This window comes from bacterium (Candidatus Blackallbacteria) CG13_big_fil_rev_8_21_14_2_50_49_14, assembly GCA_002783405.1.
Taxonomy (GTDB): domain Bacteria; phylum Cyanobacteriota; class Sericytochromatia; order UBA7694; family UBA7694.
The window spans coordinates 115,222-172,892 of sequence record PFGG01000011.1 but is presented as its reverse complement, the minus strand read 5'-3'; the positions used below and the strand labels follow the sequence as shown (position 1 = coordinate 172,892).

48 protein-coding genes and 1 tRNA gene (2 of these 49 only partly in view) are annotated in these 57,671 nt (G+C 44.1%); 24 read left to right on the top strand and 25 right to left on the bottom strand.

Going from position 1 to position 57,671, the window contains the following annotated elements; all coding sequences use genetic code 11:
* Window positions 1–1,183 carry the 5' portion of a hypothetical protein gene (locus COW20_02905; protein ID PIW50467.1) on the bottom strand. 221 nt of this gene lie to the left of the window's left edge, so the window shows 1,183 of its 1,404 coding nt (coding positions 1–1,183); the start codon lies at window positions 1,181–1,183; the stop codon falls past the left edge of the window.
* 34 nt (window positions 1,184–1,217) lie between these two features.
* On the bottom strand, window positions 1,218–2,198 hold the full coding sequence (locus COW20_02900) for a hypothetical protein (GenBank protein PIW50466.1): 981 nt from the start codon (window positions 2,196–2,198) through the stop codon (window positions 1,218–1,220).
* A 302-nt stretch (window positions 2,199–2,500) separates the two neighbouring features.
* On the opposite strand from COW20_02900, the gene COW20_02895 reads away from it, so the two are divergent.
* The 7 genes from COW20_02895 to COW20_02865 all read left to right on the top strand — a co-directional run bounded on the left by COW20_02895 (window position 2,501) and on the right by COW20_02865 (window position 14,278).
* Entirely contained in the window at window positions 2,501–3,208 is a 708-nt protein-coding gene (locus COW20_02895) for a DNA-binding response regulator (protein ID PIW50465.1), read from the top strand.
* The gene (locus COW20_02890; protein ID PIW50464.1) at window positions 3,205–4,614 is read left to right on the top strand and encodes a hypothetical protein; all 1,410 of its coding nucleotides are present in this window, start codon (window positions 3,205–3,207) and stop codon (window positions 4,612–4,614) included. Before COW20_02895 ends, COW20_02890 begins: the two co-directional genes overlap by 4 nt.
* An 89-nt stretch (window positions 4,615–4,703) precedes the next feature.
* Window positions 4,704–6,005, top strand: a complete 1,302-nt coding sequence (locus COW20_02885) for a hypothetical protein (protein PIW50463.1) — start codon at window positions 4,704–4,706, stop codon at window positions 6,003–6,005.
* Window positions 6,006–6,133: 128 nt separating this feature from the next.
* Complete coding sequence (locus tag COW20_02880) at window positions 6,134–7,336, top strand: TraB family protein (protein PIW50462.1); 1,203 nt, start codon at window positions 6,134–6,136, stop codon at window positions 7,334–7,336.
* A gap of 468 nt (window positions 7,337–7,804) precedes the next feature.
* Window positions 7,805–9,436: a sulfate transporter gene (locus COW20_02875; protein ID PIW50461.1), complete on the top strand. Its 1,632-nt coding sequence runs from the start codon at window positions 7,805–7,807 to the stop codon at window positions 9,434–9,436.
* A 95-nt stretch (window positions 9,437–9,531) separates the two neighbouring features.
* Window positions 9,532–12,324, top strand: coding sequence for a hypothetical protein (locus COW20_02870; GenBank protein ID PIW50460.1), 2,793 nt, complete (start codon window positions 9,532–9,534; stop codon window positions 12,322–12,324).
* Window positions 12,317–14,278 carry a hypothetical protein gene (locus tag COW20_02865; protein ID PIW50459.1) on the top strand — a complete coding sequence of 654 codons (1,962 nt, stop codon included), beginning with the start codon at window positions 12,317–12,319 and terminating at the stop codon, window positions 14,276–14,278. The genes COW20_02870 and COW20_02865 overlap by 8 nt, the downstream gene beginning before the upstream one ends.
* Window positions 14,279–14,343: 65 nt before the next feature.
* Here the strand turns inward: COW20_02865 and COW20_02860 are convergent, their stop codons facing one another.
* Window positions 14,344–16,161 carry a hypothetical protein gene (locus COW20_02860; protein ID PIW50458.1) on the bottom strand — a complete coding sequence of 606 codons (1,818 nt, stop codon included), beginning with the start codon at window positions 16,159–16,161 and terminating at the stop codon, window positions 14,344–14,346.
* Window positions 16,162–16,469: 308 nt separating this feature from the next.
* On the opposite strand from COW20_02860, the gene COW20_02855 reads away from it, so the two are divergent.
* Complete coding sequence (locus COW20_02855) at window positions 16,470–17,273, top strand: hypothetical protein (GenBank protein ID PIW50457.1); 804 nt, start codon at window positions 16,470–16,472, stop codon at window positions 17,271–17,273.
* A 2-nt stretch (window positions 17,274–17,275) separates the two neighbouring features.
* On the opposite strand, the gene sixA is transcribed toward COW20_02855, so the two are convergent.
* Both sixA and COW20_02845 read right to left on the bottom strand, forming a co-directional pair.
* A complete protein-coding gene (gene sixA / locus COW20_02850; GenBank protein PIW50456.1) occupies window positions 17,276–17,770 on the bottom strand; it encodes a phosphohistidine phosphatase SixA in 495 nt (164 codons plus the stop codon).
* Window positions 17,767–18,804, bottom strand: a complete 1,038-nt coding sequence (locus COW20_02845) for a threonine aldolase (GenBank protein PIW50455.1) — start codon at window positions 18,802–18,804, stop codon at window positions 17,767–17,769. Before COW20_02845 ends, sixA begins: the two co-directional genes overlap by 4 nt.
* A 123-nt stretch (window positions 18,805–18,927) precedes the next feature.
* On the opposite strand from COW20_02845, the gene COW20_02840 reads away from it, so the two are divergent.
* Window positions 18,928–20,847, top strand: a complete 1,920-nt coding sequence (locus COW20_02840; protein ID PIW50454.1) for a hypothetical protein — start codon at window positions 18,928–18,930, stop codon at window positions 20,845–20,847.
* On the opposite strand, the gene COW20_02835 is transcribed toward COW20_02840, so the two are convergent.
* Together COW20_02835 and COW20_02830 are read right to left on the bottom strand one after the other, a co-directional pair.
* Window positions 20,822–21,748 (bottom strand): cytochrome C oxidase Cbb3, encoded by a 927-nt coding sequence (locus COW20_02835; protein ID PIW50453.1) that lies wholly within the window; start codon window positions 21,746–21,748, stop codon window positions 20,822–20,824. The genes COW20_02840 and COW20_02835 overlap by 26 nt on opposite strands.
* Window positions 21,745–22,098: a pyrophosphatase gene (locus tag COW20_02830; protein PIW50452.1), complete on the bottom strand. Its 354-nt coding sequence runs from the start codon at window positions 22,096–22,098 to the stop codon at window positions 21,745–21,747. The genes COW20_02835 and COW20_02830 overlap by 4 nt, the downstream gene beginning before the upstream one ends.
* Window positions 22,099–22,311: 213 nt before the next feature.
* Here COW20_02830 and COW20_02825 point away from each other — a divergent pair, with 213 nt between their 5' ends.
* Window positions 22,312–22,953, top strand: a complete 642-nt coding sequence (locus tag COW20_02825; protein PIW50451.1) for a hypothetical protein — start codon at window positions 22,312–22,314, stop codon at window positions 22,951–22,953.
* 3 nt (window positions 22,954–22,956) lie between these two features.
* Here the strand turns inward: COW20_02825 and COW20_02820 are convergent, their stop codons facing one another.
* Window positions 22,957–23,940, bottom strand: coding sequence for a hypothetical protein (locus tag COW20_02820; protein ID PIW50450.1), 984 nt, complete (start codon window positions 23,938–23,940; stop codon window positions 22,957–22,959).
* A gap of 2 nt (window positions 23,941–23,942) precedes the next feature.
* The gene (locus COW20_02815) at window positions 23,943–24,389 is read right to left on the bottom strand and encodes a hypothetical protein (protein PIW50449.1); all 447 of its coding nucleotides are present in this window, start codon (window positions 24,387–24,389) and stop codon (window positions 23,943–23,945) included.
* A gap of 120 nt (window positions 24,390–24,509) precedes the next feature.
* Between COW20_02815 and COW20_02810 the strand changes: the two genes are divergently transcribed.
* Entirely contained in the window at window positions 24,510–24,728 is a 219-nt protein-coding gene (locus COW20_02810) for a hypothetical protein (protein ID PIW50448.1), read from the top strand.
* Here the strand turns inward: COW20_02810 and COW20_02805 are convergent.
* A complete protein-coding gene (locus COW20_02805) occupies window positions 24,725–26,575 on the bottom strand; it encodes a S9 family peptidase (protein PIW50447.1) in 1,851 nt (616 codons plus the stop codon). The genes COW20_02810 and COW20_02805 overlap by 4 nt on opposite strands.
* Window positions 26,576–26,641: 66 nt before the next feature.
* On the opposite strand from COW20_02805, the gene COW20_02800 reads away from it, so the two are divergent.
* Window positions 26,642–26,839 carry a hypothetical protein gene (locus COW20_02800; GenBank protein ID PIW50446.1) on the top strand — a complete coding sequence of 66 codons (198 nt, stop codon included), beginning with the start codon at window positions 26,642–26,644 and terminating at the stop codon, window positions 26,837–26,839.
* A 333-nt stretch (window positions 26,840–27,172) separates the two neighbouring features.
* Here the strand turns inward: COW20_02800 and COW20_02795 are convergent, their stop codons facing one another.
* Window positions 27,173–28,153 carry a hypothetical protein gene (locus COW20_02795; protein PIW50445.1) on the bottom strand — a complete coding sequence of 327 codons (981 nt, stop codon included), beginning with the start codon at window positions 28,151–28,153 and terminating at the stop codon, window positions 27,173–27,175.
* Complete coding sequence (locus COW20_02790; protein ID PIW50444.1) at window positions 28,150–29,277, bottom strand: hypothetical protein; 1,128 nt, start codon at window positions 29,275–29,277, stop codon at window positions 28,150–28,152. Before COW20_02790 ends, COW20_02795 begins: the two co-directional genes overlap by 4 nt.
* Window positions 29,278–29,531: 254 nt before the next feature.
* On the opposite strand from COW20_02790, the gene COW20_02785 reads away from it, so the two are divergent.
* The 4 genes from COW20_02785 (at window position 29,532) to COW20_02770 (ending at window position 34,137) form a co-directional block, all read left to right on the top strand.
* Window positions 29,532–30,422 (top strand): hypothetical protein, encoded by an 891-nt coding sequence (locus COW20_02785; GenBank protein ID PIW50443.1) that lies wholly within the window; start codon window positions 29,532–29,534, stop codon window positions 30,420–30,422.
* A gap of 79 nt (window positions 30,423–30,501) precedes the next feature.
* Window positions 30,502–30,798 carry a hypothetical protein gene (locus tag COW20_02780; GenBank protein ID PIW50442.1) on the top strand — a complete coding sequence of 99 codons (297 nt, stop codon included), beginning with the start codon at window positions 30,502–30,504 and terminating at the stop codon, window positions 30,796–30,798.
* 68 nt (window positions 30,799–30,866) lie between these two features.
* Entirely contained in the window at window positions 30,867–33,080 is a 2,214-nt protein-coding gene (locus COW20_02775) for a hypothetical protein (GenBank protein ID PIW50441.1), read from the top strand.
* A 226-nt stretch (window positions 33,081–33,306) separates the two neighbouring features.
* Window positions 33,307–34,137 (top strand): hypothetical protein, encoded by an 831-nt coding sequence (locus COW20_02770; GenBank protein PIW50440.1) that lies wholly within the window; start codon window positions 33,307–33,309, stop codon window positions 34,135–34,137.
* A 61-nt stretch (window positions 34,138–34,198) separates the two neighbouring features.
* Here the strand turns inward: COW20_02770 and COW20_02765 are convergent, their stop codons facing one another.
* From COW20_02765 to COW20_02750, 4 genes are read right to left on the bottom strand one after another with little or no spacing between them, the layout of a single operon-like run.
* Window positions 34,199–34,663: a hypothetical protein gene (locus COW20_02765; GenBank protein PIW50439.1), complete on the bottom strand. Its 465-nt coding sequence runs from the start codon at window positions 34,661–34,663 to the stop codon at window positions 34,199–34,201.
* A gap of 48 nt (window positions 34,664–34,711) precedes the next feature.
* Window positions 34,712–36,427, bottom strand: coding sequence for a hypothetical protein (locus tag COW20_02760; protein PIW50438.1), 1,716 nt, complete (start codon window positions 36,425–36,427; stop codon window positions 34,712–34,714).
* 14 nt (window positions 36,428–36,441) lie between these two features.
* Entirely contained in the window at window positions 36,442–37,710 is a 1,269-nt protein-coding gene (locus COW20_02755) for a hypothetical protein (GenBank protein ID PIW50437.1), read from the bottom strand.
* A 31-nt stretch (window positions 37,711–37,741) separates the two neighbouring features.
* On the bottom strand, window positions 37,742–38,830 hold the full coding sequence (locus COW20_02750) for a hypothetical protein (GenBank protein ID PIW50436.1): 1,089 nt from the start codon (window positions 38,828–38,830) through the stop codon (window positions 37,742–37,744).
* Window positions 38,831–38,979: 149 nt separating this feature from the next.
* Between COW20_02750 and COW20_02745 the strand changes: the two genes are divergently transcribed.
* Window positions 38,980–40,026, top strand: coding sequence for a hypothetical protein (locus tag COW20_02745; protein ID PIW50435.1), 1,047 nt, complete (start codon window positions 38,980–38,982; stop codon window positions 40,024–40,026).
* A 67-nt stretch (window positions 40,027–40,093) separates the two neighbouring features.
* On the opposite strand, the gene COW20_02740 is transcribed toward COW20_02745, so the two are convergent.
* The 3 genes from COW20_02740 to COW20_02730 all read right to left on the bottom strand — a co-directional run bounded on the left by COW20_02740 (window position 40,094) and on the right by COW20_02730 (window position 43,126).
* The gene (locus tag COW20_02740; GenBank protein ID PIW50434.1) at window positions 40,094–41,107 is read right to left on the bottom strand and encodes a hypothetical protein; all 1,014 of its coding nucleotides are present in this window, start codon (window positions 41,105–41,107) and stop codon (window positions 40,094–40,096) included.
* Between the two features lie 185 nt (window positions 41,108–41,292).
* Entirely contained in the window at window positions 41,293–41,685 is a 393-nt protein-coding gene (locus COW20_02735) for a hypothetical protein (protein PIW50433.1), read from the bottom strand.
* A gap of 196 nt (window positions 41,686–41,881) precedes the next feature.
* The gene (locus COW20_02730) at window positions 41,882–43,126 is read right to left on the bottom strand and encodes a flagellin (GenBank protein ID PIW50432.1); all 1,245 of its coding nucleotides are present in this window, start codon (window positions 43,124–43,126) and stop codon (window positions 41,882–41,884) included.
* 502 nt (window positions 43,127–43,628) lie between these two features.
* Here COW20_02730 and COW20_02725 point away from each other — a divergent pair.
* Window positions 43,629–44,330, top strand: coding sequence for a DNA-binding response regulator (locus tag COW20_02725; GenBank protein PIW50431.1), 702 nt, complete (start codon window positions 43,629–43,631; stop codon window positions 44,328–44,330).
* Here the strand turns inward: COW20_02725 and COW20_02720 are convergent.
* Complete coding sequence (locus tag COW20_02720; protein ID PIW50430.1) at window positions 44,327–45,235, bottom strand: hypothetical protein; 909 nt, start codon at window positions 45,233–45,235, stop codon at window positions 44,327–44,329. The genes COW20_02725 and COW20_02720 overlap by 4 nt on opposite strands.
* Window positions 45,236–45,416: 181 nt before the next feature.
* Between COW20_02720 and COW20_02715 the strand changes: the two genes are divergently transcribed.
* The 6 genes from COW20_02715 to COW20_02690 all read left to right on the top strand — a co-directional run bounded on the left by COW20_02715 (window position 45,417) and on the right by COW20_02690 (window position 53,243).
* Window positions 45,417–48,368 (top strand): hypothetical protein, encoded by a 2,952-nt coding sequence (locus tag COW20_02715; protein PIW50429.1) that lies wholly within the window; start codon window positions 45,417–45,419, stop codon window positions 48,366–48,368.
* Window positions 48,365–49,570 carry a hypothetical protein gene (locus COW20_02710; GenBank protein ID PIW50428.1) on the top strand — a complete coding sequence of 402 codons (1,206 nt, stop codon included), beginning with the start codon at window positions 48,365–48,367 and terminating at the stop codon, window positions 49,568–49,570. The genes COW20_02715 and COW20_02710 overlap by 4 nt, the downstream gene beginning before the upstream one ends.
* A complete protein-coding gene (locus COW20_02705) occupies window positions 49,557–51,344 on the top strand; it encodes a hypothetical protein (GenBank protein ID PIW50427.1) in 1,788 nt (595 codons plus the stop codon). The genes COW20_02710 and COW20_02705 overlap by 14 nt, the downstream gene beginning before the upstream one ends.
* Window positions 51,334–52,461 carry a hypothetical protein gene (locus COW20_02700; GenBank protein PIW50426.1) on the top strand — a complete coding sequence of 376 codons (1,128 nt, stop codon included), beginning with the start codon at window positions 51,334–51,336 and terminating at the stop codon, window positions 52,459–52,461. The genes COW20_02705 and COW20_02700 overlap by 11 nt, the downstream gene beginning before the upstream one ends.
* Window positions 52,461–52,865, top strand: coding sequence for a response regulator (locus COW20_02695; GenBank protein ID PIW50425.1), 405 nt, complete (start codon window positions 52,461–52,463; stop codon window positions 52,863–52,865). The genes COW20_02700 and COW20_02695 overlap by 1 nt, the downstream gene beginning before the upstream one ends.
* Window positions 52,866–52,976: 111 nt before the next feature.
* On the top strand, window positions 52,977–53,243 hold the full coding sequence (locus COW20_02690) for a stage V sporulation protein S (GenBank protein PIW50424.1): 267 nt from the start codon (window positions 52,977–52,979) through the stop codon (window positions 53,241–53,243).
* A gap of 2 nt (window positions 53,244–53,245) precedes the next feature.
* Here the strand turns inward: COW20_02690 and COW20_02685 are convergent, their stop codons facing one another.
* The 5 genes from COW20_02685 to tig all read right to left on the bottom strand — a co-directional run.
* Entirely contained in the window at window positions 53,246–54,259 is a 1,014-nt protein-coding gene (locus COW20_02685; GenBank protein ID PIW50508.1) for a peptide ABC transporter permease, read from the bottom strand.
* Between the two features lie 53 nt (window positions 54,260–54,312).
* Window positions 54,313–54,384, bottom strand: a tRNA-Thr gene (locus COW20_02680).
* 85 nt (window positions 54,385–54,469) lie between these two features.
* The gene (locus tag COW20_02675) at window positions 54,470–55,654 is read right to left on the bottom strand and encodes a hypothetical protein (GenBank protein ID PIW50423.1); all 1,185 of its coding nucleotides are present in this window, start codon (window positions 55,652–55,654) and stop codon (window positions 54,470–54,472) included.
* A complete protein-coding gene (locus tag COW20_02670; protein PIW50422.1) occupies window positions 55,639–56,517 on the bottom strand; it encodes a hypothetical protein in 879 nt (292 codons plus the stop codon). Before COW20_02670 ends, COW20_02675 begins: the two co-directional genes overlap by 16 nt.
* A 12-nt stretch (window positions 56,518–56,529) precedes the next feature.
* Window positions 56,530–57,671, bottom strand: partial view of a trigger factor gene (gene tig / locus COW20_02665; GenBank protein ID PIW50421.1) — the 3' portion only. It continues 268 nt past the right edge of the window; 1,142 of the gene's 1,410 nt are visible here — the last part of the coding sequence; its start codon lies beyond the right edge, outside the window; it ends in the stop codon at window positions 56,530–56,532.

Sequence of the window (57,671 nt, the reverse complement as noted above, 5' to 3'; positions counted from 1 at the left end):
CTGCTTCGGCCTGGGTGCCCAAGGTACCTAAATTTGAGGTGTACCCCCCATACAGACCCAACTGAATTAAATCGTTGAGATAATAATCAAGATCGAGCCAAGTGGCGACTGTTGCCAGGTTTACATAGCTGTTTTGTTTGGTAAGGGCATAGCCTCCGACCATTTGGTGATCAGCCATATCCGTTCCCATCACCGCTTTGGCTTGTAATGTGAATTTATCAAACGGTTTAAGCTTTGCAAAAATTTGTCCCGCACCAGAATAAAGATTTTCGGCCCCTGCTGCTGGACGAATTGCTTTGCCATGAATGCCAGCCCCAATTTGTCCTTGACCGAAGTGATAGGCTGCGTTTAAGGTTGCTGCAGGGAGGCCTGAACGCTCTTGTAAGGCATTTCCATCGGTTTCAGAAAAGGCATCCCTTTGCATTGATAGGGCGCCGGTCAATTGAAAGGCTTGCCAGGGATTGTATTTGACTTGAATCATGGGGTTTCTGGAAAAGGGTTGAACCGGACGCCCGGCCCCCACCGCTATGATGCCAGGAAAAACATCGATATTGGTAAGCGGATCCCAATACTGGCCAAGTAAAAGTTCGGCACTGTCCCATTTCATTTTCATATAGGCATGGCGCAGGCGCAAATTGCTGATCGTGCTGTTTAAATGACCAAAAAAATCTGCTTCAACCAATCCTGAAACTTTGGCTCCCCAGACCTCTGGCGAGTTTATTTTAATGGCTCCCCGTGTGAAAATCGAAAGAAAATTAAGCATGGGATCACTGTTTTCATCTTTGCCAGAACTGTTGGTTTTGACGGCTGCAGGATAGAGGTTGATTAAGCCTTCGCGACCGCCCACCGTTTGACGTGTATCGTAAAACGCGTCAAAGCGAACAAAACCACTTGTTTCAATTCCCCAGGCATTGTTTAAACTTTCAGATTGATGGATGGGTAGATTTTGAGGGTTGCTCATGGCTGGTAAGTCGGCATTCAAAGCCGGTGCTTGAAATGAAAATCCATCCAAAGATAAAAATGTGCGATCGATGCCGGGAGGGGTAGAATTTTCATCCGGGCGAGAGAGTTCTGCATGGGCCGGGTATGAAAGGCATTGATACAAGAGGGGCATAAGCAGCAATGAAAGTGTTTTGAATGTGATGGGGTGTCTTTTGCGCTTTATTTGCTTTGGAATTTTCATGGATACATCCTTATATTATTGTTTGCATAGGAACTTAAGGTAAAAATACTTTCATGGGCAAAGGTGGGTGGCTTTGTAAATAGGTCACGATACAACAGAGAGTCATGAGCAAGGCACTACTTAAAATTTTTGTAAATCTAAATAGCTTGAATTTTCGAATTAAGATTTCTAGACTCTCTATCAGCAGACACATCATCAGTAATTTTCCGAAATATATCAGAAAACTGAGAAAGAGGCTGAGACTGTCGTGTTGATTGCTGATTCCCCATGGCAAGACAAAACTGACCAAGAGAGAGAGAAGCATTAAGTTTTTAATCCAGTGGGACCAATAAATAATGCCCAATTGGGGGCCTGTATACATTTCCTGTAAATATTCATGGGGAGCCTGGCGCTGGGAGGTGGATTCTGAAAGCCCAATCGGAATTCTATCCATTTCAGCAATGGTTGTGATCAGCAAAGCGAGAATTGCCAATAGGTTCAGGGGCTGAATTAAAAATTCTGAATGCGCCTGGTGCCAGCTGACGATTCCGTTTAAGTCCATCGTTCCAGAGAAAAGGGCAAGGTTGAGCAAGGTCGCGAGAAAAATGAATTCAGTAATTCTCAGCAGAAATACCTCTGGTGATGGCTTTAAGAGAAAGCTTTGTATCTGGGTTTGCTGCGCGAGACTTGAAACCAAAAAGAAACGATTGAGAATCAGTAAAGCAACGAGAAATAAGAGGCCTCCCAAATGGCTGATCGGCGCTTTGCTTAAAAAAGTGGGAACCATCAAGCTGCTATAAAGCGCTGTAGAAAAAAGCACAAGGGGTGTAAATTGCCTGATTTGTGAATTCGTATGCAAGGGCTCAACAGACTGAGACAATAAATGAAATAATTCTCGATAGCTTTTGAAAAGTGGAGGACTGGGGGTTCCTTGGAAACTGGCTTTCATTTTTTGAAGGAGATCTTCCAAGATCGGGGATAAAGCTAAAACAAAACCTGCCTGCAAGAGGATATTCAGACCGTTTATCAAATACATGCTGAAATGACTCCTGAGCCCAAGAGACAAGATCTTTCCTTGTGTAGCAGGCTTTGAAACAAGTCAACCCTTCTCTTGTCTCGATTCCTTACGGATTGATTTTCAATAGACATCGTTTTTTCGTTTTATGTTTGATCCTTGTTTAAATTAGGACCTCTTGCTGTTTAGATTATTTCATTCGCCTAACTTAGCTGTATGAGCCGCTACTGAAAGTTTCCTGAGAGTTTCCTGAAAATCAGAAACTTGGATACTTGGCTTGATGTATGCTGAAAGCAATCAGCGATTTTTTGGGGTAAGCAATAATGTCCGATTCAAACACTGCCCAAATTTTATTGATAGAAGACGATTCTGAAATTGTGGCTTTTATAGAAACTGAACTGCAATGTGAAGGGTATAAGGTAGAAATTGCCAGAGATGGTCAGCAGGGTTTAATTGCTGCCCGTCAAAACCCTCCTGACCTGATTGTGTTGGATCGCATGCTTCCTGGCCTCGATGGTCTGGCCCTTTGTCGCCGTTTGCGTCAGAGCAGTGATGTTCCTATTCTCATGCTCACGGCACGCAGCGAGGTCAAAGATCGGGTGGAAGGTTTGGATGCCGGGGCCAATGATTATTTGGTGAAGCCTTTTGACCTCGATGAATTATTGGCGAGAATCAGAGTGCAGATTCGTCAGCGCCAACCCAGTGAGCGCACCTTGTTTGAGTTTGCAGATCTTAAATTGGATATTATTTCTCATGAGGTTTATCGCGCAGGACAATTGATCATGCTCTCACCAAAAGAGTTTGAATTATTGCATTTCTTTTTACAGTATCCCCGCCATGTCTTAACCCGACACCGTATCTTAGAGGCAGTATGGGGCTGGGATTTTGAGGGTGAAGACAATGTCTTGGAAGTATATATACGCTATCTGCGCAAAAAAATTGAGCTGGAAGGATTTCCCAGGCTTTTGCATACGGTCAGAGGTGTCGGCTATGTTCTGCGTGAAGAAATGGTTTCTCAGCTTGAGTCATGAAAATTCGGCTGAAACTTACCCTGTGGTTTACTGTTTTGGTGGCTTTGATTGTCGGCATGGGTGCGCTCTGGGGATGGTTGGGGTTTCGTGCCTCGGTTTATTTCCAGGCGGAGCAGGAACTTCAGGATAAACAGCAGGAAGTTCAACTCTTTATTGATACGGTTTCTCAAGAGTTTCAGAACAAAGGACTTCTTTTTGATCTGCGTGAAAATGCCCATAATCTTGAGCAAATATTTGCAAATGATCAAACCTCTCGCTATGATAATATCTTCATACAAATCACCGATACACAAAGCCATGTAATTTCCCGTTCAAGTAATTTGGGTAAATTGGTTTTGCCGATTCACCCCCGTGAAGATGGCAAAGAGTATCACAGTTTGGTACTTCAGCCCGAAGCAGAGAAAAGTATTTCGATCCTTTACGCTTCTTCCCCCATTTTGGTGCAGGGCAAGGAACGTGGCTCTTTGCAATTGGGTCTTTCGATGGTGAAAAGTGAGGGTTTTTTGAAACAAATGCTTTTGTTTGAAGCGATGGGGCTCTTCTTTTCGATTGCTTTGTCGATGCTTTTGGGGCAAATCCTGGCTCAACGAGCCTTGGCTCCCATGTTGCAGATTACAGAACAGGTTCAACAAATGGCTGGCCAGGAGCTTTTTAAGCCTTTGGACACTTCTGATTTGAACCCCGATGAAATTGGGGTTTTGGCAGAAACTTTCAATGGCTTAATGCGTCGGATTGCCTCTGTTTTTGAAGCCCAACAACATTTTTTAAGTGATGCCTCTCATGAATTTAAAACCCCTTTAACGGCGATACGCGGTCATGCCCAACTTCTGCGCAAAAGAGGAGCGACCCATCCCGAGATTCTTGCCAAGAGTTCTGAAACCATTATTCGTGAATCCAAACGCTTGTCCCGTTTGGTCAATGATTTATTGCTTTTGGCTCGGCTGGAAGGCCATGCCGAACGCATGGAGCATGTTCGGATTGAAATATTGATTGAAGAAATTTTTGAAGATTTAAGCCCCCTTCATCCCCAATTGGAGCTTGAAATTTCGGATCCTCCCTTGGTGATTCTGGCCAATCCCGATTCTTTACGCCGAATTATTTTGAACTTGCTCGACAATGCCTTTAAAGCGACTCCTGATGGAAAAGTGCTTCTTTCCTGTAAACGGCTTGAAAATCAGGCGGAACTTATCGTTGCCGATACAGGTCTGGGCATTGCTGCTGAGCATTTACCCCATCTTTTTGAGCGATTTTATCGGGTAGATTCTGACCGCAACCGCAGTTCGGGAGGAAGTGGCATTGGCCTGGCCTTGGTCTATGAAATTGTCAAGCTGCATCAGGGTCATATTTCTGTTCAAAGTCAGCCGGGGCAAGGGTCTGTTTTTCAATTGCATTTTCCGCTGGTTTAAGCTGAAAAGAGTTTATTTATAATTAAATCCGAATTAATCAAAAGATAAGAATCTTTTGCGCAAGAATTCAGATAATCAATTTATCTAAAATGCGTAGAGGTTATCTTCAAATGAAATCCTTGAAAAAATCTGTTCTTGCTATTCTCTCTTTGGCCATGGTTGGTTGTGGCGCTCCCCAAATGGCAGGCCAATTTCCCGTTCAAATACAACAAAGCATGGCTGTTCGCAGCATGTCAGCTCCCATGATGCGTGCACAATCCGCAACGGCAAACACCCGCCTGCCCTTTCTCGCCATGTTCAACAATGCCTATAAAGGTCTTTTGGCTGAAAATGAAGCCATTGGCCGTTCCAATCCTCAAAACGTAGATCGTTATTTCATTGGCTTGATTGATTCGGCTCAAAAAACGATCGATGGCGCTTTTTATGATATTGATGATCCCGATGCAGTAAATGCCTTTGTGCGTGCAGCCAAGCGTGGTGTTCGTGTTCGTCTGGTGACCGAACATGACAGTCTGATGGACAAGCACAACCCCACCGTACCTCGTCAATCCATCGCCGCACTCAGAGCCGCAGGGATTGAGATTCATGATGATGGGAATCATGCGGGGCTGATGCACAATAAATTTATGGTGGTGGACAATGGCACTGTCTGGACGGGTTCTTTGAACTTGACCACGTCCTCAATTTTTCATCACAATAATAACAGTGTCATGATTCGCTCTCCCCAATTGGCAGCCAATTTTAATGCTGAATTTCAACGCATGTTTGAACAGGGGATTTATGGCCCCAATCCCCATTCCATTCCCAATCCTGAAGTAAATGTCAGTGGCATCCGGATTCGTACCTTTTTCTCACCGGGTGGAAGCGCTGTTGATGCCATTAAAGCTGAATTGAGCAAAGCAACCAAAAATATCCGTTTTATGGCTTTCTCTATGACCGATAAAAACATTCTGCAGATTATGTTGAATAAAAAGGCTGCTGGCGTAAAAGTAGAAGGTGTCTTCGACTCTTGCCTGATTCCCCAGTATTCAATCTATTGGGAGCTGAAAAAGAATGGCATTTTGGCACTGGGGGATGGTAACCAAGCTCTGATGCACCACAAAGTAATGATTATCGATGATAAAACGGTGGTGACAGGTTCCTTCAATTTCTCTAAAAACGCCCAGAACAACAATAATGAAAATGCGCTGATCATTGATTCTCCTGCCATTGCCAAGCAGTATGTGGATGAGTATTATAAAGTCCGGACGGCAGCATTTGACAATAAAAATCTGCCCCCCTATGACCATCCTGCCTGCAACAAGCGCTCAGCAGCTCCAGCTTCACCGGCAGCCGCACCCACTTTGAGTGCCATGTCAGTTTTGGAACCGATTTGGCTCGATCGCGAATAAGACTTTATTCGATTGTATTTATCTCTCTACGCTGCCCCGGCCTTCACCGGGGTTTTTTCTTTGGCTAAGAATGCAGTATTGGCTTGCTTTTATACCTGTCCTGGTTTGAATCAGGTACAATACAGCTTATGTCAGAGCAAGCTTTAGAGCACGAAAATATTCTGCGCATCAATCAGGGAAACAAACAGGTGATCCTGATTGGCACTGCGCATATTTCCCGTGAAAGTGCAAAACTTGTGCAAGAGGTTATTGCACATGAACAGCCTGATACTGTTTGTGTCGAGCTTTGTCCGTCGCGATTACAGTCTTTACGCGATCAGGAAGCCTGGAAAAACATGGATATCGTAAAGGTCATCCGTGAGAAGAAAACCTTTGTTCTCTTTCTCAATTTTCTGCTGACCTCGATACAACGCCGTATGGCGCGCAATATGGACGTGAAACCGGGTTTGGAAATGCTGGCTGCGCTAGAAAGTGCAGAGGCCCTGGGTGCGCAGACAGAGGTCATTGATCGGGATGTGCGTACGACGCTGACACGGGTCTGGCGTTTGATGGGTTTTTTTACCCGTTTAAAAATCTTCAATCAGATTCTGGCTTCACTTTTTGAGGAAGAAGAAGAGATTTCTGCTGAGGAAGTTGAAGCTCTGAAACAAAAAGGGGCACTTGAACTCTTGCTCGATGAAATGGGACAGGTGCTCCCTGGTGTCAAAAAACATCTGATTGATGAACGCGATCTCTATATGGTTGAAAAGATTCGTCAAGCACCGGGTCAAAAACTGGTCGCTGTCGTGGGGGCCGGTCATGTTCCGGGCATGATCAGGAACTGGGAAAATCCCGCGATTGATTTGGATGAATTGGATCAAATTCCGCCTGCTGGATGGGTCTCTCAGACATTGCAGTGGTTTATTCCTGCTTTGGTGATTGTTTTATTGATTGCTGGCTTTTTTGTAGGTGGAAAACAGGGCGTTACCTGGGAAAAAGGATTGCAGGGAATTTTGGGGTGGACGGTCGTTACCGGTGGCTTGGCTGGGATCGGTGCTTTATTGGCCCGAGCGCATCCGCTGACCATTTTGGCGTCGATTGCCTCTGCTCCGATAACAACCCTACATCCTCTGATTGGTGTGGGTTATGTTGCCGGCTTGGTGGAAGCCTGGTTGAAAAAACCACGCGTAAAGGACTTTGAATCATTGCACGAGGATATTCAAAGCTTTAAAGGATGGCAACAGAATCAAGTCACCAGAATTTTACTCGTGGTTATTCTTTCTAGTCTGGGTGCCAGTTTGGGCACCTTTATCGGTTATGGTTGGCTGATCGACAATCTTTTTCGTCATTGAAATTTCGTTATGTTTTGCTGATGATTAACAGTGCAAATCTTGCTGAATTTTAGTGAATTTCCTTATTTTATTTAAAAATTATTGATTTAGAATATTTGCTCACGGTATCTATTTCACATACATTTCGCAGTGAAACACTACAGGTTTCTTTCTGAACGCTCAGATTGGCTATTAATACATTCAATAATATTAATGTATGGTTGTGTATTTGTATTAAACATACGATTAATATAGATTTATAACGTTTAAATTTCAATTGTTTATTGATTCTTCCCCGATCTTGTGATTCTCAGCAAACTCTCAGCAAAGATTCATGGTATTCTTACCCTTCAATTTTTTCGGTATGCCAAAATTTTAAACATGCGGCAAGACGAATTTATTTTTTGTGTGTTTATGGATTTCTGTGTTTGACATAAAAAATTCGACTTTGCAGTAATTTTGTATCCGAGAAAGGAGTTTAACAGCACTATGTCTGTTTTACCTCAACCAACTCTCCCCAAAGACGGGTTGGCCGGTCTAAAAGAAAACTTGCGTTTCGACCTCAGTTCTGGTTTTCAGATCTTTTTAATCGCTTTGCCTCTTTCGCTTGGGATTGCCCTTGCCTCAGGCATGCCTCCCATGGCTGGGATTATTTCAGCTATTGTGGGGGGGCTGGTTGTCTCAATGATCAGTGGCTCCTATGTCACGATTAATGGTCCTGCTGCAGGCTTGATCGTGATTATTGTAGGAGGGGTCGAGACTTTAGGACAAGGAAATATGGCCTTGGGTTACCGCTTAACACTTGCGGCGATCGTTGTTGCAGGTATTATTCAAATGGCCTTTGGGCTTTTAAAAGCTGGTAAGCTCAGTGCCTATTTCCCTGCACCTGCGGTACATGGCATGTTAGCTGCAATTGGTATTATCATCATGGCGAAACAGGCTCACACTGTTTTGGGTGTGAAACCCCATACCAAGGAAACCCTTGAGGTGATAGCTGAAATTCCTCACAGTTTAATGCATGCCAATGGTGAAATTGCAATTATTGGTCTGATCTGTCTGGCCGTTACGGTTTTGTGGGCTTTTATGCCGATTCAAGCCTTGAAGAAAATCCCTGGACCTTTGGTGGTTGTTTTGGTAGGCATTGTTTTAGGCCATGTTTTTCATCTGGATAAAACCCATATGTCCACCCTTTGGGGACATGAACATGAAATCGGCCCTCAATATCTGATTAATCTGCCGGGCAGTGTGGTCAAAGGAATCGTTTTTCCTGACTTCTCACACTTCGCAACGGGTGCTTTCTGGACGGTTGTTATCAGCATTGCTTTGATTGCCAGCTTGGAAAGTTTACTTTCAGCTTTGGCGGTTGATAAGCTGGATGTCTATGGCCGCCGTGCCAATCTGAATAAAGATATCTTTGCGGTGGGAGTAGGTTCAACGATTTCAGGTCTATTGGGTGGTTTGCCCATGATTGCTGAAATTGTCCGTTCCTCTGCGAATATCAATAACGGGGCCCGTACCCGTTGGGCTAACTTTTTTCATGGCGGATTTATGTTGCTCTTTGTAGCGGCAGCTCCTGGGCTGATTCATCAGATTCCCTTAGCCTCTCTTGCTGCTTTGCTTGTCTTTACAGGTTTTCGTCTGGCTTCTCCCAAGGAGTTTATTCATACCTATAAAACGGGCCCAGAACAATTGGCTATCTTTGTGACCACGATTGTCTGTGTACTTGCCACCGATCTCTTGATTGGCGTGGCTTGTGGGATTATTTTGAAACTGATCATTCACGCTTACAGGGGGGTGGCATTTAAAGATTTGTTCAAACTTCAGTTTCACGTACATGAAACTGAAGCGGGCCATTATTTGGTAACGGTTGAGAGTTCTGCTGTTTTCTCAAATTTAATTGGTCTGAAGAGTGAGCTTGAGTCTTTGCCTGCTGGCAAAACGGTTATATTTGATTTTTCAAAATCTTATCTGATTGACCATTCCTTTATGGAATATGTTCATCATTATGCGAAGGATTATAAACGTGAAGGGGGGATTTGCGAAATTAATGGCCTGGATCAACACAAGTCAATTTCTGAACACCCTTTGGCTTCAAGGAAGCGCGAAGTTTTACCCGTTTAGATATTTAAAGAGGATGGCAGATGCCATCCTCTTTTCTGGTTTATCTGCTGAAAATATGTATTGAAGACGTTTGAGAAAAAAGAATTAAGGTAGCTATGATAGAACAACGACTTTCCGATTTAGATCAGGATTTGGCTTGGGTGAGTAAATACCTGCCGCATCAGGGTACCTTGCAGCATTTTGTTCATCACAATCCCCTTGAAGCCTTTGAAGAATATGAGTTTGAAACAGCTTGTGTTTTGGCCAATAAGCTCTATCAAGGGTTTAGCTTTTTAGAGCAAAAAAAATATCTAGAATATATTGCCTTGGGCAAAATTTCTAAAAAGACACTTGAAGAAGAGCTGAAGATGGTTTGCCAGAACAACCATTTAAAACCGCATTGTAAGATTGACTTGTTTCTCAACTTGATTTTAAATCCGCCTGAATTAAGTGTGAAGAATGTTATCAAACGCAGATTGAAAAAAGAGCCTGAGCAAAATCTGATACAAGAAATCATGACCAGAGTTCAAGCGCTTGAACTGCCTGCAGAACCTGAAAACAGTTTTACTTTTCCCACCTATAAAGAAATTATTCTACAGCGCTACGGTGTAGATATTGATGATGTGATGAATCCTCTTTTGGCAAAGCTTTTCAGCTCCTATGTCGATCCAGGCAGTACCTATTGGAAGAATGAATACAAGTCAAAGGGGCTTTGGCATTGTTTCAAAGAAAATTATAAGTCTCCTCTTGTGCTTGAAAATCTTCAGGCAAAAAAAATACATGAGCAGCTTAAACTGCCAGTGCATAAAGAACTGAGTGTTGATGAGCTGATTCTCTATTATTTGAGAGAAATGGCAGTACCGGCAGAGCAGCATAAAACCTATCTTCTCTCTATGGGCTTGCGTTTGCGGGGCTGGGCCAGCCTGTTTAATAAGTTAGAGCATGATCCCGAACAGATTTTAGATGATACCCAATACAGTATCAAGGAATTTCTGCTGGTCAAGCTGGTTTACGAATACGTTATTTCAAAAGCTTTTTTGCCCCAATTTGAGCCCCATCTATTAAGTGATTTTCGTGAAAGTCAAAGCCAATTGGCGATCGAACAAGCGCAATATGAATTGACTTGGCTGGCTTTGCATTTTTTAAAGCAAAATCAATTGATCAAACAGGGGCAATGGTTGGCTTCAGAACAAGACAAAGAGAATATTTTAAGTCTCTTGCCCTATTTTACCAAGGTACGACGTCAGATTATTTATCAGAATGCGCTTGAGAAAACCTATGCCTATCAATGTCTGAGTGCGTTAACGTTGACCAATCAAAAACCAAAATCAGAATCCCTTAGTCAAAGTTTTCAATATATCACCTGCATTGATGATCGCGAAGAGTCTTTGCGCAGATATCTTGAAGAAGTAGATCCACGCTGTAGAACCTTTGGTGTTGCAGGACATTTTGAAATGAATATGCATTTCAAAGGTTTTAATGAAGTTCGCTTTCGCAAATTGTGTCCGGGTGTTATCAAAGAAACCTTTAAAGTCAGGGAAGTAGAGGTACTGGTTGAGGAGGCTGCTGAAACAGCCTCTTGGATGAGTCGTCTCTACGCAAAGATCTTTCATACCTATTCCTGGCACTCAAGAATATCGTTCTTTTCCTACCTGATTACCGTGATTACGGGTTATCTAAGCGCTATACCCTTTTTTATCAAGGTCTTTATGCCCCATCTGGATTTGGCCTTGCGTCGCAGTGCGAAAAAGAAATTTCTTCATCAGAAGCATTTGGTTGATCTTATCTTTCATGAGCAAGGCAATGCCGAAGGGATTTCTTATGATCAAGGTGCAGAAAAAGTCTATAACCTACTGAGAACCATTGATTTAATGGATAATTTTACAGAGTTTATTTATGTGGTGGGCCATGGCTCTTCCAGTATCAATAATCCACATGAATACGCCTATAATTGTGGGGCTTGTGGGGGAGGCAAAGGGCGTCCCAACGGCAGAGTTTTTGCGACGATAGGCAACCACCCAGAAGTTCGTGCCTTGCTAAAAAGCAAGTATGGAATTGAAATTCCAGATACCACCCTGTTTGTGGGGGGGTATCACGATACCTGCAAGGACAATATCTCTTGGTTTGATTCGATGCTGAACGCAGAACAAAAAGCACGTCATCTTAAACATACTGAAAAAATGACCCAGGCCTTAAAATTGAATGCTGCGGAACGTTCACGTAAGTTCTTTAATATTTCCAATGAGCTGGATCCTGAGGTCGCCTTTGAAAAGGTTGCGACCCGTTCAAACGATTTAACCGAGGCGCGCCCGGAATATAACCATGCAACCAATGCGCTTTGCATTATTGGCAGAAGAAGTTTTACCCAAAATCTATTTTTAGATCGGCGTTCGTTTCTCTGTTCCTATAACCCTGAGAATGATGAGGGTTCTGTTCTTTCCCGAATTATGGGGGCTGCGGTACCGGTGTGTGCAGGGATTAACCTGGAATATTATTTCAGTGCAGTCGATCCAGAGGTATACGGCTGCGGTTCTAAATTGAATCACAATATTACCAATAATTATGCGGTGATGAGCGGTTTTGCCAGCGATCTGCGTTTGGGCCTTTCAAAACAAATGGTTGAAATTCACGACCCACGCAGGATTTTGATTGTGATTGAAAGCAAGCCAGCCATTATTGAAGAGATTATGGCCAACAATCTGCAACTTAAACGACTCATCAAAAACCATTGGGTGCGTTTAATGGTTTTTGATTTTGAACAAAAAGAGTTTTATTTTTATCAGGGCCAGAGCTTTATCAAAGCCAGTGAGATTGATTCTGAACTCAACGCCTATCAGATTTCTCAGGAAATCAAAGTAGATGCTCAAAATCTTATTCCTGTTGCGATATTAGAAGGTCAATATGTCTGAATTACTTGAAAATAGCATTTCCATTATCATTCTTATTCCCGTGTTTATGTTTGTTTTTTCGGTCTTTACCCGCATCAAAAACAGTACCAATTATTCAAAAACATTAACCTATATTGCTATTTCTGCTCAGGTTCTTCTTTTTATAGGTGCTATAGCCGTTGCTCTCTTAACCTGGATGAACGGTGACAGAGATATGCAATTGTTTTCCTGGTTTCAACATGCCAAGGTGGTCTATAGTCTGAATATGCATGTTGATCGCTATGCCAGTATTTTGCTTTTGATGGGTGTCTTTTTAAGTGGTGTCATCAGCCGCTTTTCTTTGAACTATCTGGCCCATGAAGAGGGTTATTATAAGTTCTTTATCAATTTTTACCTCATGCAAATTGCGCTCTATACTTTGATTTTAACTTCAAATTTCTATTTTGTATTAATAGCATGGGAACTCTTGGGACTGTCTTCAGTATTCCTGATTTCTTATTATCAGGGGATGCGCAAAACGGTCAGCAATTCCCTATTCGTTTTAGGGGTGTATAAATTTTGTGATTTGTTCCTGATTTTAGCCCTGCTGACGTTTCATCATGAACAGCATGGCTTTTTAGTAGATGTACATGTACATGGCGTATCCAGCTTCTTCTTGGTTTCCTTGATTATTGCCACCATGGGAAAATCAGCGATTTTTCCCTTCTCAAAATGGGTGCCAAGAGCCATGGAAGGCCCCACCACTTCCAGCGCTATTTTTTATGGCGCGCTTTCGATTCATGCTGGAATTATCCTCTTGATGAAATTTCGGCATATTTTTGCAGCACATCCGCGTATGAATGCCTTGATTTTGGGGTTGGGTTTGATCACTGCGGTTTATGCCATGTTGAAAAGCAGAATTCAAACCGACGCCAAGTCGATGTTGGCCTATGCAACCGTGGTTCAAGTCGGGTTGATTTATATGGAATTTGCTTTGGGTTGGTATCCCATTGTGATTCTGCATACCCTTTCGAACGCGCTTTTAAAAACCTATCAATTTATCAGAACGCCCTCCAATATTCATCATTACCACCATCTTGAAAAATTGAACTACCAAAAGTTTGATCCCCACGGTGTTCATTTTGAATTCTTATTGCCAAAGCCGGCGCGTACCTGGGCCTATCGCATGGTTTACCATAATTTTGGCTTGACCTTAATTTGGCAATTGATGCTTCAACCTTTAAAAGACTTCCAATCTCAATTGAACCGTCTTGTTGAAGGGTTTGCTCAGTCTTTAATTCAACGTAAGCTTTTGACAAACCAGGTGCTTGTCTTTACTTTTGGTGTTTTAGGCGTATTGGGCTTGGTTAAAATGGAAGGGCTGCATTGGATTGACCCGATTTCTTTGGCCGGATTTCTTTTGATTTTCGCCTTGCTTTTTTCTGTGATCAGTTTGCGCCACTCTTCGATCTCGCATTATCTGATTAAAATTAAGACCAGCTATTTCTTGGTCTCTTCAAGTGCCATTCTTTTCTTTGGTGATTTGGCCCATTTTGATGCAGTGATCTATTTTGTCACAAATTTGCTGTCTTTGTTGATTCTGGATTATTTTATTCAATACCTTTCACAAAGATTGGATTTAAGCGATATACGCTCCTATTTGGGCATCGGCAACCGCTTTAAATATATCAATATGATTGCAATCTCGATATTGCTCTTACTCACCTTTACGCCTGGTTTTGCTTCATTTGTTATCTTTGATGTTATTTTAGAAGATATTTCCGAAAAATCTCAGGCTTTAATGCTCTTGTTTCTGATTGCAAACACTTTGAATGTGTATTCAGTATTTAAGTTTATTTTTAAGATCATTTTTGGAGAGTCTCAAAGATATCTGGATGAATATCCTGATTTTAGCCGCTCAGAGCGCTTGAAGCTTGCTACCTTGATTTTGCCAATGATCGCAATGGGCTTTTTACCCTTTCTGATTTTTCACTGATTGAATTGAAAGAAGGCTTATTCGATCTGAGAATAAGCCTTCTTTTTGATTGCGTATTTGAGTGTCTATAACTTGACTTGGAATCCAGCGCCAATATTGAAACTGCCTGGATTGGAATAATCTCCGATATTTTCGTTTTGAATTTTTTCCTGAGAAGATTGCAGAAAGAAATTGGCCCTTTCCGTAAGATCTACGCCGACCTGTTGGTGGGTTCGGATTCTCAACCCTTCTTCAGAGCCCAGGGCATCCAGCCCTGTGCCAAAGGATAATCTTCCTGATTTATAGCCCATACCAGCGCTTACACCACTGGCTTCAAGATTGTTGACCTGCTGGAAGAGGTATTGTGCTCCCAGATAGGCATTCCAAGGGCCCTGAGTATAATTTAAACTGCCATTGACGCCAATATTGGCATAAAGGCCTTTGCCACCCATGCCATAGGCTGCTGTTGCCAGGTAAAGATCATTGTCCATAAAAACCTCGCTGTGGTAGCTGAGATTTTTACTGATATTTCCATCAAAATTTTGAGAGAGTCTGAGATTGGCCTGCGGCAATCCACTGAGGATATCCATATCAAAGCCATAGCCAGCATTGACGCGAACGCCTGCATCACTTTCCTTTTTTTGATTAAACGCTGCAAATGCCCCAGAGGCCGAACCATAAACCGTCGTACTGGTCCGGTGTTGAGGTGAGAGATTGGCCTTGAAGGGCGTGAGTTTCCCTTCGATATTTGCTCCCAAAAGGGTGGTTGGATTCTTGTCCCAGGTATTGGGGCCCACCACATGTGCCCCTTCATGGGGTCTGTATTGGGCGCCTACTGAAATGCGGCCCCAATTGTCAAAGTCTCCCCATTGGTAGCCTGCTGTGAGATAGGACGCATTTTTTCCGGTCGGATCGCCTGGCGTATTCCCGCGTTGCCCCAGTTTTAGACTCCAATGTTTGCCCAGTGTTTTTTCCAGTTCAATCCCGCGCAGGTAATCTACACTCAGATGGTCCTGGTGCTTGAGTTTTAAGCTTTCCTGATAGAGTTGATGCCCCATGGTATAGTAAATATCTTTAACTGAGCCTTCTTTGCCTTTTTCAGGAGGTGTCCAGCCAAATATCACTTTGGCTTCAGGTCGCAGGGCCAAGACGGCTTCGCGGGGAGAAAGAGCCGGTCTTCCCAGTAATTTTGAAATTTCTTCCGGACTGTAATTCCGGCCATATTCTACAATCCCATAGCCACTCTTGCCTTTGGCATAGGCGAGAATGGAATGGCTGGTTCGGCCTGCGACATAGCCTACCTGTGAGGCCTGGTAGCCGTTTTGGCTTAAAATATAGGCCCCCAATTGGTGGATATCGCGACAAACCCCGCTGAATTTACTCAGCGTATCTTCTGGCTTTTGGGCCCCCAATGGGCCATCTCCTCCCATGGGCTTACCCCTTTCTTGATCATAATTGACAGCATCGAGAAAGGCAGCCACCTGATCAGGATTTTGAAGATTTTCTGTCAGTTGATCCAAATTGCGTTCTCCGGTGTCAACTTTTGCTTTTGAGGGATCCACCAAAAGCTCTGTATCTGGAGAGCTGATGCCTAAGGTTTTGGCGCCAGATAGGAAAGGGCTGGGCCTTTCCGGTCGGGAATCTGTACTTTTTGCCTGAGCTGGAGGATCGATAAATTCAAGATGGGGTTGGCTGCTTGAGTCAAGGGCAGGTGTTTCAAGCTTGAGCTGGTGGTTTAAAAACGCTTCTGGGAGCTCTTTCGCAGCAAGCGCTTGCGTTTCCTGAGCGCTCTTTTGAGCTTCTGAGGAAGCATCAGCAGGCTGTTTCTCGGGTTCTTTCTTGAGTTTGTGAACGGCTTCTGAAACGGGGGGACGAGGAAGATTTTGTCTGGTTTTAAAGTCCATGGCGCTCTCCAAAATAAACGGCTTGCTTAAGTATGTTTTCGTTAAATTTGATCCAATCATGCCCGAAATTAGTATTTTATTCATAAAAAGATGAGCTTAATACTTATTTTAAAACGGCTTAATCTTAATTTTTTGTTCAGGTGAATTTGTATCGATTCAAATGCTTCGAGTAAGTTATTGAGAGCTTTTTACGAGGCTTAATATAAATACTCAGAAAAACTTAACCAGGTCTTTATGTTAAAATCTGCAAGTTTTGGTTTTAAATGACTGATAAGTGCCCCTATACAGAAGCTAATTAGGTGGTGCTTATGAGTTCAAAAGCCTTTGGATATTATTGGATTTCGCCAGAATTATATGATCAGGATACGAAAATTATTCAAACCAAGAGAAAAACACTTGAAGCTTTGTGCCTTCAGAAGGAGCTTCATTTTTCTGAACTCAATGTCGATCTGGCTTTGGTTAAAAATGCTTTGGAACGCCCAGAATTGAAAACCCTGCTACAGAAAATGCAGTCCGGTGATTTTATTGTGGTTGAAAGTTTGCTGGACTTGGGCCGACGCTTTCATGACGTTTTCAGTCTCTTGGAGATGTTCCGACAGGGTTTGGTCAAGGGCGGCCTGATCAGTTTTCGTGAAGAAATTTGGATTGAAGCTCGAACAGCCCCTCCGATTTTTATTGAAATTTTGCCCCGTATTCCCCAACTCAAACCGGGAGTGCATCGACTTCGGGTTGTGCCAGCACCGGGCAAGCGTTCTGATCTTTCGAAGCAGAATGGTGGAGCTTGTCCTTATGGCTATCGAATTGATGCGCAGAGCAATGAATATGCCTGCATTCCTGAAGAAGCAAAAATCATTGCGCGAATTTTTCATGAGCGTTCGGCTGGGCGATCCTTGCGTCAGATTGCCATGGGATTAACCCATGCTGGGGTTCAAACCAAGCGTGGCGGTCGTTGGCAAGCCAACACGATCAAAACCATTCTTGAAAATATTTTTTATACAGGTTCTTATCAAACGCATTTCAAGACATTTGAAAATCATCACCCTGCAATTATTGACAAAGAATTATTTTATCGTCTCAATCACAGTGATTCGTTTGATGATATTGCACTTTAGATTTAGATGAAAGCCTGCAAACTTGAAGAGGGTTTAAACCACTCTAACTCACCACGTGGCGACTCTGAAAGCTGGTATATGCGCAGGCAGGCCATGGCACCCGTACTAAAATGAAATGCGGTTTTCATTTCTCCAGTCAGTAAATAAGAGGTGAGTTCAACAACAAAGGGTTGGTGAGTGACCAGTAAAATACGCTCTTCATGAGACGCTTCAATTTTTTTGCGAACCTCTGAGAAGGAGGGGCGATCCCCCAGTGCTTCAAAGATTTCTAGAGGCGCTGCTTGAGGCGAATTGAGCAGCTCTGCTGTTTGGCGAGCTCTCACCAGTGGGCTGCAAAGTACTTTTTGCCAAGTCGCCCCTAATTTTAAAAGGCTCTCGGCTTGTTTTTTTATTTTTTGCTCGCCTTCTTCGCTTAAATGACGATCAAAATCTGAATATACACCGGGTGCTCCCACGGAAACGGCTTCACCATGGCGCGCTATAAAAAGTGTTTTCAAGTTTGAACTCCCTTGTTTAGAATGTCTTGAATGGTGTTTACAAAATTAATAATATCTATTTCCTGGGTGTCAAAAGAGCACATCCAACGCACAATTGAGGCACTTTCATCCCAGACGTAAAAATAATATTCTGCTTGCAAGGGCTGAATCAAGGCTTTGGGCACTTTTGCGAAAACCGCATTGCTCTGTACAGGCCAAGCCGGTTCAATTTCCGGTATTTCAAAAACGGCCTGTGCCAGGAGAGCGGCCATCTGGTTGGCCTTTTTTGCATTCTTGAGCCAATGATCCGATTGAAGTGCTTTTTCCCATTGCACAGAAAGAAAACGCATTTTTGAATTCAATTGCATGGCCTGTTTGCGCAAATAAGGCATATTCTTCGCTTGTGCTGGATTCATAAAGACCACGGCCTCGGCATTGAGTAGGCCATTTTTAGTGCCGCCAAAGCTGACGATATCGACCCCTGTATCACGTAAGAGGTCTTTAAAAGAGCAATTTAAAGCGGCGGCGGCATTGGCAATCCGAGCACCATCCACATGTAAAAAGAGCCCCTGCTGGTGGGCAAATTCGGCTAAGTTTGTGATTTCTTCTCGGGAGTAGAGGGTGCCAACCTCTGTCGGTTGGGTAATCGAAATCATCCGGGGTTGAACTCTGTGCTCGTCACCACGACCGCATAAGACGGTTGAAATTTGAGCGGGCATTAATTTTCCATCTGCCGTATCGAGGGGGATCAGTTTGTTTCCGCAGAATCGTTCGGGAGCACCACACTCATCCACCCACAGATGCGCCATTTTACTGCAGATAACGGCCTCAAAGGGTTGTAAGAGGGCCGAAATACAGAGCACATTGGCTGCTGTTCCCGTTAAAACAGGAAAAACAGCGACATCGCCCAGTTCTTTTTGAAAAGCAGCCTCAGCGGCCCGCGTATAAGGATCCTCTCCATAGCCAATTTCATGATCCTGGTTTGCTGCTTGCAGGGCTTCCAAAACCATCGGATCCAGGCCTGAATTATTATCGCTCGCAAAACTACGTCGCATCACAAGATCTCCCTGTTTATCTGACTATCAGGTTAACATACCCCTCTGTGTTTTAGTTGCTGAACCCAGAACGCGACTTGAACGACACATGCTAGAATCAGAGCACAGGGGAAGAAAGTGAGTATGTGCTTGCGGCAGGAAAAAATTAAAATAGGCTTGGTCAATCTGAATTCGGGTGCATGGACCTTCTTGCCCTATACCTCAGGTTTACTTCAGGCCAGCTTATTGGCAAGCAGTCAAGATCCTGAACGCTATGATTTTCTACCTGCACTTTGGCAGGCACGTTTGGCTTGCGATCAGGCCGTAGAACAGCTGAATTCAGCTGATATTGTGGGCTTTAGCCTTTATGTCTGGAATGCTCAACGCTCTCTGACCATTGCTGCGGCTCTCAAAAAGAAACGCCCAAATGGCCTTGTTTTGGTGGGGGGGCCGCATGTTCCCGATCAGGCTGAGGTTTTTTTACGCGAAAATCCTCAGATTGATTTGTGCTGCCATGGCCCCGGTGAGGTAGTTTTCTCTCAATGCATGGAAGCTTGGCCAGAGAAACCTTGGAAAGAGATTCCCGGATTGAGTTGGATCGACAAAGACGGTAAATTTCAACATACAGAAACCCAAGCCCGCACCAAAAATCTTGCCGATCTTCCTTCTCCCTATTTGGCAAATATATTTGACTCCTTGCTTTCAGCGTATCCAGAGCAAAAATGGGGTGCGCTTTGGGAAACCAATCGAGGCTGTCCTTTCCGTTGCAGTTATTGTGATTGGGGGTCTGCAACGGCCAGTAAAATTTCAGGTTTTGAAATTTCCAGATTGTATTCAGAATTGGAATGGTTTTCACAGCATCAAATTTCCTTTGTTTTTTGTTGTGATGCCAATTTTGGAATTCTTCCCCGTGATTTATTGCTTGCAGAAAAAGCCGCTGAAATTCGCAAAGAAACAGGATATCCTGTTTCTTTGGCTGTTCAAAACAGTAAAAATGTCACTGAACGTGCATTTAAAGTGCACAAAATATTGATTCAGGCAGGTTTAGATCAAGAGGTGACGCTCTCAGTACAATCTTTGTCTCCTGAAGTGCTCAAAGCTATCAAGCGGGAAAATATTTCCTTGAAGCACTATCGGGAATTGCATCAGAGTTTGAGTCAGGAAGGCATTCGAACCTATACCGATGTCATTATTGGCTTGCCAGAGGAAACCTATGCTTCTTTTGCCGAAGGTGTGAATCAGTTAATTGTGGGGGGACAATACCATGCCTTGCGTTTTTTCAATGCGAGTCTCTTGCCCAATGCTGAAATGGCGCAGCCTGAATACCGAGAGCGTTACGGCATTGTAGGGGCTTGGGTGCCCACTGTTTATCTGCACAGCAATGCCACAGATCCCCCTGATGGCATTCTTGAAAAGCAGGAGTTGGTGATTGCTACACGAACCCTTTCCAAGCAAGATTGGGTGCGTTGTCTTTGTTTTGCCTGGATGACGGATTTGCTTTTCTTTGGCAAGCATCTCCTGCGCCCCATGCTCTTGTATTTGACTCAAAGATGCGCTATCAGTTTTCGGGTTTTGATAGAAGCATTTTTGGATATCTCTCATGAATTTCCACTTTTAAAACATCTTTCTGATTTTTTTAAGTCCAAAGCTGAATCAATCCAGCAGGGTGACTACGAGTATTGCCGTTCCGAGCAGCCTGAGTATGCCGGAATTTGGTGGTCAGCAGATGAGTTTGTTTTGATTCACATGATCCAACAGAATCAAATTGGGGATTATTTTCATCAATTGCACTTTTGGTTGCAGACCTGGCTTGATAAAACGGGGTTGAATTTACCCGATTGGTTGATCCAGGATTTGGTTGCGGTATGCCGCTTAAATTTACAGTTGGCCTATCGGATTGAGCCGCTGTCAGCCACCTTTCACAGCAATCTCGTCGAGGTCTGTCTGGCTTTACAAAACAGAGAAAATCTGCCCTTAAACCAAGAACCCTGTGAGTGGGTCAAAGATTGGCTGGGGGCTCCTTTTTCAGTACGCAAGCTTATAAGGGGGCCTTTAAATCAGTAAAGGGGCCAAAACGATGCCGCTCTGAGCTTTGCTGATCTGCAAAGGGAGGATAGGGCACATCGGCTGGTTTTTTACTGCGATCGGGAAAATCTTTTTCGGCTTGTTTGAGTTGGGGACGCTCGTGGCTATTGATAAAAGCAGCAATATCATAGGCCTCTTCTGCACTCAGCAAAGGACGCCCCAAAGGCATATTGGCCTTGATATAGCGGGCGGCCAGGGTTAAACGGTTGAGATTCGAGCCTTGCCCATAACTGTCTTGCCCCCAAAGCGGGGGAAAAACATAGCCCTGATCAGGTGTTGCGTTGTTTTTTAGTTGTCCTTCGCCTGATTTTCCATGACAGGCTGAACAATGATATTGATAGAGTTTTTCTCCAGCCTTGGGATGGGCCGCCCGCGTGAGCAGTTTCAAGGGGGGGAGTTGCAATTCTGCCAAAGTTTCGGTTGGGGCGGTGCTTTGACTTATTTGACGTATATAGCTCTCGAGCGCTTTTAACTCACGGCTTTCGTCTGCCAAAGGCTTGGCATTCAGACTGCGTTCAAAACAGCTGTTGATGCGCTCCCTGAGTGTAATTTTACGGTTTTCGAGGGCTCTGTAACGTGGGTAACGTTGGCTAATACCCATAAAGCCCATGGCTTTTGAATCTTTGCCACCGTTTAAGTGGCAGGAGATACAGCTTAACCTATTGCCTGCCAAACGCAATGCAGGATTCTTTGCCTGAGGCCCCAGATAGACAGGGGTTTTTTCAAGTAAATCTTGGCCGTAAAGGTTTAGATCTTTGAGAGCTTTGCTTTGGATTTGTTCCGAGGCCTTTGAGCTTTTGTCGGAAGTCTGAGCTGGGCAAGCGCTCAAGCCCAGGAGGAGGATCAAGAAAAGGGCGAAGGATCTTAAACCTAATCTCATACTTGGGGTTTCAGCTTGGGATTGTTGAGATGGCGTTGATGGTCCCGCTCGGTTTTTTTCTGCAAATTGGCGATCAATGCCTGATTTAAATTGACCCCTGTCTGGTTGGCCAGACAAAGCAAGACAAATAAAACATCTGCCATTTCATCTGCCAATGCCTTGCTGTCTTCATTGTCCTTGAAGCTTTGTTCTCCATAGGTGCGTGAAATAAGGCGTGCCAGTTCTCCTACTTCTTCCATTAATTGAGCGAGATTGGTTAATTCAGAAAAATAGCGAACCCCGAGGGCTCGAATCCATTCGTCTACCTGGTTTTGCGCCTCAGTCAGTGTGAGTTCTTCTGGGGTCGGCATTCTTGAGTCCTTCTTCCTGTTCAAACGCAGGGTTTGATTCAATTCTTTGCCTATATTACCGAAGGATCGCTTCCTTGCCCAGGGCCATCTGCTTAAAAGATTTACAGAGGACTAATTCCCCTTCTGCGTTCTTAATCCGTAGAAATCTAAGAAACGGCTGTATTATAATAAGCCCAACTCGTTATGTTCTTATGCGAATCGGGAGGAAACCCCATGAAGAAACTGATCCTTGCTCTTAGTGCCTGTTTGATTGCTTTTCCTGCGAGTGCAGCAACAACCCTGACCCCAGTCAGTCAAGCCAGTAGCCAGTCGGTCGGGGGCAATCAAACCCTCAGCGAAACCTTGGGAGATGTAACTGTGAGCATTCGTCCTGTGATGGAACAGGAAAAAACCCAGGTTTTTCACCCCAATGGAGGCGGACGTATCAGTGAAAACTTTTCGCCCTATGCGTTTAAAAACGTGATTCAGACCCAGGTTTTTCAAGTCAGCATTGCCAATCACAGTTCAAAAGAATTGGGGGCGTCTCAGATTCGGTTGAGTGTCAGCTTCAATGGCTTGCCGATGGACTATCTCAGTTCAGGTGAGCTGATGCGGCAATGGCGTCATTATTATTATTTAAACACAAATACTGTTTCGGGTGCTCCTGATTTTATGGAGCAGGAACGTGCGATTGTGGCTGAAAAGTTTATTCAAACCCATGGCTTTTGGCCGCAGGATGTGCCGCCTGGTGGAGAGATTCGGGGCTATTTGGCCATTCCACCGCTCAAAGGCATGGGCGCTTTAAAAGTGAAGGTTCGCCATGTGGGACAAAACCCGCAGGATTTTTCTTTCCATTTTGAAGCCAAGAATTCTTAAGCGTTAGCGAGCATTCTCAATCAATTGAATACCCAACGCCAAGGCTTTTTCCCTGGCGTTTTTCAAATCTTTTGGATCCGGGCGCTGATTTAGGGCGGGGATTTCGAGGGCACGGTAAAAGGGTCTGTATTGTCCCATCAGGTTCAGAGAAATTGAATCAAATTCTTGGGCCAAATTGTCAAGGATGGGAAGGGTGCAACACTCAAGATGCCCTGGCATGAGCAAATGGCGAACCAGAATTTCTGATTTCTGTGCCTGATAGGCTTTGAGATTGGCTTTGACAGTGGGCAAATAATTTGATATTTTTGCAAGCTTCCAAGCACAATCGGCATTTCCAAATTTAAAATCTGGCAAATAGATGTCAATCAAGCCTTCCATTAACTCAAGTCCTTCTTTTGACAAGGTTGCATTGTTATTGAAGACCCAAGGAAGTTTGACTTTCGTTGAGAGCAGGCAAGCCAGTTCTGTTAAGATATGCAGATGGGGTTCTGGAGTACCCCCAATAAAACTGATGGATTGAATCTTGGCGTTTTGAGAGCGCTTGATGATTTGATCTGCTAAAAACTGGGTTTCTGTTTTCAACCCTTTTTCGAGGTCAAAGGTTTCGCGCCAGTTGTGGCAGAAAAGGCAGTGCATGGTACAGCCGCTGAAGAAGATAGCGTGGGTAATGCCTACTGCAGGCTCTTCTCCATGGTGAATATATTCTCCACTGATTTGAGCTGCTGCTTTGAGCTGACAGTAACCCGTTTGCCCAGTGAGACGGTTGACCTGGCAGAGATGGCTACAGAAATTACAGGCTTCTAAGAGCTTATACGCCAAGGTTTTTTTTACATCCAGCCAGGAGACTCCCTGTTCAGCTATTTTTCCTGAACGATAGGCCTCAAGACCTTTTTCATGCAGCTCTTGCAGTTGCGTTAAATTTAAGCTTTCAAGGGGTTGGCTTGATTGGAGTTTGATTTCATGGGCAAGAAATCTGCGTACCAGCATCCTTATCTGAAACGTGAATAAAAAAGGTGTAAAAGAATAATCGCGAATCCTACTGCTGCCAATGGAAAGATCAGCATTCTGATCATTAAGAGTAATTCCAAAAGGGCTCCCCTTAAAATCAGAAGAAACTGGGGGAAGAGTAGGAGAATGATCAGAATTCCCGATGTCAGCAGAAGGAGTTTTAAAGGATGAGTTTGACTGAGGGCCAGCCTGAGTGGCAATTCCTGAGGTGCTTCATATATTTCTGGCGTGTGTGAGCTCAGAGGGGTATTCTGTGTCAAAGTCGAAGCTGTTGGCTGGTTCTGGTTGCTTTCTGTGCTGATGGGAACAGCCGCTGAAACCTCATGAATTTGCTTTTCTTGAAATGAGGAGGGAATTTCAGGTTCCAACTCAATATAAAGCCCGGGTATGGGCACAGGCGGTTGAAGCGGATCTTGATCGTGTCGCATAGTTTTATCTTAGCGCAGAGCTCAGAAAAAAGACACTCTTCATATTCTGCTGGGAACTTTCTTAAATTGATAATCGTCTTGTTTCAACAAGGGGAAAACAGAGCGATGAGGATTGTTTCCATGCAAAATCGTATTCAAGGCCCAGGCCTTTCTGTTGCAGAATATTTACAGGAGCTTGAATGGCGTGTACTCCAAATGGAAGCGCTGGCAAGGGAATTGCGTCAGGAAATTACGCAGTTAAAAAGTTCTGTTCCCATCGAAGAGCTTAAAAATACTCAGAAAATGCGCGCATATCAACAAATGGTAGATAGTTTGGCCAAACTTCCTGAGTCTGCTTAGGTTTGTGTGTCTTCGCTTCTGCCACCCAAGCATGTGGCTAAAAAAGCTTCCATAGCGGCATAAAATTTCAGACGGTTTTCGGGTTTTGCCAGGCCGTGACCTTCGTCTTCAAACAGCAGGTATTCATGGGGAATCTTTTTTTCCTGCATGGCAGCAACGATCTGCTCCGCTTCCTGAACGGTCACACGGGGGTCGTTTGCCCCTTGGGCAATCATCATGGGAATTTGAATCGCATCTACTTTAAACAGGGGAGAGCGCGATTTTAAAAATTCTTCTTCCTGATCGGGGTCTCCCACCCGTTTTTTGAAATTATCCAACATGGCAGCCCAATAGGGGGGGAAGGAGCGGATCAGGGTAATCAGGCTGCTGGGCCCCACCATATCGATCGCACAGGCGAAAACATCTGGGGTAAAGGTTGCTCCCACCAAGGCCGCATATCCCCCGTAGGAGCCCCCGTAGATGGCTATTTTGTCTCGGGCGACCCCTTGAGAAACAGCCCATTCCACGGCATCCAATAAATCGGTATGCATCTTTCCTCCCCATTCACGGTCACCGGCATTAAGGAAACGCTTACCATAGCCTGTTGAGCCTCTGTAATTCAGCTGCAAGCAGGCATAGCCACGGTTAGCCAGCCACTGAGCCTCAGGATGGTAACCCCAAACATCTCGCCACCAAGGGCCACCGTGAACATTTAAAACCATGGGCAGGTTTTCGCGGGGCATGCCTGGAGGCCAGCTGATATAGCCCTCCAGCTTTAAACCATCTCTTGCCATGATCGAAAACGGTTCCATGGCGGCAAGCGTATAATCATTCAGTGCGGGTTGGTGAACAAAGAGAAAACTGGGTTCCTGTCTGGCCCGATCATAAGCATAGAACTCAACAGGTCCTTGAGCCCGGTTATAGCGAATTAACCAGGTTTGGTTGGCATCATCGCGGTTGATCATGGACCATTCTCCAGGGCGAAACTTTGAAAGAAACTCAAAATCGCTTGTGACTTCTGGATCCAGAACCTGCCATTCCTGAAGTGCACGCGCATAAGCCAAGGCTTGAACTTCATACGTGTCGGGATGCACCATGAGTTGGACAATATCATATTCAGGATCTTCAGCTAAAATCTCTTCTTGGTGGGTTTCAGGTTGATATTTGACCAATCTCGCCGTATTGGCATTGCGTGACTCCAGCAAATAGAGAAACTGACCATCCTGTGAAAAATGTGAGGGGTTGCTGGTCAGACTGTCTTCCATCGGCCAATCTAAATGGGCTTCCCAGTCAGATTGATTGTTTTTACGGCAGAGTAATTGCATGGAACCATCAGAGTTTGCTGCCACAGCAGCTCGGATTTCAAACTGTGCATCGGCTACCCAGCCAATGAAATTGCCTGGGTTTTCTGCGCGCAACTCCAATGCTCCACTGGACAGGCGCAGATGGTAGACATCATGCAATTGCGGGTTGTTTCGGTTGAGGGCAATTAAAAGTTCATCGGGAAAATGCTTATCTCTTTGTAAAACTTGGGCCTGTACATTTTCAAAGGGGGTATAGTCTTTGATTTCAGCTGTTATTAAATCGATGCCATAAAGCCGCCAGTTTTCATTGCCCCCTTTATCTTGCAGGTAGAGCACATGGCGACTGTCCTGAGCCCAGAAAAACAAGCGAATTCCCCGCTCAGTGTCTTGTGTGACCACATGTTCATCTCCCCCTTTCAGGCTTCTGACCCAAACATTCAGAATTCCGTTTTGGGGAGCCAGGTAGGCAATGCGAGTGCCGTCTGGAGATATTTGTGGAGAAGTATGTTCAGGGTTTCCAAAGAGAACCTTGCGTGGAATCAGGGGGGGAGGGGTCATTTTCATCGATATCTTCTCCTTCGGTATTGTCGGTTATAAACGGGCCGGCGTATGGCTGCAGGCCGTCGAATCATGGGTTTGACTGGGAGCGGTGTTTTTGCACTTGCCGTTGCTGTGGGGATTGCTGTGGTACTGCTGGCTGTACTTGTGTTTGCAGAGGAGGAAGTTTGCGGCAGAGTTGACTGCGCTATTGTAGGGGGGGCACTGAGGTTTGTGCTTTGGGCAGGACTTGGGCTGGCAGAAGCGGTGTTGGAAAGTGGGGAGATCTGAGGGGGGAGTAATTTTGAATCCATTGGCTTTGCGCTTGATTCGGTCTTGATTTTTCGCGCAGAAGTTTTGCTTAAGTGGGCTGAGGCTTGTTTCTCATGGTTTAAGCTCAGAAAGCTGTATACCGTCATAACAGTCATCAACCCAGCATATAACCAGCCCATAGAAAAGAGAGAACCGTCTGATTCTTCTGATCGGAAGGGGGCGGTCAGTTGCTCAAATCTTGACTGTGACATGAAAGGGCTGAAAACACCTGTTTTAGAATTGCTACGCGATCAGTGTACCATTCTGTGCGTATTTCAGGTATCTTCAGATTTTGCTGGCAGCGTTTTGTGCTTAGCGAGGAATTAAAATTCCAGGACGGAGCGCTTGGCTGCGGGCTTGCCTGAGTAATTGTTCGGGCTGTGGGCAACGTTTCAGGGGAGTGGGGCGGCATTGTTGCAAACGACTCAAACATTCCTGGGGATTGGTTCTGCAAATTTGTAAATCCTTTGAAATTGCGGCATCTAAAATGGGTTTTACTTTTGGAAGAACCCGTGTGTTAATATCATATTTGTTTGCGATATCTTCGAATTTTCTAAGCCTGTTTGCTTTATTTGTGAGTTCTTCTTTTAAATATCTTCTAAAATCTTTAATTTCTTGATTTTCTTTTAACTCCTTGATATCATTTGCACTCATTTGATGTACATAAAAATCTTGATCGCGACTCACGATTTCTAAAACAGCAGTGCTGTCGAGATCGACGGGATCGTTCAGACGGGTACGAATATTTTGTCTGACCTGTGGCACAAGGCCTTTGAAACTGAGGGTATTTGAAGGAGAATAAAATTCTAGAACCTGGGTATAATCCAATGCGGGTACTTCAGGTAGTAAATAATTGATAACACGGTCACCCTCAGCATTGCGGCTGATTTTTTGAATCGTGAGCTTCACATCTTCGCCATCTACGCGTGCTTTAAACTGGCGAATTTGCTCTTCACTGATTTCATCGCTTGTTTGGGCATAAGCTGGGGCGCCAAGGATAAAATCGAGGTTGAGCAAGGCGAATTGGCTTTGGACGAGAAAACTACTCGTTCCAGCGGGGATAATCAGATCTCCTTCAACTTCTCCAAACTCAAGTTTCTGTCCCTTACTGTTTGGACGGATCTCTGTTGACGTGACGGTATTTTCAAGTGCTGGATTCTGATTTGTAAGGGATGTAGATGCTTGTGCGACAGGCTGTGAAGAAGCTGTCGAGGCGGGGGGGCCTGCTGAAGTACAGGCCGAAACTTGTAAACTTAATAGGAGCAGGGCGACTTTATTGATCAGACCATTCATGGCTTTTCCTCCAGCTTCAATATCCGCTTAAATGCATCTGCTCGAAGAATGCGCAAATTTTTGAGATCTGGATCTACCGAAGCTTCTGCGTGGGTTCGATTGTTTTCATCAAGAATTTCAGCGGCTCTTTGTAAGCTATGAATTCCCTGATCCAAAAGAATTTCTGATTTCTCTGATTCGTATTTTAAACTGTAAAAGCAGGCCTTTAGATAGTGTACCAACCAGTAATTGGGTAAACAGCATTCAATCAGGTTGATATTGTGTTCTGCTTCGTTAAATTGTTTTGATTTAACGTGCGCATGTACAAGAAATAAAGCGCTTTCGAGTAAATCTTGATAACTTAACTTTTGTTTTTCTGCTGAATAGACCACGTGTTTAAATCCTTCAATTGAGGGGCGGTAATCTGTCTTTTCTCCTGCCACTTCCTGAAGATAACTGAGATTAAATTGTACTCGTGCATATTCATCCAAAAGATAGATATCATTTTCTGACAATTTTAAGGCATCTTCAAAATACTGACGCGCAGACAGAAGGGATTGTTCCGCCGCTTGACGCTTCTCTTGTTTTTGTTCAAGTATAAAGTGGTCAAGAGCTTCATATCCTTGCATGAAATGAATCACGCCGAGATTCAGGAGCAAGTCTTTTTTCTCGATATTGAGCAGGGGAGAGGGGCGCATATTAAAGTAGTTCAAGGCTTCCTGTTGGAAGGCTATGGCTCTTTCGAAATTTCCCTTTGCCAGTTCTAATGCTGATGAAAGCGTTTGCAGTTGAATTTGATCATCAAAGATATTAAAGCCTTCAGCAATTTTTTCTTCAGCGATTTGTATTTTTCCCTGACGAATTAAAGAAATAATCAAGGAAATATAGGCTCGGAAATTTTGTGGGTTGTGATTCAGGGCCTCCTGAAAAATGGAGATTACATCCTGTCGGCCTGTAAAGCTTTCCAAATGCAGGGGGGTATAATCCGCTGCAATTAAGAGATCATCCAAGGCTCCCGCGTTGCCTTCTGGAAAAAAGATGGGCTCAAGCTGTAAAATAAATTCTTTGGAGGGTTGCCGTTCTCCAGACTCAAGACGTGAGATAAAAGATTCAGAAACGCCAGTGCGATCCGCTAATTTTTTCATGGTTAGCTTACGCGCTTTACGAAGTCTTCGTAAGGCTTGGCTGAAGGTTTCTGACTTAAGTGATTCTGGCACCTGGAAAGCCTGGTCTTTCTAAACTTTTTCGATGGAAAATTTGAAGAGAGCAAATTCAGAAAATAACTTATTCTTTTATAACAAAAAACTTGACTACTGGTCAAGTTGTTGTTTCTGCTTTTGTACTTTGCTTCAGGATATAGTATAAGGTATACCCCAAAAAGGCAAATTTACGGCATAAAATGCAACAAGAATCATTGTTTTTGAATTTGAGTTCTGTAACGGCTCTTCATCTTCGCCATATCTGGATCCAGCAGGGGGGCCCGATTGTCTGGATGTTACATGGTGCCATTGAAAATGGGAAAATTTTCTATACAGAACAAGGAAAAGGCTTGGCTTGTTTTCTGGCAAAGGCGGGTTATGAAGTTTATGTTTCTGATTTAGGAGGACGTGGTAGGAGTTCTCCTCCCATTCACTCGCGGCATACCTATAGCCAGACTTCTGCGATATGTCAGGAACTTCCCGCTGTTCACAACTGGCTGAGACAGCGACACCCAAAACAGCCTCAGGTTTGGATTGCTCATTCCTGGGGCGGCGTTCTCTTTTTTGCCTTGATGGCGAGACAGATGCTCAATGCGCAACCCAAGGCTGTGGTTTGTTTTGGGACGAAACGCAGTGTGCTTGTGAAAAATTTCGATCGTTTGATTCTGATTGAAGCTGTTTGGAAGCGATTTGCTTATTTTTTAAGTGCTCTCTATGGTTATTTACCTGCGAGGGCTTGGAAATTTGGATCTGATAATGAAAGTTCACTGTCCCATCATCAGAGTGTGTGTTGGGTCAAAGCCGGACCCTGGATAGATCCTGAAGACCAGTTTGATTATGGGCAGGCCCTCAAAGAGATTGATTTACCTCCCGCCTTGTTTTTAACGGGTGTGAAAGATCGTTGTTTGGGGCATGGGGAGGATGTTCAGCGATTTATTGCCGAATTAGCGCACCCTGGTGCAGAGTTTCATTTAATTGGGAAACAGGGGGGGTATAAACATGATTATGATCATATCGACTTACTAACGCATCAGGATGCCCCAGCGGATCATTTTAAATTTGTATTGCGTTGGCTCGCGGCGCAAGTTTGATGCACCATGTTATACTTTAAAAGTTTCAATTTTCAGGAACTACAATAAATATTTCTGTTTTTCTCAGAAAGGGATTTTCATGGCTGCTCAACCGTTAACCCCTGAAATGATGGCTCAACTCTCTGCGCTTGCAAGCTCAGGTCAACACTATTTACAGGAATGGACACAGGAGCATGTGTCTCAACCCTTGTCGCGCCTTCAGACAGAGGGACAAAAATTGAGTGAACAGATTCAATATGTTCCGAAAAAATTGAGTTCTAGACAGCGTAAGTGGGTTTTGATTGGACTTTTGTTTGCTTTTGTTGGGTTTATATTGATTATTTCAGGTGTATTTGTTTCCAATCGTAAAAAAACACATAAGCCCGCCCTCTGGTAAGTCTCATTATTTGAACAGGTGGGGCTGCAAAGGTGTCTGAACAATAAGCTGACTCCGGAGGTATACGAATGTTCAAATTTTACCGCCCTGCCTTGTGGTTATGGGCTTTTTTATTTCTAACCCTGACTTTTCCTGCTTGGGCAGATGGCATTCTGATTCCCCATCCGCCTCACCATTTGATAGAACCCTTGCCTAAAATTCCTAATTTTTCAATCAAGTACCATCGTGTTCAGGTAGATATTCAACACCCCTACGCAAAAACGCGCGTGGATCAAGTTTTTCATAATCCATCCAACCGTGAATTGGAAGGGACCTATCTCTTTCCAATTCCTGAAGCTGCAAGTATTTCTCAGTTTTCTATGGATGTCGATGGGAAGCAAACCCCAGCCCAATTGCTGAAAGCAGATGAAGCAAGACGAACCTATGAGGAGATCGTGCGTCGCAGAATCGATCCCGGCTTGCTTGAATATGCAGGACAAAATTTGTACCGCGCAAGGGTTTTTCCGATTCCTGCGAATGGAGATAAACGGATACAACTGAGTTACGATCAAATTATGACGACTCAATCAGCATTGCATAGCTATCGCTATTTACTCAGTACCGAAAAGTTTTCATCCACTCCGCTTGAAAATGTTGCTGTCACAGTTCGTTTAAAAACCAAAGCGCCACTGAAATCGATTTATTCTCCCAGCCACGAGATCAAAGTTTCTCGGCAGGATGAGTTCCATGCCTTGATCAGCTATGAGGGAAATAAAATCAAGCCAGACACGGATTTTGAGCTTTATTATACAACTTCTGAAGATCCGATCGGTCTCAGTCTGATGTCGTATCGCGAGGGAAATCAAGATGGCTATTTTATGTTATTGGCTTCACCCAAGGTCAATTGGAATGAACAACAAAGAGCGGCTAAGCATTTGACGTTTATTTTAGATACTTCGGGAAGCATGTCGGGAGATAAAATCAAGCAGGCGAAAGCTGCTCTTGAATTCAATCTGAATCAATTGGATCCCCATGATACGTTTCATTTGATCAGTTTCAGTGATACGGTTGAGCTTTTTTCGAAGCAGCCTTTGCCAGCGAACAAAGAGAATATTCGTAAGGCAATCGCGCATATTCAGAGCCTGCAGGCTACGGGCGGGACCGATATTCAATCGGCCTTGCAAGCCGCATTAAAACAGATTGCTCATAAAACTCAGCTGAGCATGTTGGTTTTTTTAACTGATGGAGACCCGACTGTTGGGGAAACAGATTTTAATAAAATTCTGAGTTCAACTCGACAGACAAACCAACGCCAGTCACGCTTGTTTGTCTTTGGGGTCGGGTTTGATGTCAATATTCCATTTCTGGATAAACTTTCTCAGGAAAACCGAGGCAGCAGTGAATATGTTCGCCCCGAAGAGAATATCGAAGTGAAAGTTTCCAACCTTTTCAGCCAGATCAGCCACCCGATCCTTTCCGATCTTAAATTAAATTTTCCATCCAATCGGGTTTTTGACTTTTTTCCACGTGAACTACCAGATTTGTTTAAGGGCAGTCAATTATTGCTGGTGGGGCGTTATCGCCAGCCGGGAACCCTTAAAGTTTCCTTGGAAGGAAAGTTACTTGGAAAAACTAAAAAATTTGAGTACCCAGCCCAAAGGTTTGCAGAGGGAAAAACAGAATACGCTTTTCTTCCGCGCTTGTGGGCGACACGAAAGATCGGTTTTTTGCTCGACCAAATTCGTTTGAAAGGGCAATCAAAAGAGCTGGTGGAAGAGGTGATTCGTTTAAGTAAGCAATATGGCATTATTACTGAATACACTTCATTTCTGGTAAGAGAAGATATTGATGTGCGACGTCCAGCAGCCAGTGCTCCGATGATGGACGCTGCTGATGGCTATCTGAAAAAAAGCCTAGAATCAGATAAGGGTTCCTGGGCGATCAGTCAAAGCCGAAATGCTCAGAAAATGCAACAAAATGCAGCACCTGCTGCTGTGAATCGATATCTTGACGAGGAAGGTAAAGAGCAAGAGATTCAACAGGTCAAGTATCTTGCACAACGATCCTTTTATTTCAAAAAGGGGATTTGGCAGGATGCTGCTGTGGCCGACGAGCTACCGAAAATTCGGGTGCAACGCTTCAGCGCTCTTTATTTTGCGATGGCTCAAGTGCCTGAGTTAAGACGGATTTTGGCGCTGGGTCCTGCGATTGAATTTGTTTATGCCGGTCATCTGATTGAGATCAGTGGCCAAGGAGAGCATGAGGTCAATTCAAAACTGAGGAAGCTCCTGATGCTGCCTTGATGTTTGAGTGATTTAAATCCCTCTTTGAAAAAACATTTCAAAGGGGGATTTTTTTTGAGACGAGAAAATGTAAAGTTAAAGTAATCTAAAAGTTAATATTTGTTTAATATTCTAATTGAGTGGTTCAGACTTTCAGATTTAAGCCCATAATATTTTTATAGTTCCGAACCGCCCGGATTAAAGCGCGGATAAAATTTCAAGTGTTAAATTTAGAGGAGTATGATTTATGAAATTTGTAAGAAATGCTTTGTTGACCCTGTCTTCTGCAAGCCTTTTATTGGGAACTGTGGCCTGTAGTTCTGCGCCCCCCATCTTGAATCAGGCCATGATGCAAAATCCCGGTTTGATGCGTGCAAACAGTGCCGTACAAACGGTCAGTACTCCCCGTGCCAAACAAGAAACTCCTTTGGTACAAAATCGCAATGTGAAAGTACCTGTCTCTCGCTTTGATACCCTGGCAGATCAACATAAAAATACCCGTTTTGCTGCCGATAATACCTTTAAAAAATTAGCGGCTCCTCGCAGCCCTTTTGACACTCCTTTTGGCGAACTGCCTTTCCGCACCTTTAATGATTTGGTTGACTATGTTCGCTATGGTTATAGCACAACCTATGAAGATTATAAGTATATGAATGATAACTACGCCAGAAATCACTTTAACCGTTATATCAACGGAGCCTATCGTGATGTTCAGGGGCTGTATAAAGCTTCACGTGACGAAATGAAGCGTTTTATTATGCTCGACGTACTTGCCAATAGTATTGAAATTGACAGCCGTCCTATTCCTTATGAAGATGTGCACAATCCTCCTGCCCAGCAGGAATATAAAATGTTTCCAACGGCAGCTGCACAACTGATGCCCACTTTTGGTGAAATTGTATCCTATAACCGCAATTCCTATGATGTGAATTATCAGCGTTGGGATATGTATAAAGCCGCTCGTTATTATCAGGCCAATTATTCCCGTGTATTTGGTTTGATCATGCAGTATGGCCCCAGCAAACAGGAAGCCTGGCGCATGGTTCACCGTGAAATCAGCTCCTATGCAAGTTATTAATTAGATTCAATAAAAAGCCCCGCCGAGAAATCGGCGGGGCTTTTTTATGGGGCAAGAAGGTCTATTTGGGGGGGAGATTCGGAGGTGCAGGGGGTAAATTTCTCGGGTTCAGCGGGTTGGTCGGTTGGCTGCTGCGGGGGGCTTTGCGCATGGGGCTGGCGAGTGTTTCTGATTGAGATTTTAAAATTTGACTGATCGTGCCATTCTCTACCATTTTTTCATCCTGAATACCATAAAGTTGACGTTCAATGAAACCATCCAGTGGATTCAAGGGGCGGTAGGTGGCCTGACGTGCCTGAAGCAAAGCGTATTCAAAAATCCGAACCCCTGCTTCTTGACGTGGTATTTCAAGTTCTTCAAGCTGTCTGACCCAATCATTGATCAAAAGTGTAGGATCTTGGCTTGATTTAAGCCGCTCAGCATACTCTTGAATCAGTTCAAAGCGAAAATCAGGATGTGCCTTGCCTATTTCAAGCACGGCTTGCAACGTATGACGGAATTGCTCTGAATAGGCAGAATCAGGCATGTATCAGACCTTTCTTGGCAGGCAATATTTCTGCAAGTTTAACATATTTTAGAGAAGAAGATTAAATGCCGCTGTTTCGCGGGTCAGCAATCGTGCATACCCCAATTTTCCAAGCAAATGGGCGAGGGTTGCTGGGTATCCCAGGGGAGAGACCCGAGGACCCGCGATTAAAACACGTTCAAGAACATTTTTTCGCATCAGAAACAAACTGTCAGAAAGCAAGGGAAAGGCTTCTACTTTGGCAACGTTTTTAGATTTTCGATAGTGTTGCCAGGTTTGTTCAAACTGCTGGAGTGAGTGAATTGGAAAGGGAAGTCTTTGGTCTGGAATTTCTGAATTATGCAGAAGAGAACTGACCATGCCCACTTTTGGATTGCTTAAATGTGGCAGCGCCTTCAAAAACCATTCAGGGGGAATCAAAACTCCAGCATCGATGCCCAAAACCAGATTTGTGCGCATCTGTTGAAGTAAATAGAGAAGTTCAGGGTAATACTCCTTTGATTGGGGAGCATACCAGGTATAAGCCTGTGTTTTGAGCCAAGCGATTGTTTCAGGATGTGCTTCGGGACAAAAGATTAAGAGCTCTCCCCACTCTTCTGGATGATTCAGGCGCATGAGCCACTGAAGCGTATTTTTGAGGTAGAGAGGATTTGAGTAAGAACGCACCAATAGTGTGGTTTTGAAGCGTGTCAGCAACATGGGCATCTGGGCCAATTGTTTATTAAAGTCTTGAACTTTCATTTCAGGGAAATAGCGCAGGGGTTCCTGTTGATCGATTTGCTTCAGGCGGTTGACTATTTCGGGGCTGGAGGTGGCAAAGGAAAATCCCCGCATCAGGGGGGGCTGGGTATAGTAAATATGCGCCAGATCTGAATCTTGATTGGTAACAAATAAGACGGGCAAAAACAAGCGTTGAGCAAGACGAACCGCTTGATCCAATTGCAAGAGACTGCCAATCACAATCACATCCGGGATGCCTTCCTTGGGATGTGTTGTCAGAATTTCATGGCCTGAAGCTCTCAATTGGCGTAAAAACTCAAAATCAATATTCTCACGCTCGAGAATTAAGCAACGAACTTTAAAATGAGGGAGAATATCTTTTTCGAGAATGGGTTCATAGTGTGTATTTTCATCTTCATACCGATTTGGGGCTATTCTCATCAGGGTTTCTGGGTAAAAGAGAAAGGGTTTGAATTGGGCCATTCGTTTCCAGGTTTCCCAGAGGCCTTGTTTTTCTGAAACAAAAATGCCGCCCGCTTGTTTAAAAATATCGTTGCGAAAAAGGACGCCTTTGCCGATGAAATTACGGCTCAAAAGCTCCAAATAGCGATATTCAGGTTCAGAATGGATTGGGAAATGAGAGCCAGGGGGGCCGTGATGCGTGGGGCAATAAACTCCTCCTGCAGATGGATTGCGCAGCAGCGAGAGCAGCAAGAGATTTAAGTACATGGGAGAATAAAAGCAAGAGGCATAGACAATGGCATAAAAGCTTGCCGGTTTGCTGTGTTGGAAAGCCAAATTCAGTGCGCTTATAAAGCCTTGTTTGGGATGGATTTGAACCGTTTTGATCCGTGGATCTGTGTAGCGTTCCAGGATTTTATTTGTTTCGCTGTCTTTGCCATTGATCACAAGCGTCAGGGTAAACAATTGATGGTTTTGATTCAAAAGAGAATCAAGAGCGGTGGGCAGATGATCTGCTTGATTCCAAGTCACCATGAGCAAAGCGACACGTGAGTTGACGGTTTGGAGAGAACCCGTACTCATTTCAGATAGCCCTTTTAAAGGTAATCAAATTCCAGCCAGCCGATGCGAACAGTATCTCCAGAGGCTGCGCCCGCTTCCTTGAGCGCAACCAGTACACCTAATTTTTCCATCTGTTTATGAAGGCGGTTTAAAGCGCGTGAATCGTCGAGATCAGAAAGTTCCAGTAAGCGTTCAAGCGGCTCACTCTCAATCACATACAGTCCATCTTCCTGATAGATCTGAAAACTGGGTTTGTCAGCATCAGGTCTGGGCAATACCTTGGGAACCTCATCGAAGGTTTCAGGTAAAGGTGGTATTTCTGAGAGCAGGTGTTGAACGGCCCGGATCAGTTCATGGGTTCCCTGGCGGGTGGCAGCAGAGATTACCAGAATGGGATTGTCTGTTTCTTGCTCCAGTTTTTTCTTGAGTGCATTGATTTCTTCTTCGCTGACGATGTCTGCTTTATTCAGAACAAGCAGCTGTTTTTTATCACTTAATTTTGCGGGATATTGTTCAAGTTCTTTTTGAATTAAATGATAATTCCCAATCGGGTCGGGCTCAGACATGTCGAGCAGATGAAGCAACAAGCGTGTACGTTCCACATGTCTTAAAAATTCATGGCCTAATCCGATACCTTCACTGGCTCCCTCAATTAAACCTGGAATATCAGCAACTACAAAACCATCGCCCTCCGGCAATCGGATCGCTCCTAAATTGGGGCGGAGCGTGGTAAATGGATAATTCGCAATTTTAGGGCGAGCAGCAGAAATCGCGGCAAGTAAAGAAGATTTACCTGCATTGGGTAAACCTACCAAACCCACATCTGCGATGGTTTTCAGTTCAAGGATTAGAGTGCGGGTAATCCCCGGTTCTCCAGGTTCTGCATAGCGTGGTGCCTGATAGGTCGCTGAGACGAAATGGGGGTTTCCACGGCCGCCTTTTCCGCCTTGGGCTACAATAATGCTCTGTCCGGCTTTGGTTAGGTCAAACAGAACTTTACCTGTCTCACTGTCACGTACTTGTGTGCCAGGAGGAACATGGATGATCAGATCTTCACCAGAACGCCCATGCATATTTTTGGGGGCCCCATTTTTACCTGGTTCTGCTGAAAAGCGATGTTGATAACGGAAATCAAGCAAAGTATGGAGATTTTCGCTGGCTTCCATGATGATGGAGCCGCCTCTGCCACCATCTCCTCCGGAGGGACCTCCGTTGGGCACATGTTTCTCTCTGCGAAATGCGACGGCACCATTTCCACCCTTACCGCTGCTGACTGTAATTTCAGCCAGATCAATGATTTTCATGAGAAAACTCCAAGCAGGGGATTTTGGCGGTTCAGGAGCGTTTGCGTGCGAGTAGTTTCCACAATACAAATCCTCCCAGCCCCATGGCCAAACTCAGTTTTAAGGAGCGATTGTTCTGAGTTTTGGAGAATCGCGTGCTTGTTTTGAGATATTCTCCGATTTTTGCAGGTGTCATGGCTGCAAGTGCAGTTAGAGCTGGTGGGGCATTCTTTGATTGATGCAGACTCAATGCCAAAAGATCATCGAGATTTTGAAAGGTTTGCTTTTCAATCTTTCGAGCGTGTACCCCCCACATGGACTGCATAAAACCAGCCATTGGGGAATGCTCAAGTGTCCAGAAGAATTTTTCAAGAACGGTGCCTGAGATATGTTCAAAGGCTTTATATTTGAGCGGAATAAACCCCAAGTCTTTTTTGGTAATTGCAATGGCCTCTTGAATGCCTTGAGCAGCCAGATTGAGTAATTTCTTGTTTTGACTGAGATTTTTAAATGAGCAGCCAGCCAGATGAAATGCCGCAAGCAAGGCGACCAGAGCCGCGCTGGGGAAGCGAACTTCTGCTTCAAGATCATTGACGCCTTTGGTTGGGATTCCCCCTTTTTGAAGGGTTTTAACTAGATCATCCCGAACTTGAAGGGTTTCATTAAAGGGGGCCCCAATTAAGGTCGGCATTGCTTTGGGAGCCCAAAATTCAACACGGCTGTTTTCAATATACGCTGAAAAAGCAGGTGCTGCAGGAACAATGATCAAGTCAGGCAATGCTCTGAAGACTTTTAATGCGTCTTCCCTGCCCGGTTGAAAAGTTACCAGAATCATGTTTTCTGCTTGATGAAACCGTTGTTTAATTTGTTCTAGAGCGGGTTCCAACTGATCGCTTCTTACACAGAGGAAAAGGGCATCGAAATGAAGATCCTCAGGGATTTCGGTAAGAATTTGTGGGGCTGCAATATGGAGTTCAGTTTCTGAGCTCAGATTATAAAGAGAAAAACCTGATTGTTCAAAAGCTTCTTTCTGAGAGGGTCTTACCCAAAAACTGACATCACAACCACTGAGGCGCAAATGAGTGCCAATGACCTGTCCAATTGCGCCTGCGCCAAGAATAAGTACTTTTTGTATCTGCATGGTGGGGTATTATAGCAAAAATTGGGATCAACGAACAGTAAAACAGAGTCAAGAATTTGAGGGTAAACAATTTAATGGTCAGACCTCTCCATTATTTTGTATGATAACGGTTAAGGGTTGAATCACCCTGAACGTTAGGACAAGAGATAATGCGCGTGATCAAAATACACACTCTGATGAATCACTTGAAATGGGGAGTGGGATTTCTTTTCTGTTTTGCCCCCGTCTGTGCTGCACCTGTTTTGGCGCAGGAGCCTTTGTTCTCTGATGCTTTGATATTATCAATCGATGATGGTGTTCTGGATCGTGATGAATATCGCCAACTGAAGCAGCACTATTTCCAAAATAGTGCTTTGCCTGGTGAGGAGCAGCGACTTTCCAAACATTTTTTTAAGTTTATTTCTAAACACAAACAGTTTATCAAGATCAATTATGGCTTTTACAAAGGGAGTCAACAGAACCCTGTCCGTTTGGATTTTGTATTTGCACCCAATTATACTGAAAATGATCAGGTTCCAGGCAAAACCTGGCAGGAAGTTTTATCCCATATTTCTCAAAATGATACTTTAACAGAAACACAGCAGGACTCGTACCGATGTGGAGCCGCAGCACTTTTGGGGGCTCGTTTTTTATTAAAGCAAGATTTTGCTTCTGCCTTTGAATTGCTAAGAGTACCCTTGCAGGCTCCCCGTCCCACATACCGGGAAATGCATCTTGCTCAGGAGCAGCTTTACAATTATGCCAATACGGATGGCAGTCCAGGATTGGTATCCGCTGTCAGGTATGTGGTTTATTCGGATGGAAGGATTGCCAAACCTGTTTCCGAAGGTGAAATTCAAAGAGGGGCAGATTTATTGCAATTAAATCTTGAACCCTTGATCGGCAGTACCCGTTCAACCCTTTACCGGCGCAAAGATGTGGTTTTAAGATTTTGGCGAAAGAATCCACAGGCGGTTTTATTGATTGGTGTTTATTTGGATGAAAAGTCTGGAGAAATTTATCCACCTTCAAAATCAAAGGTACAAAACCATTTTATTTTGGTTTTTCGTCAAAATTCAAATGTATTTCTTGTCAACAGTGGTGTTTCCGATAATGGCGGAGGAAAAGCGATCAGGCAGTTGAACAGCACAGAATTGAATGCCTTCGTCTTTTCCACACAGGCAACTCTTCAAGGTGCAACCTTAAGAAGCGAATAATGTGCAAAAGAAAAACCCTGGTTTTTCACCAGGGCTTGCGTAGAGAGTAATTAAAAGAAATTCTGTTCTAAACGTCGAGATCTGCTGCCGTCATGGGCTGATTGAACTGAACGTCAGGTAATTTCAACGAATAAACCAGTTCAGAACCGGCATACATTTCATGAATGCGAACAAAATAGGTCTCCATATCGATTCCCAGCAATTCTTTGGTAATTGTAGGATCAAAATGATTGGTGGCTTGGTATTCCAGAACGGCAACGGGTCTACCATTCACTGTGGTTTTTCCTAAGAGTTTGGGATTGAGTTCAGGACGAATCAGACGGCTGACAATTGCCAGGGTATCGACTTGATCCAAACGGTAACCACGGCGGGAAGTTACTTTATCATCACTCATGGGCAGAGTCATTTTCATGAAACTCATCGCACCACCGGGACGACCGGTGATAGAGTCAATGCCACTTTTATAGGTTAATTTTGCACCCTTGTAAAGACTGTTGCTGTGATCGATAATTTCAAGTTTGCTGTTGCCAGGTTTTTGAAAAGTAACTTTAATCTTCGCTTTGACAGGGCCTTTGCCAGCTTTTGTTTCAAAGACATCCGCCATGGCCCGGAAATTTTGGATTTGCTCAAAGCGGGCCTTTGTTTTTTCTAAAAGGCTTTGGGTTGGAGAGACTGAGGGGGCTGTAGCTTTGGGAGCAATGGCTGCAGAGGCTGTTTTGGTAGGAGTGGCAGCACGTTTAACCGTTGCGGTTGAGGCGGTATTGGTTGTTTTTCTGGCGGTATTTTGAGCAAGAGGAGCGTTGATGGCACTGGCTGACTGGGAGGCTGTGGTTGAAGCGAAGGAAGACATCTGTGTATTGTTGGCTGTGGCGGTTTGTGCGTTATAGGCAATCGCCCCAGGTTGTTGATAAAGATTTTGTTGATAGTTCGTTCCGTAGGCTCCTGTTTGAGCGCCATAGGCTCCTGCACCGTATGCGCCAGTCTGGCCCATCATATAGGGATTGTAAGCTTGGGTTTGCATTTGGCTGCCACAGGCAGTTAAGAGCATCAGGGCGGTACTTGCTAAAAATGTCTTTCTCATGAATGGATTCCTCACTTCTCTTTACGCTTTCGATACTTATGTTATGCGGAATAAAATGAGAAACTTTCTGAAGATAAGACTAGGGTTTATTTAAGCTTAAATTAAATAGGATTTTTGTGAGTTTCAAATGAAAAAACGGACTGTCGTTTGGCAACAGTCCGTCAAAATTTTGAATTTGTTAGTATTTAACTGAATTTATCAAAAATCAAACCTTGATATTGTCTGATATGTTCCTGCATTTTAATTATTTCTCTTGCGGGAATTTCACGTATTACCTTGCCGGTATCACGATCAAACAATTCTACGTAATAATTATTTGAGGAATCAACCGGCTGAATATTCAGACCGATAGAAAGAGGTTTAATGACCTCATTTAAATGAGAAGTGGCTTCTTGTAGAGATTTTTTTTCTTCAGCTGTCAGGGGTTTTTTTTCTTCCTGAGATGCCTGGGTATATGCTGGAAGCGCTTGGGACGTTGGATTTCCATTTTGTCCTATCAGTGTTTGTTTTCTAAGCAGATCACTTTCTAAGGTCGAAATTCCTGAGACATTCGATATTTCTGTCATATATTCCTCCATGAATTTTGACAGTGCTGCTTTTGCCTCAATTACAGAATGGAAAATGATTTAAAAAAGAGACAATTGCACATAATACACAATATTATTTTATCACTTAAATGAATAAGTGGTCAAGCAACTTAAATTATTTGATTCTATGAAAAATCAACAGAATCTACCCAATAAAGCAGATTCTGTTGATAGTTAGTTAAAGGAATTAACGACCGAGCAGACTGAGTGCTGACTGTGGAGCAATATTGGCTTGGGTCAGAACTGCGGTGCCGGCCTGAACCAAAATTTGTGCCCGGGTCAGATTGGCAGTCTCCATGGCGATATCTGCGTCACGAATGCGTGATTCAGAAGCTGTCAGGTTCTCGCGAGATACCTGGAGATTCTGAATCGTGTATTCAACACGATTCTGGAACGCCCCAAGGCGTGAGCGAACCGTATTGACGTAATCGAGAGCCGTATCCACTGCTCCAATTGCATTTTGGGCTTTTACGCGGCTGTCTTCATCATTTGTGCCAAGAATATTGATGGTTTCAAGACGCAATGCTTTTCCGCGCAGATCTTGAACACCCATTTTCAGGAACTGGCCTTCATTGGCGCCGACGTGGAAGGTTAAGCCCTGATCGGTGGTGACAGCTGCACGGCGAGCCGTAATTTGTACCAAGGCTGTTTTGCCAATATCATTCAATGAAATATTGCTGGCGTTAATAGCAATGGAACCAATGGTGGTACCGCTCACTGTCAGGTTGATGGAGGTGGGGTTGGTTGCGGTGGCACCCAAATTAATGGTGGTAATGACCCCATCCAAAGACGAGCGTACTTCCAAGGCTACGCTGACAGGAGAGGTTGCATTTGTTTGCCAGGAAACAAATTTAATTTGGAAAGCTGTATCGAGGGTTGCGCCCGTGACAGAAACATTTGCTGAACTAATGAAATCATTAAGAACAGGTACAGTAACTGAAGTATCACCGACACGTACATTTTGCTTGATTGAAGCAGAGGCATCTTCAGCAAATGTGGCCTGTGCGATCGAGCCATCCAATAATTTACGGGTATTGAATTCAGTTGTTTCTGCGATACGGGTAAGTTCCACACGCAATTGGTTAATTTCTTCCTGAATTTTGGAGCGGTCTGAATTAACCAAGGTATCGCCAGCTGCTTGAATGGACAGCTCACGGATACGTTGCAAAATCTGAGAGGTTTGATCAATGCCGGATTCTGCAGTGGCAATGAGGTTCACTGCGTCTTGTGAGTTTGCAATCGCTTGTGTAAAGCCCTTGATTTGAGTGCGCAGCTTTTCTGAAACGGCCAAACCCGCAGCATCATCTGCTGCACGATTGATTCTCAAGCCTGAAGAAAGTCTTTCGAGGGTTTTGTTCAACTGTTGATTGCTGAGCCCCAGATTGCGCTGGGCATTGAGAGATGCAATATTCGAGTTAATACGAATAGCCATAAAACGTGTTTCCTCCTTGAAACAAGTACTTAATCCATTAAGTAATTAAAAATAGCAGTGTCCCGTCAGTGGTCCACTGCTGATAGCATATCAGGATTATGACACGAAAATCAAGTTATTTTTTATAATGCTCTGGGTCTCCTTGGGGCGGGCCGGGTTAGTTGAGCTTGTATTGTAATATTCTCTACATAAGAAGGTCTTGAAATTTAGAGCACTCAGTTGGTAAGATAAGCACGAGAAAAAAGTCCGTAAGTTTTAGAAATGACTCAAACTTCATGTTTTTACCCAGAAATTTCTCAGTACTCCAACCATAACATCAGTTTGGTTGGGGGTGTAGAGAAATGCGTCTCGTTGAGGCGTCATGAGTTGATTTCTCTGGCTTTAATTGTATACCAATAGTATGGTGGCGAATAAAAGACGGGTCAACTACAGGCTCTATTTCAACTCTTGTAAAGAATACATAATGCCCATTTTGTGGGAGAGAGAAAATAGGGACAGTTAAATGAGAGTCCGCGTTTTTCAGATTGCATTGATCGAAGATGATCTTGCCTTTGCTTCGGCACTGCAAGAGCTGCTTGAAATGGAAAATTATCAGGTTTTTCATGCGGCTACTGGAGCCCAAGCGTATGCTTTACTACAGTCGCGGTCTTTTGATCTGATTATTTCTGATATGAATTTACCTGATATTCAAGGCATACACCTGATGAAGTTTATTCAAACCCAATTATTGAATCAAACGCCCTATCTTTTTCTTTCTGCCAAAAACGAAGAACTGGATATTGTCTTGGGCTTGGAGTTGGGGGCTGAAGATTATATTACCAAACCTGTTCAGGCCCCTGTTTTATTGGCTCGTATTCGCAAAATCCTTCAACGTTATTATCCTCTTTCACCCCAGCCAGAACATCTCGGACTGAGTTTTAGAGCTTTAAATTTGATTCCTGAAACCCGACAGGTTTTTTGGCAAGAAAATGAAATTGTATTGTCTTGCTTTGAGTTTGATTTACTGGAATATTTGATCCGACATTCGCATCAGATTTGTTCGCGCGGGCAGATGCTCATGCAACTGCGTGAAGCGGGTACTCAAATTTCAATTCGCAATATTGATTCTTATATTATGATGTTAAGAAAAAAACTGAAAGCTGCAGGAGCTGATGTGGATTTAATTGAAACCGTTCGTGGATTGGGCTATCGGCTCAAAAATTAAAGGACAAACTGGCATTGGTTGCCTCCTAAAGCTTCTGCCTGTTGGCAGGCTTTTTGGGCGCTGTTGAGCAGATTTTCTAAGTTTAGAGCATTGTGAGGATAGAGACTTATTCCTGCACTTAAACCAAAACGGTGCTCTTGTTTAAAAATTTGAAAAGGTGACTGCGTCTGTTGTTGAATAAGTTCGAAGGTTTGCAAAAGATTTTGGGGATTTTGTATGTGTAGCAGTAAGCAGAATTGGTTAATACCAAGATAAAAGAGATTTTTTTGATTTTCATGAAAATAGGCTCTTAAGCGATTGGTCAACGCTTTCATTAAGGCCCGGCCCAGTGCCGGTGTGTGCCCCGCTGCACTGTTTTGAAAGCCTTCCAGTTGAAAAAAAATCAGGGCCAGTTTCTGTTCCTGACGGGTAATTTGCCAGAATGCCTGTTCAAGAGCCTGTTGGTTGGGCAAACCTGTCGTCTCATCTCGGTAAGCTAAGGTTTGAATTATCTTTTCTTTGGCGTCTAATTGTTTTTCAACATACTGATGCAGATCTTCTGTTTTTTTTAAACGACTTTGAACAGCCTTGAGCAATTCCTGAAAGGTAAACGGTTTAGTGAGATAGTCATCTGCTCCCAGATTCATGCCTGCCCGCATCTGATGGCGGGCCGACATGCCTGTTAAGAAAACAAAGGGAATATGAGCTGTTTCACTGTTTTTTCGGAATTGTTCTAAAACTTCGTAACCGTTCATTTCAGGCATCTCAACATCGCAGAGAATAATGTCGGGATGATAAGATTGTAGGCATTCCAAAGCCAGACGGCCATTATTGGCAGTGGTGACCTCATAGTCCTGATCTCTCAAAAATTCTGCCACCAGTTGAAGGATATGGAATTCGTCATCGATAGCCAATACCTTGGGCATGGAGTTTTCCTCTTTTTATTCAGGTTGAGTAAGAGTTTAGCGGCTGAGTATGAAAAAAATATGGAGGATTTGTGTTGAATTTTTTTTGTGCTACATATTGCCTCCATACTCATCGGATAAAATGAGTGAACAGCAAGACCCTTATATTTTTTGAATCAGCATAGCGTAGAGGCCAGTCTTTATGAATTTTTCCTTGAACATTTCTCAAAAAATAAATGCATATTTTCAAGGTCAACTCTCGGAAGTAGAATTGATGGCCGATGACGATTTGGCTGAATTTTTGCAGGTTCTCCAAAAAGAGGTTCAGTATCCTTTTTCTCTGTCCTCTGGATTTAATCTGCCGCCCCATGGCTTATTAAAAGGCCTGCATGTCAGCGGCCTTCCATTGCTGGTAACAGACACCAGTGGAACGATTCAATACGCGAACCCAGCATTTGAAAAAATGACAGGCTATGCTCTGACTGAAATTTTGGGAAAAAACCCGCGTATCTTTCAATCGGGCTTGACCGATCAGACCATTTATCAAAAATTGTGGGAATACTTAGAGAGAGGAGATTTGTGGCAGGGAGAACTGCTAAACCGCAAAAAAAATGGGCAGCTTTATTGGGAGTGGGCCTTTATTGTTCCGATTAAAGATGCACAGGGTAGGTCTTCGCATTATTTGGCGGTCAAACAGGAGATCACTGAACGCAAACGCCTGGAGTCGGAATGGCGTTACCAGGCGATTTTGCTGAATAGTCTGAGTGATGCTGTGCTTTCAGTTGATCTTGAAATGACGGTTTTGAGTTGGAATCAAGCCGCTGAGCAATTATATGGCTGGAGTTCAGATGAGGCGATAGGCCAGAATTGGCTTGAATTACAGCCCAATTGTGTATTTACAGGCACTTCGCGGGATGATGTTTTGCAAGCTGTTTTAAAAGCGGGAGCCTGGAGTGGGCGTGTGACGCAGGCTCACCGTATGGGGGCTGAAATTCCAGTTTTGGTGACCTGTTCACAATTGCAGAATTCTCAGGGTGAAGTGGTCGGTCTGGTGATTATTAATCGAGATCTGAGTCAGCATGAAGCGCTTCTCAATGCATTGCAGACCAGCCAAGAACGTTTTTTTCAGGTGACCAATACGCTTCAGGAAATGGTCTTTTGTTATGATATGGGGTCTCAAAAAACAAGTTATTTGAACCATGCCGCTGAGCAGCTCAGTGGGATCCCCTTTGGACAACTTGAGCAAAATTTTTTAATTTGGCAAAAATATCTGCATCCAGAGGATCTGCCTGGTTTTCGTGAATCTTTTCAAAATTATCTTACGAAAAATCCCACAGGGGTATGGGAATATGAATTTCGCTTTATTCGACCCGATCAGCGCATGGTCTGGTTTAGCAGCAGTGCGCGAGTGAACCTTAATGCTGAAGGTCAACCCATAGAAATTTGGGGTATTACCAAAGATATTACCCTGCGTAAAAAGATTGAGGCTGAATTGATCCAATCAGAAAAATTTGCCTATGGGATTTTAAATGCTCTGGGGGCCCATATCTGCGTCTTGGATCGGCTGGGTAACGTGATTATGACCAATGAAGCCTGGGATGCGTTTTCAAAATTCAATCAGGGGGAACATGATTATTTGGGCTGGAATTATTTGGATGTTTGCAAAAAAGCCACTCTGAATCAGGCTGCAGAAGCACAAGCTGTATTCAACGGAATTAAGGACGTTTTATCCGGAGAGAAAAATGCCTTTGTCATGGAATATCCTTGCCACAGCCCAGCTGAAAAGCGATGGTTTCAGATCCAAGTGCATCAATTGGATCAGGACGATGAAGGCCGGATTGTGATTTTTCATCAAAACATTACCCCTCAGAAACAAGCCCAGGAAAATTTGCGCCTTTTTAATGAAGATTTAGAGGCTGAAGTTGCACTTCGAACCGAGGCGCTGAACAAAAGTTTGCTTGAAACCAAGGAACTCAATCAACAGTTGATTTTGGCTAATCAAATGAAAGATACCTTTCTTGCCAATATGAGCCATGAATTGCGCACGCCTTTGACAGGGATTTTGGGAATGTCCGATCTTCTCTCTCAACAAGTATTGGGGGGCTTGAATCCCAAGCAATTGAATTCAGTCAACACCATTCGCAACAGCGGACAGCATCTCTTGAATCTGATCAACGATATTCTCGATTTATCAAAAGTTCAGGCTGGTAAGCTTGAACTTCATCCTGAAGAAATCCTGCTTTCTAACTTGGGGCAAGAAGTGCTCAGCCTGATGCGCCCTTTGGCTGATGATAAAAACATCTGCCTGGAACTTCAGATTGAGCCTTTTGATTTAAAAGTTTGGGCTGATTTAAGAAGTCTCAAGCAGATTTTGATCAATCTGCTTTCAAATGCGGTTAAATTTACCCCAGATAGTGGCAAGGTCGGTCTGCATGTCAAACTTGCTGGACGGAATGTTTTACTTATGATCCAAGATACGGGCATTGGAATTGCTGCAGAGGATCTGGATAAGCTGTTTCAACCCTTTGTTCAGATTGACAGTGGATTTTCGCGTAAATATGCAGGAACGGGTTTGGGCTTGAGCCTCGTACATGAACTCGTAGCCGCACATGGAGGGAGAATCGAAGTTTCCAGCAGGCTTGAGAAGGGCTCTTGTTTTTCGGTTTATTTACCAGGCAACGAAAAAACGGAAGATCAGGAATCGGAACATTCCGAAGCTCTTTTTACCCAATCTGATTATTCAGCACAAGCTAAAGAGGGGCGACCTCTGCTGCTTCTGGTGGATGATAACCCCGTGAATATTGAAGTGATTCGCTCTTTTTTAGAATATTTTGATTTTCAAGTTTGTACGCAGACTTCTCCACATCAAGCCCTAACTTGGCTGGAGTCGCACCGCCCCCATTTGATTCTGATGGATATACAAATGCCTGAAATGAGTGGCATTGAAGTCGTACAGGCTTTTCGTCAGTTTGAAAACCCTGATCTGCTCAATACTCCCGTGATTGCCTTGACCTCTTTGGCCATGGCGGGAGATCAGGAACGAATTTTGAAAGAGGGGTTTGATGATTATTTGAGTAAACCCGTTGATTTTAAGCTTCTCTGTTCTAAAATTATGCACCATTTAAAAGAGCCTCACAAAGGAGAGCGAGCATGAATATTCAAGTCTCTGCATCTTGTGCAGAGAATGAAATCAAGGCCTTTGAAGATGCATGGTTGCCCTTTGTTCAAAATCAAGCTTCTTGGCCACAGTTTCTTCTGATTTTTGCGAGTGTGGGCTATTCGATTGAAAACTTGAGCCAGGTCTTGAGCCAATTGCCAGCAGAAATCCAGATTTTGGGCAGCACCTCCTGTTTGGGAATCATGACTCAGCAGGGATTTTTGTCTGCACCCACAGGAAATCTGGGACTCTTGGGATTGTATGATTCAGAAGGAAATTTTGGCGTGGGTTTTGCTGCTTTCAAGTCTTCTGTTCGGCAGGCGGCCCAAGCGGCCTTGGAAAGTGCGATTCTTGCGGCTGAACGCTCTGGAGAAGTGCCTGATTTGATTTGGGTCAGTGCATCACCTGGCGTTGAAGAAGAAGTGATCAAGGGCATCACAGAATGTGTAGGGCCTTTGGTTCCCATCGTGGGAGGAAGTGCCGCCGATGATACGGTTTCAGGAAATTGGCGTATTTTTTCAAGGGGTTTGGTTCTCGAACAGGGACTGGGAGTGGCTGTTTTTTATTCCTCTGCCCGGATTCTATTTGCTTTTCACAGTGGTTATGAACCCTCTGGGGAAAGAGCATGGGTGACTGAGGCCAGAGATCGCATACTTTATAGCTTAAATGGGAAACCTGCCGCAGAGGTTTATCAAAATTGGATTGGAAGGAAACTCAGTTTAGATGCTCCTTCTCAGGAATCCAATATTCTGGCTCAGACCTCTCTTTTTCCTTTGGGTAGATTTGTGGGGAAATTGGGATCGATTCCTTATTTTCAACTTTCTCACCCTGAAAAACTATTGCCAGGTGGAGCACTTACGCTGTTTTCAGATATTCACCAAGGTGATGAAGTTTGGCTGATGCGAGGAACATCCGACAGTCTGTGTCTGCGAGCCGGTAATGCGGCAAGTTTGGCTTTGTCAACCCTGGATAAATTCAGCTTGAAGCAGATTCGAGGTGCTGTGATTATCTACTGTGCAGGTTGTATGTTAAGTATTCAGGATCGGATGGCTGAAGTGATTGCCAGTCTTGAGTCTGTTTTGGGAAAAATTCCATTTTTAGGGGCTTTTACCTTTGGTGAACAGGGCTGCTTTCCTGGGGGAGAAAATCGTCATGGCAATTTGATGATTTCAGTGGTGGTGTTTTATGAACCTGAATGAACCTGAATTCATGAGTCAAGAACGCTTGTGGGAGCTTTTACTGGAGCTTGAACAAGCTCGTAATTGGGAGCGGGAACTTCGGCAAGAGTCTGAGACCTTGCTTGAAGGATTAAAAGTATTGGCCTTGAGTAATCGGAGCGAAAATGTTTTTCCTCGTCTATTACAGGTTTTACAGGTCTATTTGGGATTTGAGCGAGCCTGGGTTTTGCTTGCTCATTCAGATGAGCAAATGTGTGTGATGGCTTTCAGTGAGGAAGCTGACTGGAACCAACCATTGAGTCTTGCACATTGGCCCATCGGTCGGTTTTTTAAGCGTTTAATCAAAGGCAAACCAAGCGTTGTGTATGATGTATTGCAAATTCCAGAATGGCAACACCTGCCTTCTGAGTTTCTGGCTGAGATTGGATCTGCTTTGCATATTCCCTTGCCGGGTTTGCAACAGACAGCCCTTTTAATTGCTGTTCACTCACAAAAATCTGTTTTTGGGCCGCGTCATCTCTCTTTGGCTGGACACTTATCCTTTTTGGCTTCTCAGGCCTTGCGGCAACTTGAGTTTCAACAAGAGCTTCAGCGTCTGAATCAGGAGCTGGAACTGCGGGTCTTGGAGCGAACACAGGAATTGGAAATGGCCAATCGTGCATTAAATCAGGCTGCGCGTTTGAAAGATGAATTTTTGGCCAATATGAGTCATGAGTTGAGAACGCCACTCACTGCCGTTTTGGGCTTGACGGAACTCATTTCACGTGAAATTTTGGGGCCACTGACCCCAAAACAGAGCAAATCTCTGGGGACTATTCAGGAAAGTGGCAAGCATCTTTTGAGTTTAATCAATGATGTGCTTGACCTTGCCAAAATTGAGGCCGGGAAAACAGAACTTCTGCTCGAACCTGTTAATCTTCAAGAATTGGGCAGTTCAGTGGTTGAAATGGTGCATCAATTGGCTGAAAATAAACATATTCGAGTGAGTTTTTCTTGCCAACCGTTTGATTTACAAGCCTATTTTGATGTTCAAAAACTCAGGCAGGTTCTGCTCAATTTATTGAGTAATGCAATCAAGTTTACTCCAGAAGAGGGGCAGGTAGAACTGAAGATCGAAGAGAACAAGCTCAGTCATGCCGTTATTTTTTCAGTTAAAGATACGGGCATTGGAATTGCAGAAGCGGATAGAGAACGTTTGTTTCAGCCTTTTGTACAGATCGATAGGGGGCTTTCACGACGCTATGGCGGAACGGGATTGGGGTTGACTTTGGTCAAAAAAATAGCAGACTTGCATGGGGGCTGTATCCAGGTTGAAAGTCAACCTGGACAGGGCAGTTTGTTTCAATTGATATTGCCCGGCGATAAAACTGTTTCTCACCCGGTTTTGAAGTGTGAACTTGCAGAAAAATCAGAAAAAGCTAAAATTTTGGTGGTGGATGATCATTTGGCTAATTTGGATCTATTCAGTGAATACTTGCAATTTTTAGGATATCAGACTGTTTTGGCGCATGGAGGAGCAGATGCTTTGGATTTGTTGAAAAAGGATTTGCCAGCTTTGATTCTAACAGACATTCAAATGCCTGAGATGAGTGGGCTGGAGTTGATTGAAAAAATAAAAGCACAGGATCATTTGCTGAAAATCCCTATTGTGGCCTTGACTTCACTGAACATGCCCTGGGAAAAATCAGCCATTATGAAAAGTGGAGCAGATTTTTATTTGTCAAAGCCTGTCGATTTGAAGGTTTTACAGCAAATTCTAAATTCTTATCTGGAGAATAATTTGGGTGAAAGATAAAATTGAAATTCTGGTAATTGAAGACGAGCCAGTGATCCAACAGACTTTGGAAGCCTATCTGGATGCCTCAGGATATACCTTTGCGATTGCAGGCAGTGCTCCTGAAGCTTTTGAGCTTTTAAGGACATTACGGCCTGAACTTTTTTTATGTGATATTATGTTGCCAGGCATGAACGGTTTTGAGATTTGTAAAGTTTTGAAATCAAATCCAGACTTTTCAGATATTCCACTTATTTTTTTGACGGCCCTGCATCGCTCTGAGCAAATTATCCAAGGCCTGGAAGTGGGGGCTGTCGACTATGTGACCAAACCCTTTAATTTTTCAGAACTTGAAGCCCGTATCAAAACGCATCTCGAACTTTTTCGTGGCAGAAAAAAACTGCAGGAATATACTCTAAAATTAGAGTGTATGAATGCGGAAAAAGATCATTTTTTAGGGATTGCAGCTCACGATTTAAAAAACCCTTTGGCAACCATTCTGTTAAGAGCACAGATGACGCAAATGAAATCAACCTCGATTTTGCCTGAGAAGCTTGAATCTTCAATGCAGCAAATCTGTGATGATGCCCAACGCATGTTGGATATTGTAACCAACTTACTAGAGTTAAACCGTTTGGAGACAGGCTCGCTTGAACTTCAGCCAGAAATGCATGATTTAAAAGATTTGTGTCAAACACTTTTAGAAACTTGGCAAACAAGAGCTACGCAAAAGAAAATCTCATTGATCACCTCATTTCCTGAAAATCCTGTGCGTTTCCTGGTCGATAGAAGTGTGCTTATTCAGATTTTAGATAATTTATTATCCAACGCTGTCAAATATTCTTTTCCAGAAAAGCGTATCTGGTTTTCTCTCTCTTTGTCTGAGCAGGAACTTGTCTTCGAGATCAAGGATGAAGGACCCGGTTTGACCGAAGAGGATCAGAAAAAATTATTTAAAAAATTTATGCGACTCTCTGCCCAGCCAACCGGAGGTGAAAGTTCAACAGGATTGGGTTTGTCCATTGTGAAATATTTGGCAGAGCAATTGGGGGGAAAGATTGGCTGTGATTCTCAATCAGGGCTTGGATCCTGTTTTTGTCTTGTTTTACCGTTTTCAGATAAAGGGGTTGATAATTGATGAGTAAAATCAGAAAAATATTATATATTGATGACAATCAGAGCTATTTACGTTTGGTCATTGACTTGATGGAGGATACGGTTGTTGAGGTATTAACGGCTTCAGATCCGCATGAGGGTCTGAGAATGGCGATGGTAACACCCCATCTGGACTTGGTTCTGTTGGATATTGATATGCCAGGTTTAACCGGAGTTGATATTTTGAGTCAGTTGCGTGGGTTAAAACGAACCTCTCAATTTCCTGTGATAATGCTCAGTGCCCGTCAGGATCTTGCAACCATAAAAGAAATTCAGTCGTGGGGGGTTAGAGATTACCTTTTAAAACCATTTCCCTTGAGTGATTTGATTCAGCGGATCCAATTTTATCTGGGACGTGATATCTTTGAAAGATCACTGTATGCCTAGACCAACAGTTTATGAATATCCTGGGTCTGTTCGGGGCAGCAAGTGTTGCTTTTCAATGAAAATTCACAGTATGATGATTCTATAAATCCCGCAAGAAAGCAGTATTAAAAAGTGGTTCAGGTATTGCAAGTTGCTTCTTCCTCACAACCCTCCTCTGTCGCTGGTGCTATTGCCGGTGTGATCAGAGAGAGAAAACTTTGCGAGCTTCAAGCGATTGGAGCTGGTGCAATCAATCAAACAATCAAGGCCATTGCCATTGCCCGTGGGTACCTGGCTCCAGCGGGTATTGAATTGATGTGTACCCCCTCTTTTGCCGATATTGAAATCAATGGCGAAGAGCGCACAGCCATTCGTTTTAAAGTTGAAATTAAAAGCTAAATTTAAACGCCGCTGTCACGAATTCTTGGGTCAAGCCCAAAATAGCTCATATCTACGAGCAGATTGATCATGACAAAGGTAAAGGCAAAGATCAGAACACAGCCCTGAACGACAGGAAAATCACGGGCATTGACAGCATTTACTACATAGGAACCTAAGCCGTTCCAGGCATAAATGGTTTCTGTTAAGACGGCCCCACTGAGAAGCAATCCCAATTGTAAACCTGTGATTGTGGTAATGGGGATGGCTGCATTGCGCAAAGCGTGGTGCAAAACCACGCGTATTTGGGAAACTCCCTTTGCTTTGGCTGTTTTGACATAATCCTGTTCAAGCACTTCAAGCATACTGGCTCGGGTCATGCGGGCAATAATGGCCGTTGGAACGGTGGCCAGGGTAATGGCAGGCAAGATTAAGTGGTGTAAAGCATCAGCAAAGGAGAACAGATCTTTCGCGAGCAGGCTGTCGATCAGGTAAAAGCCAGTAATCGGCTCCAGATCATTGATGATACTTAAGCGGCCCGAAAGGGGAACCCAGCCCAATTGGGCTGAAAAGATCATCATCAAGAGCAGGCCCAGCCAAAAGATTGGCATTGAAACGCCCGTCAGGGCACCCACCATGCTGAGATTATCAATCCATGAGTTTCTATAAACCGCAGCGAGAATGCCTACGGAAATTCCGATGAACGCTGCAATCAGCATGCTCGTGAAGGCCAACTCAATTGTCGCAGGGAATTTTTGGCCAATTTCAACCAGAACGGGATTGTTGGTGACAATCGAATCTCCTAAGCTGCCTTCGGTGAATATCCGTGCTAGATAACTGAAGTATTGCACTAAAAAAGGCTTGTTCAGTCCGAGTTGTTCACGTAAACGCTCAAGGGCTTCTTGAGTTGCACGTTCGCCCAACATCAATTGGGCTGGATCTCCAGGAATCAAACGCACCGAAATAAATACGATAAACGAAACACAAAGTAAAATCAGGGCCATCAGGCCCAAACGGCGTAAAAGAAACCGGAAAATCACTGAGCTACCTCACTGTTCAGGCTGTGCAGTCGCATATAAGCAAGCACAAAAGCCGATGAGGGGGATTGAACCCCTGGCCTGCTGTTTACGAAACAGCTGCTCTACCACTGAGCTACATCGGCTTGTTTTCTCGTCAGGAAGTCATTTTCCTGTAGAGATGGAGTGTATTTTAACATACCCTGTTATCCACGACCACGGTTTTTAGCTTTAAAACTCAGTTTGCGGTGCAGAGGTTTTGGGGGGCGCTGTATTCCTGTGATAAAGAACGATACTCAGCAAGAGCATCAAAACGACCTGAATGCGGAGATCTGCAAGAGGATAATCAAAGCAGCAAAAAATGGCAAGTGCGATCCCACTCGCTTGGATCTCAGGGTGGGGTCTTGCCGATTTAAAAAGCAGCAAGAGCAGAAACACCAGGCTCAGACAAAAAAACAGACCACTTTCGACGGCGATCTGTAAGAGTGCCAAATGCAAATGGGCTGTTCCACGATCTGCGATTTGATAGAGAGGATAAATCCAGTCAAAATTTAAGATGCCAATGCCAGAAAACCAGTTTGCTTCCAGCATATGCCAACCCGCCAGCCAGATTTCACGTCGCAGTTGATTGGTGCTGTGTTCAGCCCGAAATAGGCTTTCCAGGCGAGTTTGAATCGCAGGATGCATCAAAAGCAGGAGAATGCTTCCGATCCAAGTAAAACTGATGCGACGTGTCAGCGGCGAAATCAACATCCAAAGCAGAGCTGCACAGGCTCCTAACCAGGCCGCCCTCGAAAAACTCACGATCAGGGCCATCCAGAGAATTGCGGTGATGACCCCATAGCCCAGGCGCAAAGAGCTGTTTTTTTGCTTGGCTGTTTCACTGAGCAAGAGTGGAATACCCAAGCTCATCAGCAGCCCAAGCAAATTGGGGTTGAGAGCAGGTCCCCAAGCCCGACCTTCAGCTGGATTTAAACTGAAGTCGATGAGGGCAGGATGATCGAAAATGGGGAGAATCAGGGCTTTGATTTCTCCATGCCAGTTGAGAAAATAATTTGCGATCCCAATCAGAGCCAGGAGTGTTAGCCCTGCAATCAGGCTTTGTCTGAGCTGCTGAGTATTTAAAACACCGGTACGAAGTTTTTTGAGCAGAAGGTAGCAAAAACCCATCGGCAGAAGATAATGGCTGATAAAACCGGCAAGATGGAAAAGGGGGTTTGAAGCATTGAAAAGAGGCAGGCCGCTGAAAAGGCAAAGCAGGAGCAGCAGTTTTTTTTCAAGCGGGCTGAGAAAAGGAAGGGAAAGCGAAGGCCTTTCTTGAGGCTGTGGTTTTTCGAGCAGGAGCCCCAACACAAAAATGAGCACGCCTGGAAGTGAAAAAACGGGCAGAAAAAAGAGCGCTATTCGGGTGAACATTGAGGGCAATCCGCGTATTTATCCCAACGATTGTAGCTCCAAAGCCATTCTTGAGGGTGTTGTTTGACCATGGTTTCAATTTGATCATAAAGTGTTTGCATCAGCTCTGCTGAGTTTTGAAAGTCTTGGGCCTTCAGGCTGGGAAAAAATTGAATCTTATGGGTGAAGCCCTCGCGAAAGGTAAACACAGGGACGATCTCTGCGCCGGTTCTGCGGCTGAGGAAATCAGGGCCTTCGGGTATGGAGACCCTGTGTCCCATGAAGTCACCGATCAGCGTTTCGCTTTCGCCGTGCTGATCAATGACCAAGGCCACAATTTCATGGTTTTTGAGGGCCCTAAAGATGGGCCGTAAGCCACTTAAACTGTCGTTATAGCAGGTTTTTACATTTGCAAATTGACGAAAACTGGTAAAGAGTGTATCAAAGGCTTTGATACTGGGGCGTTGTACCAGGGTCGTAATGGGTTGGCCTGTTTGTCCAATGAAGGCCGGAATCAGTTCCCAACATCCATAATGGGCTGAAACCAGTATCACGCCTTTGTTTTTGAAATAAGCTTTGAGAAAGTGATGAAAACCAAGGGTCTGCCAATCGAGCGGGGAGGTGTTTTGTTTAAACAGCGGAAATCTTAAAAATTCAGCCAGCGCAAAGGTGAGATTCTGAATGTGGCGGTGGGCAAGTTTATCTGCTTCAGCTTGGGAGCAGTTTAAACCGGTGATGAGATTGGTTTGAATATAGCGGCGATGGGGGGTTAAACGGTAGATAAAAAAGAGAAAGCCGGCAACTCCATGGGTTAACCATAAGAGTTGCCGGTTGGAAAAGGTACAGGCCAGGGTGCTGAGACCCCCAATCAGAAGATTCAGCACAACCTGACTGTTTTAGACAGACTGCTCTACAGGAGCTTCTTGGCTTTCAGCAGGAGCATCGGCTGTTTTCGCCGCTTCTTCTGCCTGGCTCAGTTCTTCAGAGACAACGATATCGTTGTTTTCCATGACCCAATCGATGATCTTGAAGCTCAAGAGTTCATCCATCAGAGCAACCATGCGATTTTCCTGTTCAAGTTGGGCTTTGACCTGCTCAACAGGAATTTCATGCGTTTCAGCCAGTTCCTGAATCTCAGCATCTACTTCTTCCTGGCTGATGCTGATGCCTTCTTCACGGGCAATGGCACCCAGAACCAGGGTCGTTTTAATGCGCTGACGTGCAGTTTCTTTTAGTTCTTCACGTTGCATCCAGTGCATCAGAGATGCGCGCAGAGTTTGTTCGCCCACTTTGGCGTTGGCCAATTGAGAACCTTCACTCATTTGCCACATGGCATAGAGTTCACGTTGCAGCATGGAGTCAGGGATTTCAACCTGCGCATTGGAAACCACTTTGTCCAACAATTTTTGTTGTTTCTGAACTTCGTTTTGTTCTTCAATGGCTTCAGAAAGTTCTTTGCGAATCCGCTCATTGAGCTCTTCCAGATTTTCAAGCTCGCTGTGAACGGTGCTGGCGAAGTCATCATCCACTTCAGGCAATTCAACTTCTTTGATTTCATGCACATGCACATCAAAGTGAATTTGCTTTCCACGCAGATCTTCGACGTAATAATCTTCTGGGAAGGTCAAATCAAAAGATTTTTTCTCATCGACATTCAGTCCCACCACATGATCGGAGAAGCCTTTTACAAAGCTGTCTTCACGTAGTTCCAGGGTCATATCTTTGGATTCACCCAGATCAACGGATTCACCTTCAATGGATGCATCGACATGCAAGGTCATTAAGTCACCCAATTGGGCCGGACGATTATCAACGGGCAGGAGAACAGCATGTTCCCGGCGCAGGTGTTGGATCTGTTCGTCGATTTTCTCGTCAGTCAGGGTTTCTTCGGAAGGAATCGCGGCAGTTAAGCCCTTATAATCACCCAAAACGACTTCAGGACGGACTTCAACAATGGCCTTGTAGATAAAATCTTTGCCGATTTCGGCCTGAACGGCCTCGATGACGGGTTCAGCAATTGATTCAATCTGTTGTTCAG

Bases quoted from the DNA above. Each gene is read 5' to 3' on its own strand.
- COW20_02900 (PIW50466.1), bottom strand. From the start codon at position 2,198: ATGTATTTGATAAACGGTCTGAATATCCTCTTGCAGGCAGGTTTTGTT.
- COW20_02895 (PIW50465.1), top strand. From the start codon at position 2,501: ATGTCCGATTCAAACACTGCCCAAATTTTATTGATAGAAGACGATTCT.
- COW20_02890 (PIW50464.1), top strand. From the start codon at position 3,205: ATGAAAATTCGGCTGAAACTTACCCTGTGGTTTACTGTTTTGGTGGCT.
- COW20_02885 (PIW50463.1), top strand. From the start codon at position 4,704: ATGCGTAGAGGTTATCTTCAAATGAAATCCTTGAAAAAATCTGTTCTT.
- COW20_02880 (PIW50462.1), top strand. From the start codon at position 6,134: ATGTCAGAGCAAGCTTTAGAGCACGAAAATATTCTGCGCATCAATCAG.
- COW20_02875 (PIW50461.1), top strand. From the start codon at position 7,805: ATGTCTGTTTTACCTCAACCAACTCTCCCCAAAGACGGGTTGGCCGGT.
- COW20_02870 (PIW50460.1), top strand. From the start codon at position 9,532: ATGATAGAACAACGACTTTCCGATTTAGATCAGGATTTGGCTTGGGTG.
- COW20_02865 (PIW50459.1), top strand. From the start codon at position 12,317: ATGTCTGAATTACTTGAAAATAGCATTTCCATTATCATTCTTATTCCC.
- COW20_02860 (PIW50458.1), bottom strand. From the start codon at position 16,161: ATGGACTTTAAAACCAGACAAAATCTTCCTCGTCCCCCCGTTTCAGAA.
- COW20_02855 (PIW50457.1), top strand. From the start codon at position 16,470: ATGAGTTCAAAAGCCTTTGGATATTATTGGATTTCGCCAGAATTATAT.
- COW20_02845 (PIW50455.1), bottom strand. From the start codon at position 18,804: ATGCGACGTAGTTTTGCGAGCGATAATAATTCAGGCCTGGATCCGATG.
- COW20_02840 (PIW50454.1), top strand. From the start codon at position 18,928: ATGTGCTTGCGGCAGGAAAAAATTAAAATAGGCTTGGTCAATCTGAAT.
- COW20_02835 (PIW50453.1), bottom strand. From the start codon at position 21,748: ATGAGATTAGGTTTAAGATCCTTCGCCCTTTTCTTGATCCTCCTCCTG.
- COW20_02830 (PIW50452.1), bottom strand. From the start codon at position 22,098: ATGCCGACCCCAGAAGAACTCACACTGACTGAGGCGCAAAACCAGGTA.
- COW20_02825 (PIW50451.1), top strand. From the start codon at position 22,312: ATGAAGAAACTGATCCTTGCTCTTAGTGCCTGTTTGATTGCTTTTCCT.
- COW20_02820 (PIW50450.1), bottom strand. From the start codon at position 23,940: ATGCTGGTACGCAGATTTCTTGCCCATGAAATCAAACTCCAATCAAGC.
- COW20_02815 (PIW50449.1), bottom strand. From the start codon at position 24,389: ATGCGACACGATCAAGATCCGCTTCAACCGCCTGTGCCCATACCCGGG.
- COW20_02810 (PIW50448.1), top strand. From the start codon at position 24,510: ATGCAAAATCGTATTCAAGGCCCAGGCCTTTCTGTTGCAGAATATTTA.
- COW20_02805 (PIW50447.1), bottom strand. From the start codon at position 26,575: ATGAAAATGACCCCTCCCCCCCTGATTCCACGCAAGGTTCTCTTTGGA.
- COW20_02800 (PIW50446.1), top strand. From the start codon at position 26,642: ATGGGTTTGACTGGGAGCGGTGTTTTTGCACTTGCCGTTGCTGTGGGG.
- COW20_02795 (PIW50445.1), bottom strand. From the start codon at position 28,153: ATGAATGGTCTGATCAATAAAGTCGCCCTGCTCCTATTAAGTTTACAA.
- COW20_02790 (PIW50444.1), bottom strand. From the start codon at position 29,277: ATGAAAAAATTAGCGGATCGCACTGGCGTTTCTGAATCTTTTATCTCA.
- COW20_02785 (PIW50443.1), top strand. From the start codon at position 29,532: ATGCAACAAGAATCATTGTTTTTGAATTTGAGTTCTGTAACGGCTCTT.
- COW20_02780 (PIW50442.1), top strand. From the start codon at position 30,502: ATGGCTGCTCAACCGTTAACCCCTGAAATGATGGCTCAACTCTCTGCG.
- COW20_02775 (PIW50441.1), top strand. From the start codon at position 30,867: ATGTTCAAATTTTACCGCCCTGCCTTGTGGTTATGGGCTTTTTTATTT.
- COW20_02770 (PIW50440.1), top strand. From the start codon at position 33,307: ATGAAATTTGTAAGAAATGCTTTGTTGACCCTGTCTTCTGCAAGCCTT.
- COW20_02765 (PIW50439.1), bottom strand. From the start codon at position 34,663: ATGCCTGATTCTGCCTATTCAGAGCAATTCCGTCATACGTTGCAAGCC.
- COW20_02760 (PIW50438.1), bottom strand. From the start codon at position 36,427: ATGAGTACGGGTTCTCTCCAAACCGTCAACTCACGTGTCGCTTTGCTC.
- COW20_02755 (PIW50437.1), bottom strand. From the start codon at position 37,710: ATGAAAATCATTGATCTGGCTGAAATTACAGTCAGCAGCGGTAAGGGT.
- COW20_02750 (PIW50436.1), bottom strand. From the start codon at position 38,830: ATGCAGATACAAAAAGTACTTATTCTTGGCGCAGGCGCAATTGGACAG.
- COW20_02745 (PIW50435.1), top strand. From the start codon at position 38,980: ATGCGCGTGATCAAAATACACACTCTGATGAATCACTTGAAATGGGGA.
- COW20_02740 (PIW50434.1), bottom strand. From the start codon at position 41,107: ATGAGAAAGACATTTTTAGCAAGTACCGCCCTGATGCTCTTAACTGCC.
- COW20_02735 (PIW50433.1), bottom strand. From the start codon at position 41,685: ATGGAGGAATATATGACAGAAATATCGAATGTCTCAGGAATTTCGACC.
- COW20_02730 (PIW50432.1), bottom strand. From the start codon at position 43,126: ATGGCTATTCGTATTAACTCGAATATTGCATCTCTCAATGCCCAGCGC.
- COW20_02725 (PIW50431.1), top strand. From the start codon at position 43,629: ATGAGAGTCCGCGTTTTTCAGATTGCATTGATCGAAGATGATCTTGCC.
- COW20_02720 (PIW50430.1), bottom strand. From the start codon at position 45,235: ATGCCCAAGGTATTGGCTATCGATGACGAATTCCATATCCTTCAACTG.
- COW20_02715 (PIW50429.1), top strand. From the start codon at position 45,417: ATGAATTTTTCCTTGAACATTTCTCAAAAAATAAATGCATATTTTCAA.
- COW20_02710 (PIW50428.1), top strand. From the start codon at position 48,365: ATGAATATTCAAGTCTCTGCATCTTGTGCAGAGAATGAAATCAAGGCC.
- COW20_02705 (PIW50427.1), top strand. From the start codon at position 49,557: ATGAACCTGAATGAACCTGAATTCATGAGTCAAGAACGCTTGTGGGAG.
- COW20_02695 (PIW50425.1), top strand. From the start codon at position 52,461: ATGAGTAAAATCAGAAAAATATTATATATTGATGACAATCAGAGCTAT.
- COW20_02675 (PIW50423.1), bottom strand. From the start codon at position 55,654: ATGTTCACCCGAATAGCGCTCTTTTTTCTGCCCGTTTTTTCACTTCCA.